Source organism: Clostridium sp. YIM B02506 (assembly GCF_022324845.1).
GTDB classification, from domain to species: Bacteria; Bacillota; Clostridia; order Clostridiales; family Clostridiaceae; genus Clostridium_T; species Clostridium_T intestinale.
In genome coordinates this window covers 57,672-115,342 of the sequence record NZ_JAKGTG010000010.1, presented here as the reverse complement: position 1 = coordinate 115,342, position 57,671 = coordinate 57,672, and the positions used below count along the sequence as shown (strand labels likewise).

General features: G+C 29.0%; 49 protein-coding genes, 2 pseudogenes and 1 riboswitch (2 of these 52 cut by a window edge). Of the genes and pseudogenes, 44 read left to right on the top strand and 7 right to left on the bottom strand.

The annotated features are described in order from the left end of the window. The 8 genes from L1S49_RS23405 to L1S49_RS10050 form a co-directional block, all read left to right on the top strand. Positions 1 to 495: the 3' portion of a PRD domain-containing protein gene (locus L1S49_RS23405; protein WP_073016724.1), read on the top strand. 342 nt of this gene lie to the left of the window's left edge; the window shows 495 of its 837 coding nt (coding positions 343-837); the start codon falls outside the window, past its left edge; it ends in the stop codon at positions 493 to 495. A 183-nt stretch (positions 496 to 678) separates the two neighbouring features. Further along, complete coding sequence (locus L1S49_RS10080; RefSeq protein WP_238904087.1) at positions 679 to 2,541, top strand: beta-glucoside-specific PTS transporter subunit IIABC; 1,863 nt, start codon at positions 679 to 681, stop codon at positions 2,539 to 2,541. A gap of 77 nt (positions 2,542 to 2,618) precedes the next feature. Continuing rightward, positions 2,619 to 4,055, top strand: coding sequence for a 6-phospho-beta-glucosidase (locus L1S49_RS10075; RefSeq protein WP_238904085.1), 1,437 nt, complete (start codon positions 2,619 to 2,621; stop codon positions 4,053 to 4,055). A gap of 147 nt (positions 4,056 to 4,202) precedes the next feature. After that, positions 4,203 to 5,186, top strand: a complete 984-nt coding sequence (locus L1S49_RS10070) for an L-lactate dehydrogenase (RefSeq protein WP_238904083.1) — start codon at positions 4,203 to 4,205, stop codon at positions 5,184 to 5,186. Between the two features lie 150 nt (positions 5,187 to 5,336). After that, positions 5,337 to 6,179 (top strand): Cof-type HAD-IIB family hydrolase, encoded by an 843-nt coding sequence (locus L1S49_RS10065; protein WP_238904081.1) that lies wholly within the window; start codon positions 5,337 to 5,339, stop codon positions 6,177 to 6,179. Positions 6,180 to 6,215: 36 nt separating this feature from the next. Beyond that, complete coding sequence (locus L1S49_RS10060) at positions 6,216 to 7,073, top strand: MurR/RpiR family transcriptional regulator (protein WP_238904079.1); 858 nt, start codon at positions 6,216 to 6,218, stop codon at positions 7,071 to 7,073. 22 nt (positions 7,074 to 7,095) lie between these two features. Then, entirely contained in the window at positions 7,096 to 7,881 is a 786-nt protein-coding gene (locus L1S49_RS10055; RefSeq protein ID WP_238904077.1) for a histidinol-phosphatase HisJ family protein, read from the top strand. A gap of 67 nt (positions 7,882 to 7,948) precedes the next feature. Further along, a complete protein-coding gene (locus L1S49_RS10050; protein WP_238904075.1) occupies positions 7,949 to 8,863 on the top strand; it encodes a metallophosphoesterase in 915 nt (304 codons plus the stop codon). 46 nt (positions 8,864 to 8,909) lie between these two features. Here the strand turns inward: L1S49_RS10050 and L1S49_RS10045 are convergent, their stop codons facing one another. Both L1S49_RS10045 and L1S49_RS10040 read right to left on the bottom strand, forming a co-directional pair. Then, a complete protein-coding gene (locus tag L1S49_RS10045; protein WP_238904073.1) occupies positions 8,910 to 9,485 on the bottom strand; it encodes an N-acetylmuramoyl-L-alanine amidase in 576 nt (191 codons plus the stop codon). A gap of 272 nt (positions 9,486 to 9,757) precedes the next feature. Beyond that, entirely contained in the window at positions 9,758 to 10,783 is a 1,026-nt protein-coding gene (locus tag L1S49_RS10040; protein WP_238904071.1) for a substrate-binding domain-containing protein, read from the bottom strand. Between the two features lie 221 nt (positions 10,784 to 11,004). Here L1S49_RS10040 and L1S49_RS10035 point away from each other — a divergent pair, with 221 nt between their 5' ends. The 7 genes from L1S49_RS10035 (at position 11,005) to L1S49_RS10005 (ending at position 16,922) form a co-directional block, all read left to right on the top strand. Then, entirely contained in the window at positions 11,005 to 12,477 is a 1,473-nt protein-coding gene (locus L1S49_RS10035) for a HAMP domain-containing sensor histidine kinase (protein WP_238904070.1), read from the top strand. A 192-nt stretch (positions 12,478 to 12,669) separates the two neighbouring features. After that, positions 12,670 to 14,133 (top strand): HAMP domain-containing sensor histidine kinase, encoded by a 1,464-nt coding sequence (locus L1S49_RS10030; RefSeq protein ID WP_238904068.1) that lies wholly within the window; start codon positions 12,670 to 12,672, stop codon positions 14,131 to 14,133. A gap of 188 nt (positions 14,134 to 14,321) precedes the next feature. Continuing rightward, on the top strand, positions 14,322 to 14,909 hold the full coding sequence (locus tag L1S49_RS10025; protein ID WP_238904066.1) for a TetR/AcrR family transcriptional regulator: 588 nt from the start codon (positions 14,322 to 14,324) through the stop codon (positions 14,907 to 14,909). Then, the gene (locus tag L1S49_RS10020) at positions 14,899 to 15,327 is read left to right on the top strand and encodes a flavodoxin domain-containing protein (protein WP_238904064.1); all 429 of its coding nucleotides are present in this window, start codon (positions 14,899 to 14,901) and stop codon (positions 15,325 to 15,327) included. Before L1S49_RS10025 ends, L1S49_RS10020 begins: the two co-directional genes overlap by 11 nt. A 1-nt stretch (position 15,328) precedes the next feature. Further along, entirely contained in the window at positions 15,329 to 15,715 is a 387-nt protein-coding gene (locus L1S49_RS10015) for an FMN-binding protein (RefSeq protein WP_238904061.1), read from the top strand. Positions 15,716 to 15,735: 20 nt separating this feature from the next. Beyond that, positions 15,736 to 16,275, top strand: coding sequence for an NAD(P)H-dependent oxidoreductase (locus L1S49_RS10010; RefSeq protein WP_238904059.1), 540 nt, complete (start codon positions 15,736 to 15,738; stop codon positions 16,273 to 16,275). After that, a complete protein-coding gene (locus L1S49_RS10005) occupies positions 16,272 to 16,922 on the top strand; it encodes an NAD(P)H-dependent oxidoreductase (RefSeq protein ID WP_238904058.1) in 651 nt (216 codons plus the stop codon). The genes L1S49_RS10010 and L1S49_RS10005 overlap by 4 nt, the downstream gene beginning before the upstream one ends. Positions 16,923 to 17,072: 150 nt before the next feature. On the opposite strand, the gene L1S49_RS10000 is transcribed toward L1S49_RS10005, so the two are convergent. Beyond that, positions 17,073 to 19,427: an ABC transporter ATP-binding protein/permease gene (locus L1S49_RS10000; protein WP_238904056.1), complete on the bottom strand. Its 2,355-nt coding sequence runs from the start codon at positions 19,425 to 19,427 to the stop codon at positions 17,073 to 17,075. A gap of 329 nt (positions 19,428 to 19,756) precedes the next feature. Between L1S49_RS10000 and L1S49_RS09995 the strand changes: the two genes are divergently transcribed. From L1S49_RS09995 to L1S49_RS09945, 11 genes and pseudogenes are all read left to right on the top strand, one after another. Continuing rightward, a complete protein-coding gene (locus L1S49_RS09995; protein WP_238904054.1) occupies positions 19,757 to 20,431 on the top strand; it encodes a response regulator transcription factor in 675 nt (224 codons plus the stop codon). Then, positions 20,428 to 21,462 carry a HAMP domain-containing sensor histidine kinase gene (locus L1S49_RS09990; protein WP_238904052.1) on the top strand — a complete coding sequence of 345 codons (1,035 nt, stop codon included), beginning with the start codon at positions 20,428 to 20,430 and terminating at the stop codon, positions 21,460 to 21,462. The genes L1S49_RS09995 and L1S49_RS09990 overlap by 4 nt, the downstream gene beginning before the upstream one ends. A gap of 18 nt (positions 21,463 to 21,480) precedes the next feature. Further along, complete coding sequence (locus L1S49_RS09985) at positions 21,481 to 22,623, top strand: AI-2E family transporter (RefSeq protein ID WP_238904050.1); 1,143 nt, start codon at positions 21,481 to 21,483, stop codon at positions 22,621 to 22,623. Positions 22,624 to 22,836: 213 nt separating this feature from the next. Continuing rightward, positions 22,837 to 23,649, top strand: a pseudogene (locus L1S49_RS09980) (N-6 DNA methylase); the annotation flags it as partial. A gap of 229 nt (positions 23,650 to 23,878) precedes the next feature. Beyond that, a pseudogene (locus L1S49_RS09975) lies at positions 23,879 to 24,532 on the top strand (N-6 DNA methylase); the annotation flags it as partial. A 3-nt stretch (positions 24,533 to 24,535) separates the two neighbouring features. Next, positions 24,536 to 25,735 (top strand): restriction endonuclease subunit S, encoded by a 1,200-nt coding sequence (locus L1S49_RS09970; protein ID WP_238904048.1) that lies wholly within the window; start codon positions 24,536 to 24,538, stop codon positions 25,733 to 25,735. Positions 25,736 to 25,948: 213 nt separating this feature from the next. Continuing rightward, on the top strand, positions 25,949 to 26,182 hold the full coding sequence (locus L1S49_RS09965; protein WP_238904046.1) for a hypothetical protein: 234 nt from the start codon (positions 25,949 to 25,951) through the stop codon (positions 26,180 to 26,182). 19 nt (positions 26,183 to 26,201) lie between these two features. Continuing rightward, positions 26,202 to 27,236: a site-specific tyrosine recombinase/integron integrase gene (xerA, locus tag L1S49_RS09960; protein ID WP_238904044.1), complete on the top strand. Its 1,035-nt coding sequence runs from the start codon at positions 26,202 to 26,204 to the stop codon at positions 27,234 to 27,236. Between the two features lie 571 nt (positions 27,237 to 27,807). Next, positions 27,808 to 28,392 (top strand): restriction endonuclease subunit S, encoded by a 585-nt coding sequence (locus tag L1S49_RS09955; protein WP_238904042.1) that lies wholly within the window; start codon positions 27,808 to 27,810, stop codon positions 28,390 to 28,392. A gap of 129 nt (positions 28,393 to 28,521) precedes the next feature. Then, positions 28,522 to 31,869, top strand: a complete 3,348-nt coding sequence (locus L1S49_RS09950) for a DEAD/DEAH box helicase family protein (protein WP_238904040.1) — start codon at positions 28,522 to 28,524, stop codon at positions 31,867 to 31,869. Between the two features lie 346 nt (positions 31,870 to 32,215). After that, complete coding sequence (locus L1S49_RS09945) at positions 32,216 to 32,854, top strand: hypothetical protein (protein ID WP_238904038.1); 639 nt, start codon at positions 32,216 to 32,218, stop codon at positions 32,852 to 32,854. Positions 32,855 to 32,967: 113 nt separating this feature from the next. Here L1S49_RS09945 and L1S49_RS09940 read toward each other — a convergent pair whose 3' ends face one another. After that, positions 32,968 to 34,125: an epoxide hydrolase family protein gene (locus tag L1S49_RS09940; protein ID WP_238904036.1), complete on the bottom strand. Its 1,158-nt coding sequence runs from the start codon at positions 34,123 to 34,125 to the stop codon at positions 32,968 to 32,970. Between the two features lie 123 nt (positions 34,126 to 34,248). On the opposite strand from L1S49_RS09940, the gene L1S49_RS09935 reads away from it, so the two are divergent. The 6 genes from L1S49_RS09935 to L1S49_RS09910 all read left to right on the top strand — a co-directional run bounded on the left by L1S49_RS09935 (position 34,249) and on the right by L1S49_RS09910 (position 39,807). Then, positions 34,249 to 35,103, top strand: a complete 855-nt coding sequence (locus L1S49_RS09935) for an AraC family transcriptional regulator (protein ID WP_238904034.1) — start codon at positions 34,249 to 34,251, stop codon at positions 35,101 to 35,103. Positions 35,104 to 35,255: 152 nt separating this feature from the next. Further along, positions 35,256 to 36,176, top strand: coding sequence for an ABC transporter ATP-binding protein (locus tag L1S49_RS09930; protein WP_238904032.1), 921 nt, complete (start codon positions 35,256 to 35,258; stop codon positions 36,174 to 36,176). Beyond that, a complete protein-coding gene (locus L1S49_RS09925; protein WP_238904030.1) occupies positions 36,170 to 36,916 on the top strand; it encodes an ABC transporter permease in 747 nt (248 codons plus the stop codon). Before L1S49_RS09930 ends, L1S49_RS09925 begins: the two co-directional genes overlap by 7 nt. Before the next feature lie 12 nt (positions 36,917 to 36,928). After that, on the top strand, positions 36,929 to 37,633 hold the full coding sequence (locus L1S49_RS09920) for an ABC transporter permease (protein ID WP_238904028.1): 705 nt from the start codon (positions 36,929 to 36,931) through the stop codon (positions 37,631 to 37,633). Positions 37,634 to 37,679: 46 nt separating this feature from the next. Next, positions 37,680 to 38,384, top strand: a complete 705-nt coding sequence (locus L1S49_RS09915; RefSeq protein WP_238904026.1) for a response regulator transcription factor — start codon at positions 37,680 to 37,682, stop codon at positions 38,382 to 38,384. A 1-nt stretch (position 38,385) separates the two neighbouring features. Then, the gene (locus L1S49_RS09910) at positions 38,386 to 39,807 is read left to right on the top strand and encodes a HAMP domain-containing sensor histidine kinase (protein WP_238904024.1); all 1,422 of its coding nucleotides are present in this window, start codon (positions 38,386 to 38,388) and stop codon (positions 39,805 to 39,807) included. 65 nt (positions 39,808 to 39,872) lie between these two features. Here the strand turns inward: L1S49_RS09910 and L1S49_RS09905 are convergent, their stop codons facing one another. After that, positions 39,873 to 40,265, bottom strand: a complete 393-nt coding sequence (locus L1S49_RS09905; RefSeq protein WP_238904022.1) for a GNAT family N-acetyltransferase — start codon at positions 40,263 to 40,265, stop codon at positions 39,873 to 39,875. Positions 40,266 to 40,607: 342 nt separating this feature from the next. Between L1S49_RS09905 and L1S49_RS09900 the strand changes: the two genes are divergently transcribed. Together L1S49_RS09900 and L1S49_RS09895 are read left to right on the top strand one after the other, a co-directional pair. Next, a complete protein-coding gene (locus tag L1S49_RS09900; protein WP_238904021.1) occupies positions 40,608 to 41,213 on the top strand; it encodes a transglutaminase family protein in 606 nt (201 codons plus the stop codon). A gap of 168 nt (positions 41,214 to 41,381) precedes the next feature. Beyond that, positions 41,382 to 43,832 (top strand): DsrE/DsrF/DrsH-like family protein, encoded by a 2,451-nt coding sequence (locus tag L1S49_RS09895; RefSeq protein ID WP_238904020.1) that lies wholly within the window; start codon positions 41,382 to 41,384, stop codon positions 43,830 to 43,832. A gap of 53 nt (positions 43,833 to 43,885) precedes the next feature. Here the strand turns inward: L1S49_RS09895 and L1S49_RS09890 are convergent, their stop codons facing one another. After that, on the bottom strand, positions 43,886 to 44,401 hold the full coding sequence (locus L1S49_RS09890) for a peptidylprolyl isomerase (protein ID WP_238904122.1): 516 nt from the start codon (positions 44,399 to 44,401) through the stop codon (positions 43,886 to 43,888). 291 nt (positions 44,402 to 44,692) lie between these two features. Here L1S49_RS09890 and L1S49_RS09885 point away from each other — a divergent pair, with 291 nt between their 5' ends. Both L1S49_RS09885 and L1S49_RS09880 read left to right on the top strand, forming a co-directional pair. Continuing rightward, a complete protein-coding gene (locus tag L1S49_RS09885) occupies positions 44,693 to 46,471 on the top strand; it encodes a glycosyltransferase (RefSeq protein WP_238904019.1) in 1,779 nt (592 codons plus the stop codon). Between the two features lie 99 nt (positions 46,472 to 46,570). Next, positions 46,571 to 47,917, top strand: a complete 1,347-nt coding sequence (locus tag L1S49_RS09880) for an FAD-binding oxidoreductase (protein ID WP_238904018.1) — start codon at positions 46,571 to 46,573, stop codon at positions 47,915 to 47,917. A 51-nt stretch (positions 47,918 to 47,968) separates the two neighbouring features. On the opposite strand, the gene L1S49_RS09875 is transcribed toward L1S49_RS09880, so the two are convergent. Continuing rightward, positions 47,969 to 48,487 carry a peptidoglycan recognition family protein gene (locus L1S49_RS09875; protein ID WP_021801766.1) on the bottom strand — a complete coding sequence of 173 codons (519 nt, stop codon included), beginning with the start codon at positions 48,485 to 48,487 and terminating at the stop codon, positions 47,969 to 47,971. 342 nt (positions 48,488 to 48,829) lie between these two features. Here L1S49_RS09875 and L1S49_RS09870 point away from each other — a divergent pair, with 342 nt between their 5' ends. From L1S49_RS09870 to L1S49_RS09835, 8 genes are all read left to right on the top strand, one after another. Further along, complete coding sequence (locus L1S49_RS09870) at positions 48,830 to 49,750, top strand: polysaccharide deacetylase family protein (RefSeq protein ID WP_238904017.1); 921 nt, start codon at positions 48,830 to 48,832, stop codon at positions 49,748 to 49,750. Between the two features lie 435 nt (positions 49,751 to 50,185). Next, positions 50,186 to 51,664: an Lsa family ABC-F type ribosomal protection protein gene (locus tag L1S49_RS09865; RefSeq protein ID WP_238904016.1), complete on the top strand. Its 1,479-nt coding sequence runs from the start codon at positions 50,186 to 50,188 to the stop codon at positions 51,662 to 51,664. A 386-nt stretch (positions 51,665 to 52,050) separates the two neighbouring features. Beyond that, entirely contained in the window at positions 52,051 to 53,070 is a 1,020-nt protein-coding gene (locus tag L1S49_RS09860) for a hypothetical protein (protein ID WP_238904015.1), read from the top strand. Between the two features lie 232 nt (positions 53,071 to 53,302). Then, a riboswitch (Fluoride riboswitch) is annotated at positions 53,303 to 53,362 on the top strand. 59 nt (positions 53,363 to 53,421) lie between these two features. Continuing rightward, the gene (locus tag L1S49_RS09855) at positions 53,422 to 54,624 is read left to right on the top strand and encodes a cation:proton antiporter (RefSeq protein ID WP_238904013.1); all 1,203 of its coding nucleotides are present in this window, start codon (positions 53,422 to 53,424) and stop codon (positions 54,622 to 54,624) included. 168 nt (positions 54,625 to 54,792) lie between these two features. Beyond that, a complete protein-coding gene (locus tag L1S49_RS09850; RefSeq protein WP_238904011.1) occupies positions 54,793 to 56,271 on the top strand; it encodes a family 1 glycosylhydrolase in 1,479 nt (492 codons plus the stop codon). Between the two features lie 152 nt (positions 56,272 to 56,423). Further along, positions 56,424 to 56,756 carry a helix-turn-helix transcriptional regulator gene (locus L1S49_RS09845; RefSeq protein WP_238904009.1) on the top strand — a complete coding sequence of 111 codons (333 nt, stop codon included), beginning with the start codon at positions 56,424 to 56,426 and terminating at the stop codon, positions 56,754 to 56,756. Then, positions 56,756 to 57,310 carry a DUF2812 domain-containing protein gene (locus L1S49_RS09840; protein ID WP_238904008.1) on the top strand — a complete coding sequence of 185 codons (555 nt, stop codon included), beginning with the start codon at positions 56,756 to 56,758 and terminating at the stop codon, positions 57,308 to 57,310. The genes L1S49_RS09845 and L1S49_RS09840 overlap by 1 nt, the downstream gene beginning before the upstream one ends. 68 nt (positions 57,311 to 57,378) lie before the next feature. Beyond that, positions 57,379 to 57,671, top strand: partial view of an exonuclease domain-containing protein gene (locus L1S49_RS09835; protein WP_238904006.1) — the beginning only. The gene runs 631 nt beyond the window's last position; only the first 293 of its 924 coding nucleotides appear in the window; the start codon lies at positions 57,379 to 57,381; its stop codon lies beyond the right edge, outside the window.

Sequence of the window (57,671 nt, the reverse complement as noted above, 5' to 3'; positions counted from 1 at the left end):
AAAAATGTTATGCTTTGGGATATAAAGAGACTTCATAAACCGGAGTTTGATATTGGAATTAAGGCATTAAAAATAATAAAAGACAAAACAGATATAAGCTTACCAGAAGATGAAGCTGCTTCTATAGCCATGCATATTTTAAATGGTGAGTTAAATCAAGACATGCCACAAATAGTAGATATTATAAACTTAATAAACGAAGTATTAAAAATTGTAAAATATCATTTTAATATTGACTTTGATGAGGAGTCTATTAATTATTATAGATTTATTACTCATTTAAAATTTTTTGCACAAAGAATGGTTAATGGTAAATACTATGAAGATGATGATAATGAATTATTTGAAATTATTAGATTAAAATATCCAAAGTCTTATGAGTGTACAAAGAAAATAGAAGGATTTATAAAACAAAAATTTAATAGCCAGCTTACAAAAGAAGAGAAGTTATATCTTATAGTACATACGGCAAGAGTTGTAAAAGAGAGTCAATAAAGCTTTAAAGAAGTTATTTTCTTTAGGTTTTTATTATACATATTTATATAAATTAAAGGAGGGTGTAATAGTAAAATTAATTTTTAACCGGAAGTTTCATAGGATTGTAACTGATTCGATCAGGCAAAACCTTAATTCTTCAAAACTTAACTATATTAAATTTTGAAAGTGAGGAATTAAGCTATGAATTATGAAAATTTAGCTAAATCAATATTAGAAAAAGTTGGCGGAGAAGTCAATGTATCAAATTTAACACACTGTGCAACAAGATTAAGATTTAATCTAAAAGACAAGTCAAAGGCAAACACAGATGGATTAAAAAACACAACTGGTGTTATGGGTGTTGTTGATAAAGGTGGACAATACCAAGTTATAATAGGTAACGAGGTTAATAATGTTTATAAGCAAATAGTTAAAATATCAAATATAGAAGTTGCAGAAGGAAAGGATTCTGAAGAGGATGATAACCGTAAAGTTTCTGCAAAAGTTATAGATACAATAACAGGAATATTCACTCCTATATTACCAGCAATAACCGCTGCAGGTATGATGAAAGCCGTGCTTTCATTATTAGTTGCTTTTAAATTAATAACAACTAAATCACAAAGTTATCAGATTATAAACTTTATGGCTGATGCAGCTTTTTATTTCTTACCAATACTTCTTGCAAATTCTGCTGCTAAAAAGTTTAAGACAAATCAATATTTAGCTATGATGCTTGGTGGAATGTTAGTTCATCCAACATTTGTATCAATGGTAGGTGCAGCTAAAGAAGCGGGAACAGGAATATATTTATTTGGTTTACCGATATCTTTAGCATCTTATAGCTCAAGTGTTTTACCTATAATATTAGGTGTTTGGTTTATGTCTTATGTTGAGCCAATAGCAGATAGAGTATCACCAAGTGCAATTAAGTTTTTCACAAAACCATTGATTACAGCTATGGTTACAGGAGTAGCTTTATTAGTTGTAATAGGACCTATAGGATATATAGTAAGTGATAAAATAGGATTAGGTATTAAAACTTTAGAGTCTTATGCTGGTTGGTTAGTACCAACTTTAGTTGGAGGTTTAACTCCATTATTAGTTATGACAGGTACACATTATGGACTAGTTCCAATTGGTATAAATAATCGTATGACTATGGGATATGATACTATAATATATCCAGGAATGTTAGCATCTAACGTTTCTCAAGGTGGTGCGGCTTTAGCGGTAGCAATGAAAAGTAAAAATAAAGAGATAAAACAATTAGCATCATCAGCAGGCATTACAGCAGTTTGTGGTATAACTGAGCCAGCACTTTATGGTGTAAACTTAAAATTTAAAACTCCATTATATTCAGCTATGATAGGTGGAGCAGTGGGAGGATTATTTTTAGGACTATTTAGAGTATCAAACTATACAGGTGGTTCTCCAGGATTTTTGACACTTCCAAGTTATATTGGTGGAGATTCCATGAATAACTTTGTATATGCCTGCATAGGAGCTGTAATAAGTGTAATTGTATCATTTATTGCTTGTTTAATATTATATAGAGATAAAGTTGAAAGTGAAGAAGTTGTAAATAGTGTTGAAAAAAAGAATTTAGTTAATAAAATCACTATAGCTAGCCCTATAAGCGGAGAAGTTATTTCATTAAATGAAGTTAAAGATGAAACTTTTGCTTCAGAAATGATGGGAAAAGGAATCGCAATTAGACCTACTGAAGGAAAAGTAGTATCACCAATAAATGGAGTTGTTCAGACAATATTCAAGACTAAACATGCTATAGGTTTAAAATCAAATGATGGAGTTGAGATTTTAATTCATGTAGGTATGGATACTGTTCAATTGGAAGGTAAGCATTTTACTTCATACATTAAAGATGGTGATGAGGTTAAAGTTGGAGATACTTTAGTAGAATTTGATATGGAGGCTATAGAAAAAGAAGGTTATGAATTAGTTACTCCAGTTATAGTAACAAATACTATGGATTATTTAGAGGTTTTACCAATGAATTTAGATACAGCAAAACTTGGAGATACTATTATAAGTATTATTTAGTTAATATGTTTAAATAAAATAGAAGGGAGTATTTTTAGCTTAATGCACAGATACTCTCTTTAATAAAGGAGATAAATATGTATTCTAATAAATTTCCAGAAAACTTTTTATGGGGTGGAGCAACAGCTGCAAATCAATGTGAAGGAGGATATAAAGATGGAAATAAAGGGTTATCAACAGTAGACGTTATTCCATCAGGAGAAGATAGATTTCCAGTAATGAAAGGAAAACTAAAAATGATGACTTGCGATGAAGAACATTATTATCCAAGTCATGAAGCTATTGATTTTTATCATAGATATAAAGATGATATAAAATTATTTGGAGAAATGGGATTTAAAACCTTTCGTTTATCAATTTCTTGGGCACGTATATTTCCAAATGGAGATGATGACGTTGCAAATGAAGAAGGGTTAATGTTTTATGAATCTTTATTTGATGAATGTCTTAAATATGGGATTGAGCCACTAGTAACTATAACTCATTTTGATGTACCAATGCATCTTGTAGAAACAATAGGCTCATGGAGAAGCCGTAAGATGGTAGATCATTATGAAAGATTATGTACTACTCTTTTTGATAGATACAAAGATAAGGTTAAATACTGGCTTACATTCAATGAAATAAACATGTTATTGCATTTGCCTTTTATAGGAGCAGGATTAACTTTTGAGGAGGGGGAAAATGAAGAAGAAATAAAATATCAAGCAGCCCATCATCAGTTAATTGCAAGTGCAAAAGCTACAGAAATAGCAAGAAAAATAAATCCAAACTTCAAGATTGGTTGTATGCTTGCAGGAGCAAGTACTTATGCAAATACATGTGCACCAGAGGATGTTTGGAAGTCTATCACAAGAGATAGAGAAAATTATTTCTTTATTGATGTACAATCACGTGGAGAGTATCCTAATTATGCAAAGAAGATGTTTGAAAGAAACAATATAAATTTAAACATGGAAGCTGGAGATGAAGAGATTTTAAAAAATAACACAGTAGACTTTATATCGTTTAGCTACTATGCTTCAAGGTTAACTAGTGCAGATCCAAATGTAAATATCAAAACATCAGGAAATGTATTTCCAACTTTGAGAAATCCTTATTTAAAGGCTAGTGAATGGGGATGGCAAATAGATCCATTAGGACTTAGAATAACATTAAATGCATTATATGATCGTTATCAAAAACCTTTATTTATAGTTGAAAATGGACTTGGAGCTGTAGATACTCCAGATAAAGATGGTTATGTAGAAGATGATTATCGTATAGAATATTTAAGAGAACATATAAAGGCTATGAAAGAAGCAATTAATGAAGATGGAGTAGAACTAATGGGATATACGCCTTGGGGATGCATAGACCTTGTAAGTGCTTCAACTGGTGAAATGAAAAAACGTTATGGTTTTATATATGTTGATAAAGACAACGAAGGAAAAGGAACCCTAGCTAGAAGTAAAAAGAAGAGCTTCTATTGGTATAAGAAAGTTATAGCTAGTAATGGAGAAGATTTATATTAATCCACATAAAAAATCAGCTTTTGATAAGCTGATTTTTTATCTTAACTGAGTAATTGACAACAGGGTAAGAAGAAAATTGTGAAATTAATTAGCAGTTGTGCTAACATATAACTATTAATATAAAACAAATTACTAGGAGATGATAGTATGCATAAAAATAAATTGGTAGTTATAGGAGTAGGGCACGTTGGATCTTATGTTTTAGCTGATGCTATGAAGCTTGGTTTATTTGCAGAAATTGGTGTAATTGATATTTTGGAAAATGTAGCATATGGAGAAGCTCTTGATCAGGCTCAAGCTACAGCTTTAACTTATATGAATAATGTTGAAGTTAAAAGTGGGGGTTATGAACAATGTGAGAATGCAGATGTTATTATTATAGCTGCAGGCCCAAGTATGATACCTGATCCTAATGACCCAAAAGGAGAACCTGATCGTACTTTATTAACAAAAATAAACTGTGGAGTTATTCGTGACGTAATGAGTGGAATAACAAAGTATACGAGGGATGCAATAATAATTTTAATAACTAACCCATTAGATACAATGGTTTATATTGCTGAAAATGAATTTAATTATCCTAAAGGGAGAGTGTTTGGCACTGGAACTATGTTAGATTCAGCACGTTTAAGAAAATTTATTGCTGATACCTATAAAATTGATCCAAAATCAGTGACAGGATATATGATGGGAGAACATGGTAGTACTGCATTCCCTGTTTTAAGCCATGTTAACATCTCTGGTATACCATTTTCAGAGTTAAATGAATACTTTGAGGGTTCTTATGATATAAATGATCCCGAAGTAGTGAAATCTGCAATAATTACTTCAGCCTATGAAGTGTTTAATGGTAAAGGATGGACAAATGCCGGTGTTGCTCAATCTGCTGTTACTATGGCAAAGGCTGTTCTATTAGACGAAAAAAGTGTTTATCCAGCATCTACTACCTTAAGAGGTCAATATGGTCATGACGGAGATGTGGCATTAAGTATGCCATGTGTTATTGGACGTGAAGGAGTTATAAAACAACTGCCTGTAAAATTAAATGAATGGGAAACAAAAAAGCTAGAAGAATCTATTTCTTTTATAAAATCAGCTATGAAAGATGCAAAAACTGGACCTGAGATTTAAAATCAGATTTTTTATAGGTTGATAAGTTTATTTCATTTTTCAATTAATAAGTTACCTATTTTTGATAGATACTTTTCATTTTCTCTTCAATCTATTTATTTGAATATAAAGAGTTAGTATAATCAAAGAAAAAACTAGGGGGAAAAAGTTATGAGCGATATAAAAGTAATTATTATGGATGTTGATGGAACTTTAACTAATAGTGAAAAGAAAATTACTGAAAAAACTAAAAAAACTTTAATAAGGGCTCAAGAAGAAGGGGTTATTTTAGTTTTAGCATCAGGGAGACCTACTTCTGGATTAATGGATTATGCAAAAGAATTGAAGATGGATAAACATCATGGACTTTTAGTTTCTTTTAATGGAGCTAAGGTTATTGAGTGCCAAACTAATAAATTGTTATTTAATGAGACTATGTCTGTAAAAGAAGGGCAAGCTGTTCTTGAGCATATGAAGAAATTTGATGTTAAACCTATGATTGATAAAGATGATTATTTATTTGTTAATGATGTTTATAACTGTTATGTACAATATAAAGACAAGCCTTTTAATGTAATTCAATATGAATCTCGTGGTGGTAAATTTAAGTTATGTGAAAAAGATGACTTAGCAGCTTTTGCAGACTATCCACTTAATAAGATATTAACAGCAGGAGATCCAGAATATCTAAAAGAAAATTATGAACAGATGATGGAACCATTTAAAGATACTTTAAGTTGTATGTTTACAGGACCATTCTATTTTGAATTTACTGCAAAAGGAATTGATAAGGCTAAGGCTTTAGATTCTGTATTAATTCCAATGGGATATAAAAAAGAGGAGATGATAGCCTTTGGAGATGGTCATAATGATGCCTCAATGGTCAAATATGCAGGGATAGGAATAGCTATGGCAAATGCAGTAGATGATTTAAAAGAAATAGCTGATGAAGTAACATTGTCTAACGAAGAAGATGGGATTGCCTACACATTAACTGAATATCTTAAAATATAATATAAAATAATGTATAATGTTCATGAGGTGATTTTCATGAACATTTTTATTAAGTTAAATAAAATAACAAACTTAACTGAAAATGAAAAAATATTAGTAAAATTTATGCAAGAAAACGCAGAAGATTTTATAAAAATGAGTGCACTTGAAATAAGTGAAGTTTGCTTCATTTCAACCTCAACTATTTATAGGCTTTGTCAAAAACTTGATTTAACAGGCCTATCAGAACTTAAGGTTCAGGTATCTACCTCTATAAATGAGTATTTGAAAGAAAAGAATTTATTAGATTATAATTATCCAGTTAAACAAAATGAAACACAAAATCAAATTATTTTGAATTTGAAGGAATTATATGAACAGACCTTGATTTCCTCATTAAACTTAATAGATTTAGAACAATTAAGATTAATCTCAAATATTCTAAAAAAGACAAAACACATCGATTTATATACTTCAGCTGGAAATATTTATTTTGGAGAAAACTTTAAGTTTCAGATGCAAGAGATTGGAACTTTCGTTAATGTTCCAATAGAAGAATATAATCAACTTTTAACGGCTTCCACAAGTGATGAAAGCCATGTTGCTATAATAGTTTCTTTTGAAGGAAGGGGAATTATAATAGAAGATATTGCAAATATCTTAAAAAATAACAAAACCTCAATTATTCTAATTTCTTCTACAAATGAAAATCCATTAAGTAAATATGCTGATTATCATTTGTATCTAAGTTCAAATGAAAACCATTTTAATAAAATTTCATCGTTTTCAACTAGGTTATCTTTATTATATATTTTAGATTGTTTATATGCTTGTTATTTTAAACTTGATTACGATAAAAATGTAGCCTATAAACTTGATACCTATAAAAAATTATCCAATAAAATTAATAAATAATGATATAGAGGAGAGTGAGAGAATGTTAGCTGATTATCATATGCATACGAATTTTAGTGATGATTCCACCTATGAAATGGAGGAGGCTGTAAAAAAAGCCATTTCCATAGGACTTAATGAAATTTGTTTTACTGAACATGTGGACCATGGAGTAAAAACAGATTTAAATTGCGATTATGATGCTTATATAAAGGAAGTTAAAAGATGTAGAGAATTATATTCTAAAAAAATATCAATAAAACTTGGAATAGAATTTGGAGTACAAACTCATACTATAGAGCAATTTAAAAAAGATTTTGATAAGTATGATTTTGACTTTGTAATACTTTCTTGTCATCAAGTAGAGAATAAAGAGTTTTGGACACAAGATTTTCAAAAAGACAAAACTCAAAAGGAATATAATGAAGCTTACTATAAAGAAATATTAAATGTAATGAAAAAATATGATGACTACAGTGTGTTAGGGCACCTTGATATGATAAAGAGATACGATAATGAAGGAGAGTATCCTTTTGAAAAAGTTAAGCATATTATAAAAGAAATATTATCTCTTGCTATTAAAAATGGAAAAGGTATTGAAGTAAACACTTCAAGTTTTAGATATGAGCTTAATGACTTAACACCATCTAGAGACATATTAAGGTTATATAAAGAGCTTGGGGGAACCATTATTACCATAGGTTCAGATGCACACAAAGAGGAACATTTAGGTGCTAAGATTTCCTATGTAAAAGAAGAACTTAAGAAATTAGGATTTAATAGCTTTTGTACTTTTGATAAAATGAAACCAATATTTCATGAGATCTAGTATATGTATAATGACAGTGTTTTGGTAAATAATATAATTGATTCTATTTACCAAGAAGAGGAGCGCCATGATATCAGGGAAAAAATTAGCTTTTAAGAGATTAAATGAAGCTTATAATAATGCTAGAATTGAAGAATTTGATGATAATTCTAAGTATATATTTTTTAGCGACTGCCATAGAGGTGAAAATACACCATACGATGAATTTTCAAAAAATCAAAATATATTTTTATTCGCATTAGAATATTATTATAATAATGGATATACTTATGTAGAGGTTGGAGATGGAGATGAGCTTTGGGAGCACTCAAACTTTAAGCATATAAGGCTAGCCCATGATGAAGTATATACTCAATTAAAAAAGTTTTTTGATGAAGATAGATTGATTATGTTATATGGAAATCATAATATACAACTAAAATATCCGGATTTTGTAGAAAAAAATTACTACAAGTTTTATGATGATTATAATGAGGAAGAAATAGAGTTGTTTCCAGGTATAACCATATATGAAGGGGTAGTATTTAGGCATAGGGATACAGGTCAGGAGATATTAACCGTTCATGGGCACCAGGGAGATGTATTAAATGATTCTTTTTGGTATTTCAATATGCTTTCGGTAAGATATTTCTGGAAGTTTTTTCATTCAATTGGTTTTATAAATCCTGCAAGTCCTGTTAGAAATGCAGAAAAAATCCATAAAATTGAGAGGATTTATAGTCATTGGATTAAAAGACATAAAACTATGATTATCTGTGGACATACTCATAGACCTCATTTTCCAAAAGCAAAAGAATTACCATACTTTAACGATGGTTCATGTGTTAGAGCAAGTGGAATACAGGGAATTGAGATAGAGAACGGGGAGATAATGCTTATCGAATGGAGAATTAGAACAGATTCAGAGGGAGATCTTCATATTAAGAGAAAGGTTCTTAGAGGACCGGAACCAATTGAAAGATTTGATTTAAGAAAAAGATAAGTAAAGTGGTCTAGAAAACCTTGAAGTTTTCTAGACCACTTTAATTTTAAGGATTAATCTTAAAATAATTATCTATAGCTTTTGTAATTGATAAAGAAATTTTATTTTGATAATCTGAATTACTTAGGTTTTTCTCCTCAGATTCATTACTTATATAGCCAAGCTCCACTAATATTGCAGGAGCTTTTACCTTTTCTAATACTAAAAAATCTCCTTTTTTTATCCCTCTGTCTGTAGTTTTTAAATCTTCTATAATTTGTTTTTGGATTAAATCTGCTAAAACCTTACCTTGAGAACTGGCTTCATTATAGTAGGTTTCTGTTCCGGTTACAGACTTTTCGTTAAATTTGTTTAGATGAATGCTTAAAAAAATAGTGGCCTTTTCGTAATTTGAAATAGCAGCACGTGCTGCTAAATCTTCTTTAGGCTCAGAAGGCCATGACACTTCATCATTTTCTCTAGTATAAACAACCTTATAGCCTTTTTCCTTTAAGATAGAGCCAAGCTTTAAGGATATTTCTAAGGTAAGTTTTTTTTCTTGATTTCCTAAAGAACCTACGGCACCAACATCATATCCACCATGACCAGGATCAATTACTATAGTTTTTTCAGTTGTATTCAATTTAGAATTCAGCAAGAGATTAACTTCTCTATATGGGTACTTATTATCATAGATTTTAATTATTGTTATAGAAACTATCAAAAAGATAAATAATCCTAAATATATTTTTTTATAAATTGATTTTTTAAATCTAATAGTAATACCTCCTTTTGTTTACATAATTTTCCTACAAGTCAATTATATATTATTTTATAAGATATTACTGTTAAATTTTAAAATTGTAATAATAAATTTATTTTTTGTATCAAGAAAGGGAAGAAAATTATATTTAACTAACTATAAATAGCGCTAGGGCTTAAATATCCAGTATTAATTATAGTTTCAGGAACATTGTATCTTGTTACTAAAGTTGGAGGTAAAATAATTGCGGGAACATCCTTAAAACCATTATTAATAATTGCATTAGTGTCTAAAGATTCACCATTTACTAGTTTTATAGAAGCGTTAATTGCTGCCTTAGCAAGTTCCCTACTATCTTTAAGTACAGTCATTGATTGCGTGCCATCAAGTATTCTTCTGATAGCAGCTGGAGATGCGTCTTGACCTGTTATTGCAACTTTTCCAGCTAGTCCTACTTCTTCTAAAGCTTTGATAGCACCCCCTGATATAGCATCAGTAGGGGATAATATTGCATTAACATTATTATTTTTACTTAAAATAGTTTTCACTACATTATAGCTTTCTACAGGGTTCCAATTTGGTATTGATACATTTGAAACTATTTTTATAGATCCAGTAGAGACTAGAGGCATTATATATATAAGAGAACCATCTTTATATAATTTAGAAGTATCGTCATTAGGGTCACCAGATAAAATAATATAGTTGCCTCTTGGAACATTTTGAACAAGATATTTTCCTTGAAGTTCACCAACCTTTGTACCATTAAAAGACACATATAGGTCTGAGTTACTATTGTATAGAAGTCCATCATAAGATATTACCTTTATTCCAGCTTTTTTAGCTTTTTCTACTAAAGAAGTGAAAGCTAAAGAGTCTAAAGGAGCAATAATCAATACATCCACATTTTGTGATATTAAATCTTCAACTTGTTTTGCTTGAAGCAAAGGATCATAGTCAGCATCTTCTAATTTTAAGGTTACACCTTTTTGATCTGCATAATCTTTAAAAGCTTCTTTATCTCTAACCCATCGTGGAATTCTCTGATTAGGTAAGGACACCCCTAATACAATATTTTCTCTAACTATAGAATTATGTGTATGTAACTCTTCTTTAAAGAGAATATTTTCAGAGTAGCTGACAGGCACAAGAAAAACCTTTGGGATTGATAGGTACATATTCATCACCTTTTTTAAGTTTATATAATAATTAAAATATTCTATTAGAAGTTATTTATTTCCAATATATTTTGAGTTTGCGAATTTTAATAAAAAATTCTTAAAATAATAATTAACATGAATGTCGATTAAAATTTAGAGGAAATTACACAAATTTGTAGAATAATGTATTTTATAAGATGGAATTAATCAAACTAAAAATTATATTAATAGAGGTGCACATGTTTCGGAAATTTAATAAAAAAAATGATTTTGATGATATAGAAAATTTAAAAGAAAAATATAAAGAAGAATTTGAAAAATTTAAGAACGAAACTAATATTAAAAGAACTACAAAACTAGGTATAGTATTGTTTATAGTTAATTTAATGATGTTAGGTGTAGATTTAACAAGCTATAGAAGTATGAGGACAGAGAATATAGGATATTTATATCTTTACTATATTCATATTCTAACAATAGGCCTACTTTTATTTTGGTACATTTTATATTATATTTCTAAAAAATATAAAAAAAATATTAATAGAAAGCTTATTTATGAAATGTTATTAACTATATCTATGGGATCATGTATTCTCATATCATTAAATGATTTAAAAATATCTGGGCAAATATCTGTGTATTTTATTGGGGTATTAATAATATCAGGTGTTGTATATATGGATCCTTTAGAATCATTTATATTGTATGGTTTATCTATAGTTATTCTAATGATAGGCATGTACTTTATAGTTTTTAGTAAGAGTTTATTATATTACAATATTTATAACTCCATTGTTGTGGTGATATTTGGATTTATAGTTTCTAATATTATATTTAGAGGATTTTTAAGAGATTTTTTGAATAATAAAAGTTTATTAAAAAGTAAAATGGAAGTAGAGGCTGTTAATCAAAAGTTAAAAGAATATGAGAGGTTAAGGACAAATTTCTTTGCCAATATATCTCATGAGCTTAGGACACCTTTAAATGTGATTTATAGCGCCCAACAAATGATAGAGATTATGGTTAATCAAGAAAATCTAAATAAGAGAAAAATGGAAAGCTATTTAAAAATAACTAAACAAAATTCATACAGGTTAATTAGACTTATAGGAAATCTTATTGATATTACTAAAATAGATGCTTTAAGTTTTGAGGCGACTTTTGTTAACTTAAATATAATAAAAGTAGTTGAAGATATAGCTATGTCTGTAGTTGATTTTGTTGAAAGTAAGGGGCTTACACTTACATTTGACACCGAAGTTGAAGAGAAGATAATATGCTGTGATCCTTATTTAATTGAAAGAATAATGTTAAACCTTTTATCAAATTCAGTTAAATTCACACAAAAAGGTGGGAGTATTTTAGTAAATATACATTTAGAGGACAATTATGTATGTATTTCTGTAAAGGATAACGGAATAGGTATACCAGATGATATGCAAGAATTGATATTTGATAGATTTATTCAAGTAGATGACGTTATAACTAAGAATACAGAGGGGAGCGGAATAGGATTATCTTTAGTGAAATCTTTAGTAGAAATGCATTGCGGGAAAATATATCTTAATAGTCAGGAAAATAAGGGGAGTGAGTTCGTAATTTGTATACCTGATATTTTAAATAAAGATAGTGGAGAGAAAAGGAATATAACTAATTTAGATGATAACAGGATTGAAAGGATAAATATTGAGTTCTCAGATATTTATGACTAAGTATATAATGGGCAACTGATTTTAAATCAGTTGTCTTTTTTATAAAAAAGAGTCAATATATGTTTGTATTTGTCGTGCGAAAAACTCAAATAAAAGAAGGTAAATAGATAGAATTGTAGAATATTTAATTTTATAGAAAAAAATACATTTTATTACATAAGGATATATATTTATTGATAAAGAGGTGTAAGAGTGGAGTTTTTAAAATGTATGTGGGAAAAAGACGCAATTCAGGATATTAAAAAATACAAAACAGAATTCGAAGAACTTAGGACATCAATTAATATTAAAAGGTGTGAGAAAATCGGGGTAATACTATTATTACTTAATATTATTTTAATTATAACAGATCGAATGGTGTATGAGCCTATGAGAGCTTTTACACCTGAATATATAAATTTATATTATTCTCACCTTATAGTATTACATTTAATAATTTTATGGTATGTAATTTTATTCTTAAATAGAATATATAAAAAGTTTATAGATGAAAAAATATTATATAACTTTTTTGCAAACATAATAATATATTGGTGCCTTTTTATGGCTCTAAATGACTTATATATTAATGGACAGATATCTGCATATATAATTTGTGTATTGTCAGTAGCATCTTGTTTATATAGTTCACCAATAGAAGGAGTTATTTTATATTTTGTTTCAACTTCACTTTTTATTTCAGGTCTCTTTATAATAATAGAAAATAATCCAAACCTATTATATGGAAATATAGTTAATTCTGTAATTGTAACTTTTTTTGCATTTATTGTTTCGAAAGTTAATTACATAAGATTTTCTAAGGATTTTATAAGTCAAAAAGATTTATTAAAAAGTAAACGTGACATAGAAGAAAAAAATGAAATTTTAATACATTATGAAAAGTTAAGAAGTGATTTTTTTGCTAATATATCTCATGAATTAAGAACACCTATTAATGTCATTTATAGTGCTGAACAAGTGATGGAGCTTAATTTAAGGAAAAGTCAAAACTATGACATGAGTAAATATTTGAAAATGGTTAAGCAAAACTCATTTAGACTTATACGAATTATAAGCAATTTAATAGATATAACCAAAATAGATGCTTTGAGTTTTGATGTAAAATTTAGAAACTTAAATATTGTTAAAGTAGTTGAGGATATCACCATATCTGTTGCAGAATTTATAGAACATAAGGGGCTTACAGTCATATTTGACACTTCTATTGAAGAAAAAGTAATAGCTTGTGATCCTGATTTAATAGAACGTATAATGTTAAATCTATTATCTAATTCTGTAAAATTTACGAAAAGAGGTGGAAGCATCTTAGTTTCTATCTATCTTGAAGAGGATAAGGTGTGTATTTCTGTAAAAGATAGTGGTATAGGAATACCCGATAATATGAAGGAAATAATATTTGATAGATTTATACAAGTAGATAAATCCACTACGAAAAGCTGCGAAGGAAGTGGGATTGGGTTGTCTCTAGTGAAATCCTTAGTAGAAATACATAAGGGAACTATATCATTAAATAGTGTTATTAGTAAAGGTAGTGAATTTATTATTTCTCTTCCTGATGAATTATGTTTTGAAGAAGATATACATGAAAATATTATTAATTTAGATGATAGTCGTATAGAAAAAATTAATATCGAGTTTTCTGACATATATAATTGAGCATATTATTAAACAGAAAATCAAAGGTATGAATATAGTTGAAAGAGAAGAGGTGAAGAAATCCCTTCTTTTTTATTGCGTCTAAAATTACAAATGAGGAAATAAGTTGCAATTAGAACAGGATTATATTACAATTTAAATAACAGTGTTATAAAAACAAACGTCGTTATTTAAATGGAGGATGCTTTATGGCAAGAGAAGATCAAAAAATGAGAAGTGAGATGGTTAGGAAGACTATTTTAGATACAGCATTAGCTATAGGAATAGAAGAAGGATTTGAAGAGGTTTCAATAAGAAAAATAATTAAGAAGATGAAGTATTCCACAGGAATTGTATATCATCATTTTAAAGATAAACAAGAAATTATAGATGCCATTGAAGAAACTGAAACTAAATGGTTAAGTGCTGAAATAGCAGGATTATTAGATGAAAATAAAAACATAGTTTGGAATATGGAGAGTATATTTAGAAGAATAATGAGATTAGCTATTGAAGAACCAGAGAAATATAATCTTATAGTTCTTCATAAATATAGTAGAAGACAACCTGATAAACCAAGGTGGTTATCTAAGATAAGTCAAAATATTAAGAATGACATTCACCTAGGATTGATTAGGGAAATGGATACGGATAAAGCAGCTTTTGCTATTTGGAGTTCATTTTTAGGATTTAATTTAATGATTTCTAGGAATAGAGATTTAACAAGTGAAGAGGCCGAAGAGTTATTTAAAGTTCAATTTGATATTATTTTAAGGGGGATTCTCTATGATAAATAAAATAGGTATTCTGTATGCAAGTAAAACAGGTCATTGTAAAAAAATAGCTAAGGCTATAGGAAAAACTTTAAACATAGAACCTAAGAATATTAAAGATAACTCCAGTCTGGAAGATATGGATTTACTATTTATTGTATCAGGCATTTATGGGGGAGAAAGTCTTCCAGAGGTTTTGAAATTTGCAGAAAGTCTGGATAATAAGAAAGTAAAAAAGGTTGCATTAATAACATCTTCAACCTCTAAGAAGAAAGGCCAAGGCAATCTACTAAAGATTTTAGAGGAAAAGAATATTCAAGTTGTAGATGAACTACTTTCTCAAGGAAGTTTTTTAATCATGAAGTTTGGACATCCAAATAGACAAGATATCAAAGAAGCTGAGGACTTCTCTATAAGAATTAGAAAAAAATTGGAGGGATAAGATGAAGAAATTACGTATTGCGGTTATTGTTTTAATTATATTAGTAGTCGGAAGTTTTTTACTGATGACAAACAATTCAAAAAAAGAACTAAAAGCAATGGAGTATGAAAAAATTGACATGAATTTAGTATCGGATGGTATATATAACGGGGAAGTTGATGCAGGCTTAGTTAAGGTGAAGGTAGCCACAACAGTAAAAAATAATGCTATTAAAAAAATAGATATAATCGAACATCAAAATGGGATGGGTGGTAAGGCTGAAGTTATAACTGACAAAATTATTGAAGAAAATAATTATAATGTAGAGTCTATTAGCGGTGCAACTCTTTCAAGTGAAGCTATAAAAAGTGCTGTAAGTAAGTCTCTTAAAGAAGGATATTCAAAATAACTAAGTAAAGGAGGGATATTATGGTTACTATAATAGCGGATGAAGGGCAAAACAACATAGGTGAAAAGCTTTATGAAGAATTTTTGAATAGGGGAACTAAAGTTGATTATGTTTCGCTAGAAGGAGTAGAGATAAAACCTTGTGTTAGCTGTGGAGGATGCACTTATAAAACCTATAGAAAATGTGTAGTGAGAGATGATGGAGACTGGATTTATCCTAAGTGTATAAAGGCGGACGTTCTGATTTTTGTTACACCTATTACATTTGGCAGTTACTCCTTTAAAATAAAGAGAGTATTTGATAAATTCGGATTAATAATGGATGAACATTATTATGTGAAAAACGGAGAAATAGTAAAAGGTGGTAAACCGGGAGGGAAATTTAAGTTTTTTGCTATAGGGATAAATGAAAATTGTATTGAAGAAGAAATAAAAGCCTTTAAAAATTTAGTTAATGAAAACTTAATTATAACAAGAGGAGTAGGAAATTCATATATAGTTGACTCTGAGCTTACCTCTGAAATGAGGAGTAAAATCATTGAGGAGGTTTTAAGTGCATGAAAAAAATACTTTTAATAAATGGTAGCCCAAGAAAAACTGGTACAAGTTTTCTCTTAGGAAAAATGTGCTCAGAATATTTATTGAATAAAAGTTATGAATGTCAGCTTCTTCACCTATACTCAAGCTTAAATAATATTGATAAACTATATGAAGCTATTAATAAAGCAGATACTATAATAATAAGCGGACCATGTTATGTAAATACTTATCCAGCAGATATGATTGATTTTTTAGAAAAGGTATCTAGAAATAAAGAAATTTTACATGGACAAAGTGTTTATGGAATTATTCAGGGTGGAATGCCCTACTCTCATACTCATGAAAGTGGGTTAAAAATGTTAGAGATATTCGGAAAAAAATGTGGGTTAAGTTTTAAAGGTGGGTTTGTAATGGGTATGGGTGCATTGGTTAATGGTGAGCCATTAAATAAATTACCAAATTCAAAAAAGGTTATAAAACAGTTAAATATATTTTTTGAACATATTTCAAGAGATGAAATATCACTTTCAGAGGTTTATAAAGAAGCTCAGTTTAAAATGCCTAGTTTAGTATATAAAATTATGAGCGTAACAATGAATAGAAAGATTGATAGTAATTTAAAAAATCATGGTATTGATGTGAATCAAGAAAATCCATATTTAACTTAAAATAAAAGCCCCATTTCTGGGGCTTTATTAAAGAGTAAAAATAATGATTAAAACTTAGAGATCTTATTATAAATGTATTATAGATATAAAATCATCTAACAATATATACTATGATAGATATCTCATAATAGATACATTTTATTTTAAATTTTATTCTGTTCTTAAAGCTTCAACAGGATCTTTTTTAGCAGCCATTCTTGCAGGAAGAAGTCCACCAAGTAGTGTAAGTATTACGCTTATGGTTAATAAGGTTAAAGCGTGTAGTGGATTTAGTTGTGCAACATTTTGTAATTCTGTCATGTTCTCAATTACTGAGTTAACTGGGATAGTAAGAAGATACGCAATTGTTATTCCTAAAATACCAGATGTAGCACCTATTATAAATGTTTCAGCATTAAATACACGTGTAATATCTTTTTTTCTTGCACCAAGGGCACGAAGTACTCCTATTTCTTTTGTTCTTTCAAGAACTGATATATAAGTTATAATTCCTATCATGATTAATGAAACCACAAGAGAAATTCCAGCAAATGCAATAAGAACTAAGGTTATAGCATTCATAATACCGCCAGTCATTTCTGTCATAGAGCTTGCGAGGTCAGTATATACAATTGTATCTTTTGTAGATTTTCCTTGATTATATTCATCAAGATACTCTAGTACAGCATCTTTTGATTCAAAATCAGTTGGATATAAATAGACCATATAAGGCACGGACTCTCCACCTAAGTATGATAAAAAGGTAGTTTTTCCTTTTTCATCGAACTTTTCCATAGTCATAACATTGTAGTCAACATCACGTTGAGCTTTAACTATTTCTGAATCTATAGATGAATCTATAACCTTTTGAACTAATTTATCACTATAAGCGATTCCATTACCTACAATTCCAAAAGAAACATCTTCTTTTAATCTCACAATTCCAGATATCTTTAAAGTAATGCTGTTTTTAGAGTTATACATTTCATCATAATTTGTACCAGGAAGGAAGTTACCCATCTGAGTTTTTGTGTAAAAATCATCGTTTGTGATTAATTTAAATTCTGTACCTACTATTTCATCAAAATCTATACTATCAATATCATCTGTATCAAAACCAAGATTTTTTAATACTGCTTTATCAATACGATTTTGATTATCTATAACAAGCACTAATCCTGTTTCATCTTGTGGATATTCACCAGATAGAAGGTCATAGTTTTTTTCTAAATAAGAAATCGAAGAGTTATCTAAAGGCTCAGGATACGAGGATAAACCAACTCCACCTCCCATGCCAGCGCCAATTCCCTGATTATCAGAATTATTAATACCTATAGCTAATGATACAGGTGAAGTTATTCCAGATTTTTCTCTAAGTATGTTCATACCAGTCATACGAGTATAACCTATACTGTTTAAAATCTTTGGATCTATAGCTTTAACGTAGTCTACATAATCCTCTGTTATAATGTTTGTATGAGTTAAAGCACCCTCTTTAGGATCATAAAGCTTAACTTCTTTAGAATCTTCTATTGAGATAGAGGAATCTTTTTTATTTATTTCTCCACGCATTTTTTCTAAACTTTCTTCATCTGTGTTCATAGCGGTTTGCGAAACTATAATAGGAAATTCTGAAAGAGCATCCTCTTGGAATTTATCTATTTGAATTTGAAAACCTGACGAAAGGCTAAGAATCATAGCTATTCCAATAATACCAATACTTGATGCAAAAGCAGTAAGTGCAGTTCTCCATTTTTTAGTTGAAATATTTTTTGCAGATAATTTTAATGCAGTTGCAAAGCTCATGCTTGTTTTCTTTAAAGAATATCCTTTTTCTTCTTTAACATTTTCATAAGGATTAGAATCATCTACTATCTGACCATCCTTAAACTTTACAATACGATCAGCATATTGTTCTGCAAGTTCTGGATTATGGGTAACCATAATAACTAACTTATCATCAGCTATTTCTTTAATTAAATCCATAATCTGTTCACTAGTTGATGTATCTAATGCACCTGTAGGTTCATCAGCTAAGATTATATCTGGGTCATTTGCAAGGGCACGAGCTATTGCAACTCTTTGCATTTGTCCGCCAGAAAGTTGATTTGGTTTTTTGTGGACATGATCCTTTAGTCCAACCTTTTCTAAAGCCTCTAAAGCTTTTTTATGTTTCTCAGCTGATGAAACACCACTTAAAGTCATTCCCATCTCAACATTATCTATAATACTTAAATGAGTAATAAGATTATAACTTTGAAATATAAACCCAACGCTATTATTACGGTAAGCATCCCAGTCAGAATCTTTAAACTCCTTAGTTGATTTGCCGTTAATAATTAAATCTCCACTATCATACTTATCAAGGCCCCCTATTATGTTTAGGCAGGTAGTTTTTCCAGAACCACTTTGGCCTAAGATTGCCACAAATTCGTTTTTTCTAAAATTTACGCTTACATTATTTAATGCAACTTGAGTAAAATCTCCAGTAGTATAGCTTTTTTTAATATTTTTTAATTGAAGCATTACATCGTCTCCTTACTATTTTTATCCGATAGCTAGCATCCATAATACTCCCACTTCTTCAAGTGGGCGATAACGGATGCACGCTCCTGGATTAGTTCAACTAAATTCAGCTGGAGTATAAAAACTCCACCTGAAAAGTTTCACTTTATTGCTGTAGGTGAAGTATAGGATAGAAATATTAACTCAATGTAAACTAAAAAATATGATTAAATTCTATAAAAAAGTAGTTTACATTTAGTTAATAAAAAATAGGTAAAATATAATAGTATCTAATTTAAAAAATATATACATGTTATAATGAAACAAAAGTAAGTAAGGTGGTTTTAAATATGTTTAACATAATGGTTGTTGAAGATAATGATAATACAAGAAAACTAATGGAAGCTGTGCTTTTAGAAAATGGATATAAACCTATTTTGGCAAGGGATGGTTTAGAAGCTTTAGATATTTTAGATAAACAACATATAGATTTAATAGTATTAGATATTATGATGCCGAATATGAACGGATATGAACTTACAAAGGAGCTTAGAGAAGCTAGGTTTAATTTACCCATTTTAATGGTGACTGCAAAGGAAAGTCCTTCAGATAAAAAACAAGGTTTTATATTTGGAACAGATGATTATATGGTAAAACCAGTGGATGAAGAAGAGATGATTTTACGTATAGCTGCTTTACTTAGGCGTTCAAAAATAGCTAGTGAGCATAAACTTGTTTTTGGAGAAACTCAGCTTAATTATGATGAACTTACAGTTAAACAAAAAGGTAAAATAGAGTTATTACCTCAAAAGGAATTTATGTTATTATTCAAATTACTATCTTATCCAAATAAAATTTTTACAAGGAGACAGCTTATGGATGAGATTTGGGGTATGGATAGCGATACAGATGGGAGAACAGTTGATGTTCATATTAATAGGTTGAGAGAAAAGTTTAAAGACAATGAAGATTTTCAGATCATTACCGTGCGTGGTCTTGGATATAAGGCGGTGAAAGGTGTATGAAAAAATTGAAAACAATAAATGCAGCCCTGGCTATTATTGTATTTATAATAATGGTAAGTTCAGCTATTTTATCTAGTGTTTTTATTATGATATTAGATAAATATAAATTATTTATAGGTAGAGGTAGTGCCCCAATAGCTTTATTAATAATTGGTCTTGTAGTAAGTACAATCATTGGAACAATACTTACATTTCCAGTGGCAAAATATTTTTTAAAACCACTAAACGAGGTAATATCAGCAACTAGAGAGGTTACAAAAGGAAATTTTAATGTAAAGGTGAAGGAGCTAAAGAGAAAACACGAACTTGGAGAGCTTATTGATAGTTTTAATAGTATGACAAGTGAGCTTAATAGTATAGAAATGTTTCGTAAGGACTTTATTAATAACTTTTCACATGAATTTAGAACCCCTATAGTATCCATAAGAGGATTTGCAAGACAACTGCATAAAGCTTCCTTAACAGAAAATCAGAGGCTTGAATACACAGATATAATTATTAGAGAATCAGAAAGGCTTGCCAATATGTCTTCAAATGTTTTATTATTAACAAAACTTGAAAATCAAGCTATCATTACAGAGAAAAACTGTTTTTCCTTGGATGAACAGATTAGAAATTGTATACTTCTTCTCCAGATGCAGTGGGAGAAAAAAGAGATAGAATTTAATATAGAGTTAGAACCTATAGAATTCTATAGTAATGAAGAAATGTTATCTCATGTATGGCTTAATTTATTAAGTAATGCCATAAAATTTAGTCATAAAAATGGAGAGATATTAGTTAAAAGTTATTATGAAGGAAATGATATTAAAGTTAAAATATCAGATAATGGCATAGGCATGAATGATGATACTAGAGAGCATATATTTGAAAAATTTTATCAAGGGGATTTAGCCCATGTATCTGAGGGAAATGGACTTGGATTATCCTTAGTTAAAAGAATAGTTGATCTATGCCAAGGGAAAATATCAGTAAAGAGTAAGCCAGAAAAAGGAACTGAGTTTATTGTTAGGCTTCCTAGTCAGATTTAAAATTGGAGGAGAAAGTAGATGAATTTTAATAAAAGAAATATCATGGATATTGCTAAGTATTTATTTTTAGCTTTATTTGTAGTCCTAGTAGTGAAATATTCAGAAAACATTTTTTCAAAGATAGGAAATATAAGTGGTGCAGCAGTACCTCTAATTTCAGGATTAGCAATGGCATATGTTCTAAACATATTGATGAAAAAGCTTGAAAAAATATATTTTCCTAAATCAAAGAATGAAATCATAAATAAATCTAGGAGAGCAGTCTGTATATTTTTAGCTATACTTCTGATTATATTTATAGTAGTAATAGTTGCTTTAATAGTAATCCCTGAATTAGTAAATGCAATTTCTGTTATAATAGCAGCTATACCAAAATTTGTAGAGGACATGATTAAGTTTATAGATACTAATAGTGACAAATATGAAGTTGTTGAAAATACATTAACAACCATGCAAATAGATATAAATGAGATATCAAGGAGTGTTATGACTTTCGCATCAAGTTTACTTACAGGAGTTCTTAACTCAATTATTTTATTTGCATCAACAATGGCAAATAGTCTAATAAATTTCATAATTTCACTCGTATTTGCAATCTATACACTTGCAAACAAGGAAAAACTATCCTATCAGATAAAAAAAGTAATGAAAGCATTCTTGAAAAATAAAAGTATAGAGAGAATTAACCATGTATTTCATGTTATAAATGAGTCTTTTTCAAATTTTATTGTAGGACAATGTGTAGAAGCTGTTATTATAGGTGGATTATGTACGGCAGGAATGTTTGTCTTTAGCTTTCCTTATGCTGTTACAGTTGGAGTTTTTATAAGCGTTACAGCTTTAATACCAATAGTAGGAGCATATTTAGGTGCAGCATTAGGTGCATTTATAATTCTTACAGTAAGTCCACTTAAAGCCGTATTATTTTTGCTTTATATAACTATACTTCAGCAATTAGAGAATACTTTAATTTATCCTAAAGTTGTAGGATCAAGTATAGGACTACCGGGTATTTGGGTTTTTGCTGCAATAACTTTAGGGGCAGGACTTGGGGGAATAGTTGGAATGCTTTTAAGTGTACCAGTAGCTGCAACTATTTATAAATTATTTGTAGATAAAGTAAATAAGCGGTTAATAGAGCAGGAAATGAAGAAAGAATAATTAAGATGAGCTGTAGTTATATGGCTCATTTTTTTGTTAAAATTGCTGCAACCCGCATAAAGAATAAATATTCTTTAGAAGTTTTCTTCTTTTGTTTTTAAGAAGCTTTAAATTTTTATGATCGGAACATTCTGGTATAGTCATTAAGAGTTGTAGATAAAAGCAAGAAATTGTAGTAAAATTCTATATAGAATAACTATTGGAGGAAAAGACATGATAACAGGTGAATTGCGTAGTAAGATAGATAGGATTTGGGAAACATTTTGGACAGGTGGTATCACTAATCCATTAGAAGTAATAGAACAGTTTACATATCTTCTATTTATAAAAGGTTTAGATGATAATGAGACAATAAAAGAAAATGAAGCAGTATTTTTAGGGATAGATTTTGAAGGAACTTTTTCTAAAGATAAGCAACATTTAAGATGGGGAAAATTTAAAAATGAAGAAGCAGGAGAAATGTATAGAATAGTTTCAGAAGAGGTTTTTCCATTTATAAAAAATCTTCATGGAGATGAGGCATCGGCATATTCAAAATATATGGGAGATGCAATATTTAAAATACCAACTCCATTAATGCTATCAAGGATAGTAACTGGAATAGACAACATAGACATGTCAGAAGGAGATACTAAAGGAGATCTTTATGAATACTTATTATCAAAGGTAGCTACGGCAGGTACAAATGGACAATTCAGAACTCCAAGACATATCATTGATATGATTGTCAAATTAATGAAGCCAACTCCAACAGATATAGTAGTAGATCCTGCCTTTGGTAGCGGTGGATTTTTAGTTGAGTCACAACAATATTTAAGAGAATATCATAGTGATTTATTTTTAGTAAGTGAACTAAGAGAACATTTTAATAATGGAATGTTTAATGGTTTTGATATGGATAGGACTATGCTAAGGATAGGGGCCATGAACATGATGCTTCATGGTGTAAATAATCCTAACATAGAATATAAAGATTCACTTTCAGAAGTTAATACGGATAAAGAGAAATATACATTAGTTCTTGCAATTATATTTAGTTTATTCGAATACTGTATTCATAGTATTAGTATAGAAGCCTATTGACTACTCAATGTATTCTAAAGTAATTGTCAAGATCCTAGTGATAACCTCTTGATAATTACTTTAGAATATATTATCTTCTGAGTAAGGGTCTATAAGAACCTAAAGATAATGTATTTGCAATATGATTTGTAGAATAGAGCTATTTTTAATGCTGGATAGTGATAAACTATATATAATAACTAATCCTCCATTTAAAGGAAGTTTAGACTATGAGGCAGTATCAGCGGATCTTTTAAAGATTACAAAAACTAAGAAAACAGAACTTTTATTTTTAGCTTTATTTTTAAGAATATTAAAAACAGGTGGAAGATGTGCTTCTATAGTTCCAGATGGTGTGTTATTTGGATCAACAGGTGGACATAAAAGCATAAGACAAGAAATTGTTGATAATCATAAATTAGAAGCTATTATAAGTATGCCAAGTGGAGTATTTAAGCCTTATGCTGGAGTTTCTACAGCAATTATGATATTCACTAAAACTGGTACTGGTGGAACTGATAAGGTATGGTTTTATGATATGAAGGCAGATGGATATTCCTTAGATGATAAAAGAGCAAAAGTAGAAGCTAATGATATTCCAGATATAATAGGAAGATTTAATAATTTAGAAACTGAAAAGGATAGAAAAAGAATTGAAAAAAGCTTTTTTGTACCTGTAGAAGAGATAAGGGAAAATGGGTATGATCTTTCTATTAATAAATATAAGGAAATAGAGTATGAGGAAGTAGTTTACGATACTCCAAGTGTTATTTTAGGGAGGATTAAGGATTTGGAAGAAGAGATAACCCAAGGATTAGAAGAATTGGAAAGAATGATAGAGGGATAAAAGATGAGATATACATTAGCACAGATATTTGAAAAACCTATAAGTGGCGAATGGGGAGTTGACTTAAATGAGGATACAGAAGGTGTTAAGGTAATTAGAACTACTAATTTTACAAACTTAGGAAGACTAAATCTTAGTGATGTTGTACTTAGAAAAATAGATACTGAGAAGCATAAGAATAAAATGTTGAAATATGGAGATGTAATAATTGAAAAATCAGGTGGTAGCCCTACACAACCAGTTGGGAGAGTTGTAATATTCGAAGAGAATACAAGCGATAAATATTATTGCAATAACTTTACTTCCGTATTAAGACCCACAAAGTTAATTAATCATAAGTATTCAATGTATTTACTTAAAGATCTATATAATAAGGGTCGTGTGTTAAAGTACCAAAATAAAACTACAGGGATAATAAATTTGAAGTTAAATGATTATTTGCAGAATACTGAAGTTATATTGCCTAATTTGGATACTCAGCAAAAGATATCCAATGTATTAGACAAAGCTCAAAAATTAATAGATAAAAGAAAAGCCCAAATACAAGCCTTAGATGAATTAGTCAAATCGAGATTTATCGAGATGTTTGGAAATCCTGCTACAAATTCTAAAGGATGGGTAGTTGAAGAACTTTCAAAGTGTTTAATTAATATTGAAAATGGAAAAAGTTTTGTATGTGAAAACTTTAGTAGGAAAGGCGAATATCCAGCTATATTAAAATTAAGTGCTGTAACATATGGAACATATAATCCTTCTGAAAATAAGGCACTAACAGGTGAAGATTTATTTGTTGGAAGCGTTGAAGTGAAAAACGGAGATTTATTATTTACAAGAAAAAACACTCCAGAATTAGTAGGAATGAGTGCTTATGTTTATGAAACTTCCCCTAAATTAATGATGCCAGACTTAATATTCAGACTTAATACAAATGAAAAGTGTAATAAGGGCTACCTTTGGAAGCTAATTAATCATGATTTGTTTAGAGAAAATATTAAAGCATTATCTAATGGATCTGCAAAGTCTATGTCTAATATATCAAAGGAAAGATTAATGAAATTAAATATTCCACTACCGCCAATAGAACTTCAAAATCAGTTTGCTGATTTCGTTAACCAAGTCGACAAATTGAAATTTGAAGCGCAAAAGAGTCTAACTGAAATGGAGAGTAACTTTAATGCGTTGATGCAAAGAGCATTTAAGTGATGCTTCAAATTTTATATCTGCTTGGCAGAACTTACCTAACTGGCAGTGGGAAACTATTTAATTAAAAGGTTCAAAGAAATCAGATTATTTTAGTAATAGAATAGAAAAAGTTATTGACGATAGGAATTTATTAGCATTAAATAAGGAATTACTAGTTTTATAAATGTCAAAAATAATACAATTAGAATTTTATAATGATAGGTGTAAATATAAGTGAGTAAGGAGCAATATAATAAAATAATTAGTAACGCAAAAGAAACATTGGACAAACGAATAATTGATAAAATATCAAATTTTGAATACAAAGAATTAGATGGATATTACATTATACAAGTTTATGTGAAAAATGAAATTAAAGCAAAAGAAATAGGAGAGATATTAACTAATATTGAGAGTTATGCAAAAGAAAGTGGTTTTAATGTTTTAGTTGATTTCTTAAGAGGGTAAAGATGCAAAAATATAAATTATGTCAAGAATAATACAGTCTGAATTCTATAATGAGAGGATGATTGTATTGGAAAAAATCATAATTGAAATTAAGCAGCAAATGATAAAATCTCTTAACAATATGCAAATGGAAGAGCTACATAAAGCATTAACAAAAGTCTTTGAAGGCTTAACATTTATAAGTGAAGATAATAACAAGAGTTTAAACAAGGAAGAAGTTGATTATTGTAATATTTTTATTTGTGCTAAGCGAGTAGAAGGATGTTCTGAAAAAACACTAAAGTATTATAAATCAACTATAGAGAATATGCTTAAGAAGCTACAGAAACCTGTTAAACATATTGAAACTGAAGATTTAAGGGGGTATTTAGCTCAATACCACAAAAGGAGTAATTGTAGTAAGGTTTCTATTGATAATATTAGAAGAATTTTATCCACTTTTTTTTCTTGGCTTGAGGATGAAAATTATGTCTTAAAAAGTCCAGTGAGGAGAATCCATAAAATCAGAACTGGAAAAATAGTAAAAGAAATATATACTGATGAGAGCTTAGAAATAATGCGTGATAAGTGCAAAGAGATACGTGATCTTGCAATTATAGATTTACTAAGCGCAACTGGAATGCGTGTAGGAGAATTAGTGAAGTTAAATATAGAAGATATAGATTTTAATGAGAGAGAATGTATTGTTCAAGGAAAAGGAGATAAACAGAGAAGAGTTTATTTTGATGCAAGAACTAAAATACATTTACAAAACTATCTAGATAGCAGGAATGATGATAATAAAGCTCTATTTGTATCATTGATTGAGCCATATAATAGGCTGAAGATTAGTGGAGTCGAAATTAGGATGAGATCCTTAGGAAGAAGGCTTAATATAAACAAGGTTCATCCTCATAAATTTAGAAGAACTCTTGCTACTAGAGCAATTGATAAGGGTATGCCAATCGAGCAGGTTCAACACCTGTTGGGGCATCAAAAGATAGATACAACCCTTCAATATGCAATGGTAAGCCAAAATAATGTTAAGATTTCACATAGAAAATATATTGGATAAAATATAATCTCTCTAGATATTTTACTTACACTGTAAAGGCGTCATTTTAAGCCTCATTAGATTCATTAAATTATTATCATGTTTTATAAAAAGTTAAACACCATATTGCTGTAGAAGCCGTTTCTCAGGCTTCATTAAATTCATTCTTTTCAAGATTATGTCTAATAAAAAGTTAAACACCATACTGCTGTAGAGGCTTCTTCCCAAGCCTCATTAGATTCGTTAAATTATTATTATGTTTTATAAAAAGTTAAATGTTTAAAAAGTTAAAAAGAAAAACATTTAAACATTTAAAAAGAAAAATGTTTAAAAAGTTAAACACCTTGCTGCTGTAGAGGCTTCTTCCCAAGCCTCATTAGATTCATTAGATTATTATGGTGCTAGTATAAAATTGTGGACACAAAATAATTAAAAATATTAAACTGTAATTATTAAGTTAGGAGTGTGGTTAAAAAGGAAAATTTAATAGAAAAAAATATCGTATATAACAAAAAAACAAGAGGAAGAAAATAATAAATCTATAAAAAATAGCTGTGCATTAAGCCCTAGAGTCAAATCGAGATTTATCGAGATGTTTGGGGATTTAAATACTAATCCTTATAATTTTAAAATTGTTAATTTAGAGGAACTAACAAATAAAATTACTGACGGGGTTCATGCTAAACCAGATTATACTTTAGAAGGAGTACCTTTTATTTCAGTAAAAGATATTAATAAAGGTAAGTTAAATTTTGAAGAATGTAAATATATTTCGCAAGAAGCTCATTATAGTTATATAAAAAGATGTAAACCTGAAAAAGGAGATATTTTATATACTAAAGTAGGTGCAACATATGGAATACCAGCAGTTGTAGATACAGATGAAGTATTTAGTTTATATGTAAGTGTAGCGTTACTAAAGTTAAAGAAAGAACTTGTAAATCCTATCTATATAAAAGAAACATTAAGAAGTATTGATGTTAAAAGACAAGCGGATAGACAAGTTAAAGGAATTGGAGTTCCAGATTTACATTTAATAGAGATTAAAAAGTTTAAGCTTTTTAATCCACCAATCGAACTCCAAAACCAATTCGCTGACTTTGTACAACAAGTCGACAAATTGAAATTTGAAATACAGAATAGCATAAATATTATTATAAAAGTGATTTTCATGTAAAGTTTGAAAAGTCTTGGATTAATCCGAGACTTTTTTTCTTTTATAATACTACTTCTATATGGTAATATAAATATAATATGGATTATATAAACATCGAATTACTTTAGGGTAGCAAGGGGATGAAAGGGTTTGTGTACTAACTTTGAGTTTTTAAAAGATAAAAAGGAATTTAGTAGTTTTTCAAATGCTTGTATTGAGGCTGAAAAAAGTATAGTGGTAGGTCCAGCGACAACTGCTATTTTAACCAGAAGAGCTTTAGAACTAGCTGTAAAGTGGGTTTATTCTTATGATGAAGATTTAAAATTACCTTATCAAGATAACATAAGTAGCTTAATTCACAATGATACGTTTCTTGAACTTATTGATAGTGAAATGTTACCAATGATTAAATTTACTATTAAACTTGGTAATGTAGCTGTTCATACTAATTCAAATATAACAAGGGAAGAAGCTATTCTTTCATTACATAACCTTTATCAATTTATAAATTGGATCGATTATTGTTATAGTGATGACTTTCAAGAAAAAGAATTTGATGAAGACCAGCTTCTTAAAGGAGAAGAAAAGAGAACAAGGCCAGAGGAACTTAGAAACCTTTATGAAAAGTTAAGTTCAAAGGATAGAAAACTTGAAGAAATTGTAAAAGAAAATGAAACCTTAAGAGGAGAACTTACTCAAAAAAGAAAAGATAATACTGAAAGTCATGATTTTAAAATAGATGAAATAAGTGAGTTTAAGACAAGAAAAATATATATAGATGTAGAACTTAAACTTGCTGGTTGGGATTTTAAGAAAGATGTAAGTGAAGAACTTGAACTTTTTGGAATGCCAAACAGTTCAGAAAAAGGTTATGCTGACTATGTACTTTATGGAGATAATGGTAAGCCTCTAGCAGTCATAGAAGCTAAAAGGACAAGTAAGGATCCTAAAATCGGACAACAACAAGCTAAATTATATGCTGATTGTTTAGAGAGACAGTATAGTCAAAGACCAGTAATATTCTTTTCTAACGGCTTTGAAAGTTATATATGGGATGATTACAGTGGATATTCTGAGAGACGAGTTTATGGTTTTTTCAAGAAAGATGAACTTCAATTAATGGTTGATAGAAGATTTACTAAGAAAAGTTTAGGGAATGTAACTATAAAAGATAGTATATCAAATAGATATTATCAAAAGGAAGCAATTACAGCGATATGCGAATCATTAGAAAGAAGACAAAGAAAGTTACTATTAGTCATGGGAACAGGTACAGGGAAGACAAGAACAGCTATATCTATTGTTGATGTTTTGACCAGGAATAATTGGATTAAAAACGTATTGTTTTTGGCAGATAGAACTGCATTAGTAAAGCAAGCTAAAAGGAATTTTTCTAAGTTATTACCGGATTTAGCATTATGTAACTTACTTGATAATAGAGATAATCCAGAAGAAGCAAGAATGATATTTTCCACTTATCCAACCATGATGAATGCTATTGATGATACAAAATCTAAAGATGGTAAAAGATTATTTACCTGTGGTCACTTTGATTTAATAGTGGTTGATGAATCTCACAGAAGTATATATAGAAAATATAAGGCTATATTTGACTATTTTGATGCTATCTTATTAGGGCTTACGGCTACTCCAAAAGATGAAATAGACAAGAATACTTATGCTATTTTTGACATGGAGAATGGAGTACCGACATATGCCTATGAACTTGAGAAGGCAGTAGAAGATGGTTATCTTGTTGATTATAAAACTATTGAAGTTAAATCCAAAATAATGGAAGATGGAATTAAGTATGATGAATTATCAGAAGATGATAAAAAAGAATATGAAGAAAAATTTGATGATGATGAGAATATTGGAGAAGAAATTAGCAATACAGCTGTAAATGATTGGCTATTTAATAACGACACAATTGATTTAGTTATAAACAAGCTTATGGAGAAAGGGTTAAGGATAGAAGGAGATGAAAAGTTAGGGAAGACTATTATTTTTGCTAAAAGTCATAAGCATGCACTAGCCATAAAAGAAAGATTTGATATATTATACCCAGAACATGGAACTAATTTCTCAAAAGTTATTGATAATAAAATCAACTATGTTGATAGTTTAATTGATGATTTCTCAGATAAAGACAAAATTCCACAAGTTGCAATAAGTGTAGATATGCTTGATACAGGGATAGATATTCCAGAAATATTGAATCTTGTTTTCTTCAAAAAAGTAAGATCTAAAACTAAATTCTGGCAGATGATAGGAAGAGGAACACGTCTTTGCCAAGACTTGTTAGGAATAGAACAAGACAAAAATATGTTCTTAATATTTGATTTTTGTAATAACTTTGATTTCTTTAGAGCAAACCCAAAAGGATTTGAAGGAAACTTAGGACAAACTTTAAGTGAAAGAATATTTAATTTGAAAGTGGATTTAATAAAAGAACTTCAGGATATTAGATATGATGAAGAAGAATATATAAATTATAGAATTAAATTATTAGAAGAAGCTCTAATAGGAATTAATTCAGTTAATGAAGAAAATTTTAGGGTAAGAATGAATTTATACTATGTTCATAGATATAAGAATAAAAAAGAATGGGAAGCACTTGGAGCGATCACCACTAAGGATATAAAACAATACATTTCACCTCTTATAATGTCATTAAAGGATGATGAATTATCAAAGAGATTTGACTTAGTTATGTATACAATAGAACTTGCAAATCTTCAAGGAAATAACGCTACTAGACCTATAAATATTGTTATTGATACAGCGGAACAACTATCAAAGCTTGGCACAATACCAGAAGTAAGAGAGCAAAAACATATAATTGATAGTGTAAGAACAGAGGAATTTTGGGGAAATGTAAATTTATTTGAACTTGATGAGGTTAGACAAACTTTAAGAGGTTTATTAAAGTATTTGGAAAAAGAAAATCAAAAAGTATATCATACAAATTTCGAAGACTTTATTATTAAAGAAGAGTCAAATGGAGCTATTTATGATGTAAATAATCTCAAGAATTATAGAAAAAAAGTTGAATACTACTTAAAAGAGAATGAAAATGAAATAGCTATATATAAGCTTAAAAATAATAAACAGTTAACTAAAGATGATTTAGAAACACTTGAAGCTATTATGTGGATTGAGCTTGGGACACAAGCGGATTATGAAAAAGAATTTGGTCAGATGCCTGTAAATAAATTAGTTAGACAGTTAGTTGGGTTAGATAGAACTGCGGCAAATGATCTTTTCTCAAAATTTTTGAACAATCAATCTCTAAATTCTAAGCAGATACATTTCGTAAAATTAATAGTAGATTATGTAGTTAAAAATGGACTTATAGACCATAATAAAATACTACAGCAAGAACCATTTAGAAATGTTGGAAGCATAGTTGAGCTTTTTAAAAATAATATGGATGATGCAAGAGGTATAATGGGAGTTATAGCAGACATAAAGAAAAATGCAGAAATAATTGTATAGAGAAACTTCTAGAAACTATTTAAAAATAAATATAATTTTAAAAGAATCTACATTGTTTGTAGATTCTTTATTTTACGAATAAATACTATAGGAAAAGCATCGCTAATCTCTGTAATCTGCATAAAAACTATATATTCTTAAGAATATTTATTCTTATATTCTTAAAAAGTTTTATTTTTAAGAAGTTTTATTCTTTTATTCTTAAGAAGTTTTGTTCTTAAGAAGTGTATCCAGGGCAACATTTTTTATATAAAAAATCTAAAACATAAGGTAAAATATATTAAGAAAAGAGTTTTAAATTAGAAAAGTATAATAATTATGAAAGCAATTAGATTGGAGTGGAATTATGGAAAAGTGTTATATGTTATTTAATGATGAAAAAATCTATATTAAATCCAATAAAAGCAGCAATGTTGCGGAGTATACAATTAATGATGTTGTAAGTTATCCTAATGTACCATTATATTTCAACATTTTTAATAACGAAGATGTTATAAAGGACATGAGAACGTTTATAAAGGATAACGAAGATATTAATAGTTTAATGCAAGGAATATTTGCTAAAAAAGTTTATCTGCTTGTACCTGATGACGTAACAAATGTAACTGATATTGAGAAAAGAGCTTTTGATGAATTTGCTAAAAAGTTACTTAAAGGGAAAGAAGTTGTTTTCGGATCAGAATTTGCTTTTGTAACAACTTTTGAGGAAAAAGATTATATATGTATTTCAAGAACCTGTAGAATGTTGATTTTAACTTCTATTAAAGATAAAAAAATCTGTAAACGAAAATTTATTCAAGATAAGGAGTACACAAATGATGAATTACGTACTCTTATAAATGAAGTAAGTGATGGTACTGAATACCTTCCTAAAGTGTACTTAAACGGAAATAATCTATCTCAGTACTCTGATATAGGAATTTATGTTGATAAATTAGATATAATAAAAAACTTCGAAGATACTTTAAATCAATTAAATTTATAGAAGACAAATCAATTTGAATATAAAATTATAGATGGAACAATATACAAATGGTTAAGATAAAATTTTATTTATCTTAACCATTTATAACCTTCTTTTTAGAATGGACAGCAATACTAAATTTTGTTTCTATAAGACCTAAAGAAAGTTTTGATTTCTTCAGCCAAAAGCTCAGGCTCTTCCATAGCAGTAAAGTGTCCACCACTTGCCATTGTTGTCAAATGAGTAATGTTTAGATTGCGTTTTGCCCATTCTTTAGGTGGTAGGAGTATATCAGATGGGAAAAGAGCTAAACCTGTTGGTACATCTATAGGTCTCATTGGAGGTAAAGAGTTCATATTCTCATAATACATATTTATAGAGGAACCTATGGTATTTGTAACCCAATAGATCATTATGTTAGTAAGTAATTCATCTTTACTAAATCTTGTTCTCAAATCACCATTACAATCACTCCACCCACGGAATTTTTCTACAATCCAAGCAGCTAAACCTACAGGTGAGTCAGAGAGCCCATAAGAAATAGTCTGTGGTTTTGTAGATTGAATGGATATATAACCACCTTCATCTGAAATCCACTTTAGGGCATTTTTTTTGTAATTTAATTCTTCTTCAGAAAGTTTACTAATATTGTCATTAGAAGAGATTAGCTCTCTAATAATCCCTATATCAGTTAAGTGAATTCCAACTAGAAGTTCTGGATAATTTAAAGCTAAATATCTAGTAACACCAGATCCTATATCTCCTCCAGCTGCAGCAAATTTTTTATATCTAAGTTTTTCAGTCATTAACTTTGCCCAAAGTTTAGAAACAATATAATTATTTATACCATCACGCTTTAGTGGACTGGAAAATCCGAATCCAGGTATTGATGGCACTACTACATCAAAAGAGTCTTTGGGATCTCCACCATAACTAGCGGGATCAGTAAGAAGAGGTATGATTTTCTGATACCTTATAAAGCTGTCTGGCCATCCATGGGTAAGAATAATTGGTAGTGGATTTGGTCCCTTACCTTTTTTATAAATAAAGTGAATATCTATTCCGTCAATAGTACATTTAAATTGAGGAAAATCGTTTAATTTTCTTTCTTGCGCCTTCCAATCAAATTCTTCTTTCCAATATTGGATAAGGGATTTTAAATAATCAATATCAGTGCCGCGATCCCAACTTGAGTATTTTAAGTGGTCTGGCCAGCGGACATGGTGTAGTTTGTATTTTAAATCATCAAGCGTTTCATCAGATACTTGAATATTAAATGATTCAATAGTCATAATGTTGCTCCTTTCGTATTAAGTATAATTTCATTGTTCAATAATAGTGTAGCATTTAGAGATTATGATACAATGTTATAAATGAAACTTTAAGCTATACTATTTGTTAATGGAGGATTTTTTATGCCACAAGATGATCGTTATAAAAATAGACCTGTGTTTATTGAATTTGTTGTAAATGAGAATTTTATAAATCTCCCCTACAAAGAGAGGTTCACTATAATTTTAATTACTAGTGGAAGCATTAAATTACAACTAAATGATCGTCCCATTAAAATTATAGCTCCCAGTGTTCTTTGTTTATCTATTGAGGATAGGGTGAAGGTTATTGAACAAGAGAATTTATCAGCGCAATCATTTTCTTTCCATCCTGATTTTTTTAATACAGCACGTTTTTTAGAAAGTAAAGGATACTTATCAACTAGTCTAAAAATAGAATCCGGACTTTCACTTTTTAATAGAGAAAATAACCAGGTTTGTGTATATAATTTAACTGAAAATGTCTATCCCAAATTGTATGAGTGGTTTTTTATTATGGGTATGGAGGTATACGCTCAAAGCGACTCACTTTGGGTGTGTAGAATAAAGAGATATTTGATACAGATATTAGAGTTGATTGAAGAGTTAAGTAATTATAAGGAACAAACACCAGTTAATTTAGTATTGGAATATATACATGTAAACTATTCAGGAAAAATAATGTTAGAAGATTTAACAAAATGTGCTCATTTAAATAGAGTGTCATTAAATAAAATGTTTCAAGAGCTCTGTGGCTTAACTGCAATGGGGTACTTACTAGAATACCGTTTGAAAGTCTCAGAAACACTTTTAACACATACAGATATGAGCTTAAATGAAATTGCACGTGCAACGGGCTTTGAATATGATACCTATTTTATAAAGCAATTTATTTCAAAAAAGTCCATGACACCCACTAATTTTAGAAATGCCTCTCGTGAATTTGCTAAGGTATTATAAACCTGAATTACAATAAATGAATCTGATAGAGTAATTAATTCAATTATTCTATCAGATTTTTTCATAATTAAGATAGAATTAAGCTCACCTAAAATCAATATTAAAGAAAACATTATAAGATTATAGTGAAATAAGCTTAAGAGGTGAGTAAAATGAGTAGATATATCGTTGAAACAAAAAATCTAGTTAAGGTGTTTAATAAAGTTAAAAGTGTTGATAGTGTTAATCTAAAGATAAAAGAGGGAGAGATATATGGATTTTTAGGTCCTAATGGAGCTGGAAAGTCAACAACTATAAAGATACTATTAGGGCTTATAAGAGCTAATAGTGGTGAGGTATATATTTTTGGAAAATCAATTAAAGAAAATAGAGAAGAGATTTTAAAAAACATAGGAGCTTTAGTTGAAAGCCCATCCTATTATGGACATTTAACTGCCTATGAGAATCTTGATATCTTAAAAAGAATGTTAAAGCTTAATAAGGAACAGATTGAAGAGAAACTAAAACTTGTGAATCTGTGGGAAGAGAGAAATAAAAAAGTTAATGAGTTTTCTTTAGGAATGAAGCAGAGACTTGGGATAGCGCAGGCTCTTATGGGAAACCCAAAACTTTTAATTTTAGATGAACCGACTAATGGTTTAGATCCTGCTGGAATAATAGAAATTAGAAATCTAATAAGATATTTAGCTAAAGAAAAGAAAATTACCATAATTATTTCAAGTCATATATTAAATGAGATTGAGTTAGTAGCAACTGAGGTTGGAGTAATAAATAAAGGAAAACTACTATATCAAGGATCTCTAGAGGATTTAAAGAAAAACTCTACTAATGAAGTAATAATAGGACTAGAAAAGAAGGAAGACAAGGCTTTAACTATGAAGCTTTTATTAGCTAGAGGATATAGGGTAGAAGAGGAAAATTTAAAACTAAAAGTTAAAGGAAATAATTTATCTCCTTCAAAAATTTGTAGAGAAATAGTTATGGGGGGATATTCATTAAACTATTTAGCTGAAGAAAAAACTTCATTAGAGGAAATTTTCTTAGGACTTACTAAGGAGGAGAAGGTATGCTAATGGATTTAATAAAAAACGAGTTTATAAAAGAGAAAAGAAATTTAATTATTTTGTTTATACTTGCAATTCCAATAGGAGTTTCAGCTCTCTTGGTGTTTGATTTATTAATAAGGTATGAAAGTTGGCTTTTACCACAAGCTACCTTAAAAGGATTAACCTCTTGGCAAGTATTAGTAAAAGAGCAGAGGATATTGTATTTTAATGATAATATGCCCCTATTTGCTTCACTTATCTTAGTTACTTTATTTGAAAGTGAGTATAAGAATAACGCATGGACATTTTTATTAACTAAACCTATAAAAAGAATCAGCATTTTAAATGCAAAAGTTATTGTGGCTGTATTTTATTCAATAATTATGCTTTTACTAAATGTATTTTCCTTGATAATAGTTGGACTAATATTTAAATTCAAAGAACCTATTCCTTGGAGATTTTTTATAATAATGTTTTGTATTCAATTAATATCAACTTTAGGAATAATGACTATACATTTATTTATAAACCTAAAAAACAAAAACTTACTGATATCCATTGGAGTGGCAGCAGTACTTAGTGCGCTTTCTTCCAATATATATCATAGTGAAACTTTCATCAGAAATATAAATCCCTATGGTTTTTCTTTATTTTCTATAACTCAAGGGCGAAATGAGATAACTATCGTTTTAATAATTTCAGCAGCCATTCTTATAGTAGGCTCATCTTTAGTTAGAAAATATTTTGAAAATAAAGAAATATATTAGGAGGATTAAGAAATGGAATTATTAAAAGTAGAATTTTTAAAGATTAAGAAAAGCTCTTTATTGTTTACAGCCTTGGCTGTTCCAATAGCTATAGTTTTAATATTTATAAAAAAGGCACAAAGCATAGCTGTAAATGGGTTAGAAATTAATGAAGCTATAGTTATGTTTTCTTCAATTACCTTTATAGCCTTAGTACTACCCTTACTAAATACATTTACTGCATGCATAATAACAAAGGTTGAAAATGATAATAATGGCTGGAAACAATTAATGCTTATGCCTATTAAGAAAAGTAGTATTTACTTCACAAAATATAAGATTATGCTATTAACTTTAGCTGCTTCAATAGTTTCTTATCTTCTAGCAGTAATTTTAGGAGGGTTTTTTATAAGTAAAAAAATAGACTTAAGTATATTAGTTATTGGAGTTGAAATATTTATAACTTCACTTCCAGTAATAATTCTTTTATTTATAATAGGAAGAAATTTTATGAGCATAATACCAGTTATTTCTGCTGGAGTTGTTATGATGATTACAAATATTTTTATAGCTCAAAGTAGATTTTGGATTTATGCTCCTTGGACATACGCATTATCAATTACAAATGGGTCAATAAGTTCCTATGAGAAGTATATAGCTATAGGTGCCTCCTTAGTTTTAGCTTTTTTATTATTTGCACTAGATTATATAAGCTTTAAGAAATCGGATATAATGTAAGGGTGAACTATGGTAAAATTATACTTGTGATAAGGAGGGTATTATCGTGATTAATGATGAACTATTAAACAAGAAGATAATGCTTGTTGATGATGAAAGAGAGCTATTACACCTACTAAAGGAAGTTTTTATAAAGGAAGGCTTTAGATATATATACGAAGCTGAAAATGGAATTGATGCAATATTAATGTGTAAGGAAAAAAATCCTGACATAATAATTTTAGATGTAAACCTACCAGACATAGATGGATATATGGTTTGTGACAAAATTAGAACTTTCTCAAACTGTCCAATAATTTTCTTAACTGCAAAAGGGGAAGATGAAGAGAAAATAAAGGGTCTTGAAGCAGGGGGAGATGATTACGTAACTAAACCATTTAATATTAAGGAAGTGGTTTTGAGAGTTAAATCTCAGCTTAAAAGAGACAATATTGGTAAGGAAATAAAAAGCAGAATATATACATTTGGCTCAATTATTATAAATGAAGAAACAGGCGAAGTTAAAAATGGAGATGAGAATATAAGTTTAACAGCAAAAGAGTATTTATTATTATTATTTTTAGCTAAAAATATGAACAAGGTTTTTAGTAAAGCCTCATTATGTGAGGAAGTTTGGGGTTATGAGTATGATGGTTATGATAATACCATTATGGTTCATATAAGACACTTAAGAGAAAAACTTGAGAAAGATCCAAGTAACCCCAAGCACATAAAAACATTAAAAGGAATTGGTTATAAGTTGGTGAACTGATATGAAGATAAAATTAACAGCAAAAATATTGATATCTATGATTTTAGTTTTTCAAATAACCTTTCTTATTTATGGACTTTTAAATTTATTGATATACAAAACTGATATAAGTTTTGGAGAGAAGATATATAGCGTATCATTTTCAACTTCAGATTTTATAGAGCCTTTTATAGAAGATCTAGAGAGTAGAAATGAGTTTAGTTTAAATGATGAAAATATAAAAAGACTAAAAGAAAACAATGTTTGGATTCAAGTTCTAGATAAGGGGAATAATGAGGTTTTTAAAGAAAATAAGCCTGATAATATTCCTACTAGTTATGCGACTTCAGAATTAATTAATTTCATACAAAATCCTTGGGAAAGTATAGCTCCAACTACCGTTTCTACAAAAGAATTGATAAAAGGGAATGAGAAATACACTTTATTAGTAGGTTTTCCAATAAATAAGGTTTTTAAGTATTCTTTAACTTTTACTGAAGAAAGTTTTAGATATCATTTGAGTATGATAGTTTTTGGCTTTGTTTTGGTTGGAATTGTAGCATATATTTTTAGTAGAAATCTAGTGAAACCAATGGTATCAGTAATTAAGGATATAGAAGATTTAAAAGATGGTATATATAAGCCTAAAAAAAATAAAAAGGGCATTTACGAAGAAGTAAGTGAAAATATAAACAATTTATCAGTTATCTTAAAGGAAAATGAAATGCATAGAAAGGAAGTTGACGAGGCAAAAGAAGAGTGGATTGCAAACATAAGCCATGATTTAAAAACTCCATTAAGTTCAATAAAGGGATATGCGGAACTTCTACAAGGAGAAGAATATGATATAAATCTTGATGATGCAAAAAGATATACACTTATAATTCTAGCTAATACAAATCATATTCAGGAGCTAGTTAATGATTTATCTTTAATATATAAACTTAAAAATAAGGTAATTTCTATAAGTTTTAGCTATGAGAATTTAGTGACAATACTCCAGGAATGTATAATAGACTTACTTAATAACAGTAATTATAGTGAACGAGAAGTGAACTTTAATTTTGATGATGAAAATATAATAATAAACTGTGATAAAAAATATATAAAAAGAGCTATAACCAACCTGTTAGTTAATGCTTTGGAGCACAATACAGAGGATACGGTTATTGATGTATCAGTGTTTAAAAAAGATAGCTTTATAAATATAATTATAGAAGACAATGGACAGGGTATAGGAGAAGAGGATTTAAAAAATATATTTAACAGATATTACAGAGGAGTTAATTCAAGTTCCAAATCAAAAGAATCTGGATTAGGCATGGCCATATCTAAAGAAATAATAAATTGGCATAAGGGTGATATACAAGTTCAGAGTGAAATTGGAAAAGGAACTAAAGTAGAGATTTTCTTTGAGGAAATTAAAGAAAACCATGTGAAGTAAAACTTTATAAAAGTAGATTTAAAAGAGGAAGATGATTCCTCTTTTTTGTATGTTAAAAATTAAAATTACCACTTAAATAGTGAGATAAATCCATTATTGCTTCTGGATAATCCAAATTTAGAGTAAAAAGATTCCTCAGAAGGTTTTGTTAACAAAACAGGACTTAAGTTATTTTCATCAAGAAGTTCCATCAAGTTTTTCATCAAGCTTGTACCAATTCCTTTACCTTGATAATCTTTGTGTACAAGCAACCTCAAAATATAAGCATGTTTTATACCATCAGAAAGCACTTGAACAAATCCAATAAGATTATTTAAATCATCTAGAACAGTGATCCATCCCCAAGATAAGTTTAGAGAATCTTCTAGTTTTTTAGGTGAACTTATTCCCCAACCAATAGTTTTCAATAAGTCATTTAATTCATTAATATCAATTTTAGCGTTTCTTTCAATAAGCATATTTTTATACAGTCCTCTCATAAGTGAAAATTAATTGTAAATAATATGATAATTATAACATTAAGTGCCAAATGGTGTATACATAAATTGAGGTATTTATATTTGGTTTAAAATATCCTTATTTAAAAAAATAAAGTGTATAAGAAATACTCGTAAATGATGATTAGAAATAAAAACTTAAACTCAAAATTTAGCAATAATTCTAAAGACTAACATAAATAAAATCTAAAAAAATCAATAAGAAGGGATTTTAAAATAATAATGTTATTAACATATATATAAAATAAGTTAAATCTATTATAATATAGTTATTTAAAAATAGATTTAACATGGAGGAACGATTTGTTTATATTAGAAAGTGAAAATTTATTGGATTATCTAAAACCAGATAAATACGTTGACTTTGATAATGAAGTTATTAAAAATAAAGCAAAAGAGCTATTTAAAGAAAGTTCAGATGATATTCAGAAAATAAGGACTGCCTTTGAGTATGTTAGGAATGAGATTTCTCATTCTTGGGATATTAAAAGCACAAGAGTTACAAGAGGCGCTTCAGAAGTTCTTAGATATAAAGAGGGTATTTGTTATGCAAAATCAATGTTACTAGCTGCACTACTAAGAAATGAAAACATTCCTGTAGGTTTTTGTTATCAAAGACTTACGCTTGGGGATACTCCAGAAACAGGTTATTGTATTCATGGATTAAATGCGGTTTTTATTTCAAGTTTAAATAAATGGATCAGGTTAGATGCACGTGGAAACAAAAATGGGGTTGATGCTCAGTTTCTAATAACAGAAGAAAAATTAGCATTTGAAATACGTAAAGAATTTGATGAGTTTGATTATATGACCATTTTTAGTACTCCAATTAAAATAGTTACAGATACATTGGAAAATAATATAGATTGCATGGAAATGGTTAAATACAATCTTCCTACAACATTATAATAGTATATTAATGTAAAAGGACTTATCTTAAAGAGATGGGTCTTTTTTAGTTTTAAGTGTGATTAAGTCACAGACTATATTTACCTATAGGCTTTAATATAAAAGTAAGATATTTAAGAATTTAAGATGTTTTATATAAAAACATTATAAATATAGGAGGAGTTCTGTATGAAAAAAGTAATAATTGTTGGTGGTGTAGCAGGCGGAGCTTCAGCTGCTACTAGATTAAGAAGATTAGATGAAAATTTAGAGATAATAATGTTTGAAAGAGGAGAATACGTAAGTTTTGCTAATTGCGGACTTCCGTACTATATTGGAGGAGAAATAAAGGAACGAGAAAAACTTTTGGTTCAAACACCTAAAAGTATAAATGATAGATTTAATGTTGATGTAAGAGTAAATTCTGATGTTGTGTCAATAGATACAGATAGAAAGGTAGTTAAAGTTAACTCCTTAGAAAAAGGAGAATATGAAGAAAGCTATGACTATTTAATATTATCACCTGGAGCAAAACCAATTAAACCACCTATTAAAGGAATAGATAGCCCTAAGATATACACTTTAAGAAACGTACCAGATACAGATAAAATTAAAAAAGTTGTTGATGAAAAAGGTATAAAAAGTGCTGTTATAATAGGTGGAGGTTTTATAGGAATTGAGATGGCTGAAAATCTTAAAGAAAGAGGATTAGATGTCACTTTAATAGAAGCTGCTCCACATATATTAGCACCTTTTGACTCTGAAATGGTAACTATTGCAGAAAAAGAGTTAAATGATAGAGGTGTATCATTAATTTTAAATAATGGAGTTGATAGTTTTAAAGATAATAATGATTTAATAGAAGTTCATTTAAAAGATGGAAGTTTTGTTGAATCTGACATAGTAATTTTGGCTATAGGTGTGGCTCCTGATACTTCATTTATTAGGAATACTAACATTGAATTAGGTGCAAGAGGTCATATTATAGTGGATGAGTATATGAGAACATCTGCATCTGATGTTTATGCTGTTGGTGATGCAATATTAGTTAAGGATTATGTGTCAGGGGAAGATGTCGCTATTCCTCTAGCTGGACCAGCTAATAGACAAGGAAGAATTGCAGCAGACAATATAGCTGGAAGAAAGGTAGCTTATAAAGGAACACAAGGAACATCTATATTAAAAATATTTGATTTAGTAGGAGCTTCAACAGGAAATAATGAAAGAACATTAAAAAGATTAGGAGTTGACTATAAAACAGCATATATACATCCTATGTCTCATGCAAGTTATTATCCTGGAGCAAAACAAATATCAATAAAATTAATATTTAATAAAGAAGGGAAAGTTTTAGGTGCTCAAGCTTTTGGATATGAAGGTGTTGATAAATTTATAGACGTAATAGCCTCAGTTATTAAACTCAATGGAACAGTTGAGGATTTAGTAGAATTAGAACTTGCATATGCGCCACCATTTTTATCGGCAAAATCCCCACAAAATATGGTAGGATTTGTAGCTGAGAATTATTTAAATGGAACTACAGATATAATTTCGGTGAATGAATTAAATGAATATAACAGCGAAAATAGTATATTATTAGATATTAGAGAAACTATTGAAGTCGAAAGTGGTTCTATAGAAGGATCTATAAATATTCCTTTAAATTCTCTTAGAAATAGAATGAATGAATTACCTAAAGACAAAGAAATAATTGTATATTGTGCTGTAGGACTAAGAGGACATATTGCATCTAGAATTCTAACTCAAAACGGATTTAAGGTTAAAAATTTATCTGGTGGATATAAGACATATATTCAATCAAAATATATTGCAAAGAAAATTACTAAAAAAAGTAGCCAAAATACTGATATTCAAAAAGAAGAAGTTGCTGTGGATATAAACTCAATAGAATTAGATGCATGCGGATTATGTTGTCCAGGTCCATTAATGCAGGTTAAAGCTAAAATTGATACCTTAAATACTGGAGATGTATTAAAGGTAAAAGCTTCAGATCCTGGTTTTTATGAAGATATTAAATCTTGGTGTAAAAATACAGGAAATGAATTAATGTCTTTAGATAAAAGCTGTGGAATAATCTACGCTGAAATAAAAAAAAAGTCTAAAAGTAATGTAGAAAATGTTGATATATTGGAGAGTTCAGTTAAACTTGATAACTCACAGACAATGGTAGTTTTTTCAGGTGATTTAGACAAAGCTATAGCTTCTTTTATTATAGCTAATGGTGCAGCTGCTATGGGTAAAAAGGTAACAATGTTTTTCACTTTCTGGGGCTTAAATATTTTAAGAAAAAATGAAAATATAAAAGTCAAAAAGAATATAATCGAAAAAGCATTTGGGTTTATGATGCCAAGAGGTTCTGAAAAGCTTAGCTTATCGAAAATGAATATGGGCGGCATTGGAGCTAAGATGATTAGAGGAATAATGCAAAAGAAAAATGTACAGTCACTAGAAGAGCTTATGAAAGCTGCTATGGATAATGGCGTGAATATAGTTGCATGTACAATGTCTATGGACATAATGGGAATAAAAGATGAAGAACTAATAGATGGAGTTAATTTTGGAGGAGTAGGTTATTACCTAGGCGAAGCTTCAGAATCAAATATCAATCTATTTATATAAGTAAACAAAGGCTTTGATAATTGATTTTATCAAAGCCTTTTGTCTATTTAAAGTTATTTTATATCTACAGTAACTTTTTTCATTTTTTGATCTGTTAGTGGTTTGTCGTTAGAATCTCTTTTTTCACTAACTATTTTGTCTACAGTATCCATACCATCAGTTACTTTACCAAAAGCAGCATATTTTCCATCAAGACTGTCAGTATCTTTAACCATAATAAAGAATTGAGAGCTTGCTGAATCAACTGCTTGAGATCTTGCCATAGAGAGAACACCTCTAGTATGCTTTAATTTATTTTCAAATCCATTATAGCTAAATTCTCCAGGAATAGTTTTTTCAGAACCGCCAGTTCCATTACCTTTAGGATCTCCCCCTTGAATCATAAATCCAGGAATTACTCTATGAAATATTAAACCATCATAAAAACCACTCTGAATTAAATCTACAAAATTATCAACGGTTTGAGGTGCTATATTAGGATATAGCTCAGCTGTTATTTTTGACCCATCTTCCATCTCAATAGTTACAATTGGTTTTTTACCTTCATATTTACTTTTATAATCAGCCATTGCCTTTGAAGATGTAGCGTTATCACTTGGTGTTTTTGTACAACCACTTAAAATAAGAATTAAGCTTGCACATGAAATAGCTAAAACTTTCTTTAGTAAACCTTTGCTTTTCATATTTTTATCCTCCAGAAAAAGTATAGGTGTATTGAAATATATTACCAAAAAATTAACATAAATTCAATGGGCTATTTATCTTTAAAGAGCCTTTAACATTTTAACTACAATGTTATTCTAAAGATTAATTTTTTAGAATAGTAATAACTAAAATAATATAAAAAAAGGTGATAATAAATGAGTGAAGTATTTAATAAAGCCTCAAAGAAGGAAACTTTTGTTACTTTATTCCCGGAAACAGACAATTCACATTTAACTAAAGATGTTGGAATGATAGCATATGTAATGGGAAAACACTATAATTATGATTCTAAAATAGTAGCCTATAATAACGGTAGTTATCCATATCTTGAAAAAGAGTTATTGGGCTTTAATATAGAATTTCTTGAAAAAGTAAAAGGTGACCCAGAAGTAGATGGTATGTATTATTTAATAGATAATGCTGAGAAAATTGATGTTTTACATTTATTTCATTTAAACGCTAGAAGCTTAAATTGGATAAAGTTATTTAAAAAGTTGAATCCACAAGGAAAGGTTTATCTGAAGTTAGATGCTAATATGTATATTACTTATGAAGAATTCTCTGATAGTAAAATTGATATTCTGAAAAAATGCTCATTAATTACAGTTGAAACAAAATATCTCTATGATTTTTTAAAAAGAGATTTGGAAGTTAAGGTTGAATATATTCCTAATGGGTTTTATGACTTTTTTGAAACTAAAAAAGTTAACTATGAAGAAAAAGAAAATTTTATTATTACTGTTGGAAGAATCGGATTATATTTAAAAGCTAATGAAATTTTAATGGAAGCTTTTAAGTTAGCTGAAGATAAAATTAAGAATTGGAAACTTAAAATTATTGGACCTGTACTTAATACATTTAATCCATATATAGATCAATTTTTTCTAGATAATCCGACTTTAAAAGACAGGATCATATTCACTGGAGAAATAGTTAGTAAAAAAGAACTTGAAGAAGAGTATAGAAAGGCTAAAATATTCTGTTTAACTTCACGAAGTGAAAGCTTTGGAATAGTCTATGTTGAAGCAGCTAAAAATGGATGTTTTTTATTGTCATCTAATGTTCTTCCTGCTTTAGATGTTACAGATAATAGGAAATATGGTGATATATTTGGAGTTGATCAAATAGAGGAATTATCAAAGTTAATAGTTAAATATGCTCAGGATGAAGAACGTTTAAAGAATAACTGCGAAGAAATTCAAAAATTTGCTTATAGTAATTTTAATTGGATTGATATTTGTAACAAAATTTATAATTATATTAATGATGAAAATTATTCGATAATTAATGAAAATTGTACGAATAAAGAGTTTAAAGAAGTACGTAGAATTATTGAATCAGGAGCTAGTAAAAACAACATAAATGATAGGGGTTTTATAGATAGATTAAAGTATAATCCTGAAGCTTTAAAAATGTCCTTTTGGGAAAATCATTTTGAACTTTCTTATTTTGATAAATATCCAGAGATAAGTGGTAAAATATTAGATTTTGGATGTGGTTCTGGAAATCTAGATATATATTTAGCTAGAAAAGGTATGTTTATTCATGGAATTGATTTAAGTGAGATTGGAATTAATATAGCAAATTATTATAAACATAAAGAAGTTGATGAAGTAAAAAAAAGACTATGTTTCACTCTAAATGATATAACTAAAGATGTGCCAAAAGATTTGTATGATTCTGCTTGGTCAATCAATGTGTTTGAACATATTTTATATCCAGGTCCAATATTTGAGGGATTAAGAAAATGGATAAAACCAGGAGGATATATACTTATTTCAGTGCCATTAGGTTATGCCTATAATGATTCAAATCATGTGCATCATTTTATGAATAATGATGAATTGAAGGTTCATCTTGAAAAATACATTGATGTTATAAAAGTTGATAGTGATTTAAACAACAAAGTAATAAGAGCATTATGTAGATTTTAATGCAGTAAATATAAAATATAGTGTGTGTTCTACGGAGTCCTATGCATATATTGGTAGTAGAAAAATATAGTCGAAACTATATAGCAAAGGATGATTAGTATGAAATTAACAAGAGATTTGTCATTTGATGGGGAAATAGTAACACCTAATGACAAAGAATATGAAGAAGATAGACAAGTATGGAATAGAGCCATACAAAAATACCCAATAGCTATATTGTATTGTACAAGCAAAGAAGATGTTAAAAGTGCTCTTGAATTTTGCATTATAAAAAACTATGATTTTAGAATACACTCTGGTGGACACAATTATGAAGGATATTCTGTTGGCAATAAACTTATAGTAATTGATGTAAGTACAATGAAAAAGATAAAAATAGATGAAGTTAAAAATATAGTTACAATTGAACCCGGAGTTTTAAATAGTGAGTTATATGACTATGTAGGTAAAAGAGGATATCCTTTCCCAGGTGGTACTTGCCCAACTGTTGGGGTAGCTGCATATACTTTAGGTGGAGGTTGGGGACTTTCGTCTAGATTATTTGGACTAGGTATAGATAGTGTAGTTGAGTTTAAGATGGTAGATTATAGAGGCAAAATACTCACTGCAAATAGAGAATGTAATAAAGACTTATTTTGGGCATTAAGGGGAGCTGGCGGAGGAAATTTCGGTATATTAACTTCCTTAACTTTTAATTTGCCACCTAAATTTAATATGGTAACTCTATTTACCATATATTATCCAAGCACAACTTCCTTAGAACAAGCCAATATTATGGAGACGATGCAAGATTTATATGAAAACCTAGATAGAAGGGCAAACATGAGAGCCAGTTTCTATAATTCAGAAGAAGAAGGAGTGGCAGCTTATTTTATAGGTTTATTTTATGGAGAGATTGATGAGCTTAAGGAAATTTTAAAACCACTACTAGAATTGCCAAAGGCTCAGCCTAATTTTCAATATACAACTTTTTTAAATGCTATAAAAGAAGTTGAAGCTGGATATCCAGATAGTGAAAAATTTAAATCAGCAGGTAGATTTCAAGATAGAGTATATTCAAAAGATCAACTTCTGAAATTATCATCGCTAATTCAAGAAAAGCCTAAAGGCTCAGTGTATGCAGCGGTAACATTTTATGGCTTAGGTGGAGCAGTTAAAGATAAAGGTAAAGATGAAACAGCATTTTATTACAGAGATTCAAATCTTATAATTGGAATACAGTCAGTCTGGGAAGATTCTATATATGCAGAAGTAAATAAAAGATGGGTAGCAAACAGGCTAAACTATTTAAAAACTATAACCGAAGGATCTTTCATTAATTTTCAATATAGTCCTCTTAAGAATTACGAAAAAGAATACTATGGTGGAAATACTTGTAGATTGAATTTTATAAATGAAAAATATAATCCTCTAAATATATTTAACTATCCGCAATCAATAAAATAATCTTAAAGATAACAATAAGACGTACCAAATTAAACGGTGCGTCTTATCTTTTTATTTTACATTTAGTTTTGCTTTGATTTCTTCAAATGGGAAGTTATTACCAGGGCATTCTGTTTGCCGTACATCTTTATGCCTCTTTAAATCCGTAATATTGTATTTGTTCATTAAGTATCTTGACAATGCTATAAGACTAGTCATTTGCTGAGGAGTTACATACTCTTCATTAAAATTACCTTCAGATGCAATTCCAAAAGCTCTAGCATTTACTCCAGGGGCATGAGAACCTACTGCATTTTCAGGTCTACCTCTATATATAGTACCATCTTTTCTTATATAAAAGTGATAACCTATACCACTCCAGCCTCTTTGTTTATGAATTTCATCTATTTTTTGAGGTGTCATATTGTTATCCACTGTATGATGATACACTATCATGTTAGGATTAAAATTGTAACTTAAAGGGGTTGCCCAAGTATAATTTACCTCAACAATTTTAGGAGTTTTAATCACGTCACTACGACTAAACTTGTTTCTAAGCTTTCTCCTAATTCTTCTTAATAAATTTTTCATAACTATCTCCATATTAGTTCTATAGTTTAATTATATGTACCAACTTTTATAGTGATACTATAATGCTAGAGATTTGGATAAATAATATATGAAAGTTAAATAATAATTTACCAGGAGTAACATAATTTTGAGAATATATTGTATAATTAAATAGAGAATTAAGTTCAATTTCTTTAATTTTAGTTTAGGTGCTGAAGATGATATGGTTGCTTTAGTAAGGGATAGCATAGCTAAAATATAAGTAAAAAAATTTACAACTTCGATACAAGTTACACATTTAATGATACAACAACATCATACAATTTATATGAAGAGATTGTATTTGTTAGAAGGAGGTTTAACTTGAGGAAAAATAATATTAATAAACGAAGAAAGAAAATAGGGATATTTATTTGTAGTTTGATTATTATATTGGGAGCATTTATAACCTACAAATACTCTGAAGAAAAAACTACACAAAAAAATGAAATACTACAAGCATCTATAGACAATGAAGCAGATAACAGTAGTGATAATTCAGAGCAAAAAGAGAATGATGAGGATAATAAGGATGATGATTCTGAGAATAAAAATAATATAAATATGGATGAAAATAGTTTTGATGCAGGGCAAATTCAAGATTTTTTAGTTAAAAACATAAAAATTCAAGATGGAAAAAAGATTGCATATTTGACATTTGATGATGGTCCATCAACTACTGTTACTCCAAAGATTTTAAAGATTCTAAAGGATAATAATATAAAAGCTACCTTTTTTATTGTAGGTGATAAATTAGAAGAAAATCCTGAAACAAAAAATATACTTTTAGATATATATAAACAAGGACATGCTATAGCAAATCACACATATACACATAACTATTCTAAACTTTATCCCCAAGGGAAAATAGATGCTAATACATTTATGGGAGAGTTAGAGCAAACGAATTATGCAATAAAGAAGGTATTAGGAGATAAGTTTAATACTAGAGTAGTGAGATTTCCAGGTGGACATGCTTCTTGGGGCGGAAGAGAAGAGATTGATAATAAACTTGAGGAAAAAAAATATAAGTACATAGACTGGAATGCATTAATAGGAGATGCTGAAGGTAGCCGAAAAACAAAAGAACAGCTTTTAAATAGGTATCATGAAACTTTTGTTGGACAAGAAAAACTTGTTCTACTAATGCATGATACATATAGTAAAGAAAGTACAGCAGAAGCACTTCAAGATATAATTACTGACCTAAAGAACAAAGGATATGAATTTAAAACCTTAAAATAATTATGTTGATTTTCTAAAACTATTGATGCTATAATATAAAAAAATGAAAGTTGAGGTGAAAAAATGATTAATTTTTCTTGCTAATTTTTAAAGTACGTTAAAATAAGAAATTTAACAGAGAAGTCTGTTTGTTTTTGTTGTACTTATTTGCAAGAAAGTTATTATTTTTTCTCTTAGATATATACTGTTATTTTATGCTACCATAGAGTAGTTTAATTGAGTGTATTTATGAGCTGTAAGAATAATATTTCTTGCAGCTCTTATTTTATTCTTTAGATTAGGAGGTGATTTAAATATGAAAGATACTATTGTAACACATGATATGCTCCATATAAAGTCAGATAGGAAATATCAAGTTTATATGGAGCAATAACGAGGTCGGCATAAGTTCTGACTTTGTTATTTGCACTATTTAATTACAAAGGAGGACGAAGTATGTCTTTAATAAATGTTACAAATCTTACCTTTAGCTATGAGGGAAGTTACGATAATATTTTTGAAAATGTTAATTTTCAAATTGATACAGATTGGAATTTAGGTTTTACAGGCAGGAATGGCCGTGGAAAAACAACCTTTATGAATCTTTTACTCGGAAAATATGAGTATAGAGGAGTTATTTCTTCTAGCGTTAATTTCGAGTATTTTCCATATGAAGTTAAGGAAAAAGAAAATTTTACTATAGATGTCATAAAAGAAATCAGCCCAAATTCAATGGATTGGGAAATAGAAAAAGAACTATCGCTATTAGAAGTGGACTTTGACGTTTTATATAGACCGTTTTTCACACTATCAAATGGTGAACAAACAAAAGTATTACTTGCTGGGATGTTTTTGAAAGAAAATTCATTTCTACTTATTGATGAACCAACAAATCATTTAGATTCAGAAGCTAGAAAAAAGCTAAGTAAATATCTAAATAGAAAAAAAGGTTTCATTTTGATTTCACACGATAGAGCTTTTTTAGATAATTGTGTTGATCATATTTTGGCTATTAATAAAACTAATATTGAAATTCAAAAAGGAAATTTTACTTCCTGGTGGGAAAATAAAAAGCTACAAGATGGATTTGAGTTAGCAGAAAATGAAAAGCTAAAGAAGGATATAAGCAGACTTTCAAAAGCAGCAAAACGTACATCATCATGGTCAGATAATGTTGAAAGCAGTAAGTTTGGAAGCACTAATTCTGGAAGTAAAGTAGATAGAGGATATATTGGGCACAAGGCAGCCAAGATGATGAAACGTGCTAAAAATATAGAATCTAGACAACAAAATATGATAGAAGAAAAGTCAAAACTACTTAAAAATATTGAATCTAATGAAAGTTTGAAAATATCGCAACTTAGCTTTCATGATAATAAAGTAGTTGAACTTATAGACATTTCAATTAAATATAATGATAAAAGTGTTTGTGAAGGAATAAGCTTTAGTATAGAACAAGGTGAAAGAACAGCTATTCAAGGTAAAAATGGTAGTGGGAAATCCAGTATATTAAAATTAATTAATGGCGAAAATAGTTCTCATACTGGGGTAATACGAAAAAACAATCAATTAATCATTTCATATGTATCGCAAGATACATCAACTTTAGTTGGAAATTTGTCTGAGTATGCCTACGAAAATAGCATTGATGAGAGTTTATTCAAATCTATTCTTAGAAAATTTGATTTTTCAAGAGAGCAGTTTGAAAAGAAAATAGAAGATTTTAGTGGTGGGCAAAAGAAAAAGGTATTGATTGCAAGAAGTTTATGTGAAAAAGCACATTTATATATTTGGGATGAACCTCTAAACTTTATAGATGTAATTTCGCGTATGCAGATTGAAGAATTATTACTTGAATATAAGCCAACAATTCTTTTTGTGGAACACGATATTGCTTTTTGTGAAAATGTAGCAACTAAAATAATAAAATTATAATTTATAAAAGGTTAATGTTTATAAAAACTATTTAATCTTTTGGAAAAAGTCTCTAATTAAAAAATGATAACTCATAATAAACTTTATCACTTTTGATAGCAGTTTGTTATGAGTTATTTTTATAACGAAGCTCTTAGCATTTAAATCAATAATTTCATGAAGCTCGCCTAAAAAGTACAATATACTTTTATTTAATATGTTCAAAGATACAATACGTTCCTATCATTTTCAAGATAAGCAGTTGTTTTTGTCGAAAAGGTATCCAAAGAAGTTTCTTACCACATATGGTTTTGTTCTAAAGAAATGTTGATGAAATAAAACACATGGTTAAAAATTTGAAATAAAGTAAATAATTAAGATAAAACTTAATGTTGGAGATGAAAAATATGAATCAGGAACTACTAAAGCTCATAGACAAAATGAGAGAGATTTTTAACTATAATTCCGCTCAAGATGAAATCAATAATGAAAGATTAAAGGCTTCTAAAAAGAATATTAGTTTTAGTCCAAAGAAAGAATGTAGGTATTGCTGCAGTAATCATATAAATAAAAACGGACGAGCTAAAAATGGTATTCAAAGATATATATGCAAAGATTGTAAAAGAACATTTTCTGATGTTACGGGCCTTCCCATAAGTTATACTAAAAAGCCAATTGATATGTGGCTAAAGTATATGATTTGCATAAAATCTGGAGCAACATTAAGAGAAATTGCTAAAATTTTAGACATCAACCTTTCAACTAGCTTTCAATGGAGGCACAAAATATTAAGTGTGATAGGAACTCAAATAATGAAAGATAAGCTCGCTGGTGATATAGAAATAGGAGAGATAAAATTAGAGGAGAGTTTCAAAGGTAGTCGTGGTTTAATAAAAAGTAAAAGAAGTAAAATTACAATTTTAAATTGTAAAGACACATCTGACAAGAAATATATGAAGCCAATAACTAAGGAAAGTATAAATAAGGAGATATTAAAAAAACACATAATACCTATATTAAGTGATGAATATAATTCCTTAGCACCACCTAGAAATTTTACTTATTATTTTTTCTTTATAGAAAATAATTTAAAGATAAGTTTAGCTGAAAGAAACGTTGATAGATTTAAAAAGATACTTAAGGTGAATTCAGTTGCTACCAATCGTTTAGTAAATGAAAGAGGTAGAGCCTTTAAGCTGTTTCTTAAGAATTTTCATAATGTTGCTAGTAAATATTTAAGTTTTTATATAAATTGGTTTGTGGTTTTCATGATTGAAGATAACTTAGCCTTTAGTTTGTTTAAGAGATTTATTTTAGGAGAAAAACAGTTAAGGGTAGAAGATTTTAGAGGAGTGAAGTATACAGGGAATATTCACAGGGACAAGAGGAGAGATGAAGAAAAGGTTCTTAGGGTAGTTTTTGGGTAAAGTTCAAACAAATGAAGGCATGTCCTTAGCTTTAGAATTAAAAATCAACACTTCCTTCAAACAAAATCATATGTGATCAAGAGGGAAGGTTAGTAAGAAAGCGGAAAAATTCGACATAATTAAATCCGAAAAGTTTTTACTAATACGTATATCAAATGAATTTATAAATTTAGGCTCATCATTAACTACCTTTTAGACTTGTAAAGGAAATTAATTTATGATAAAATCAGAGTAATTCATAGGTGATGGAGTTCACCTTAATCGCAATTTAGCTAATGACTCCTACAGGTCCTTGTATAAGTGTACCTGTAGGAGTTTTTTATATTTTACTAAAAAATTGGAGGAGAAAAAATGGCAACAAGTTTAGCAATTATAATTTTACTAGGGATACTAGCAAATACTCTTTTTACGAAATTAAAGATGCCTGGATTATTAGGAATGCTCATCTTAGGAGTAATTTTAGGCCCTTACGGCTTTAATTTACTACAACAAGATATTCTAAATGCATCAGCAGATTTTCGTAAAATTGCACTAATAATTATACTTCTTAGAGCAGGATTTGGCGTAGGTGTAGAAGATTTAAAAAAGGTTGGAAAAACGGCAATAAAAATGAGTTGTATACCTGGACTTATTGAAGGATTTTTTATAGCTTTTGCATCAACTAAGTTTTTAGGATTTTCATTTATTCAAGGAGGTTTATTAGGGTTTATTATTGCAGCAGTATCACCAGCTGTAGTGGTTCCACAGATGCTTAATTTCATTGAAAATAAAATTGGAACAAAAAAAGGAATTCCAACATTAATATTAGCAGGTGCATCAATTGACGATGTGTTTGCTATAACCATATTTACAACCTTTTTAGGTTTATATAGCGGAAGCCACGTAAATATAGGTGTAAAGTTATTAGGAATTCCAGTTTCAATAGTTTTAGGAATTGCTGCTGGAGCCAGTATTGGATTTATCATGGTGTGGGCATTTAGAAAATATCATATTAGAGATACAAAGAAGTTATTACTTATAGTTGGAACAGCTATAATGCTTACTACTTTAGAAAATTTACTTAAAAATAAGGTCGAGATAGCTGGACTTTTAGGTGTTATGACTATCGGATTCATAATTATAGAGAAAATGCCGAAGGTAGGTAAAAGATTATCAGCAAAATTAGATAAAGTTTGGGTATTTGCCGAAATACTTCTTTTTATATTAGTGGGAGCCCAAGTTAATATAAACGTAGCGGTTAATGCAGGAGCTATGGGGATAGTAGTAATATTTATAGGATTAATAGGAAGAAGCATTGGAGTAGTAATTTCGGTTTTAGGAACTGATTTTAATTGGAAGGAAAGAATTTTTTGTGTGATTTCTTATATTCCAAAGGCAACAGTTCAAGCTGCAATGGGTGCAATACCATTATCTATGGGAGTTCAATCAGGAGATGTAATTTTAGCAATAGCAGTACTATCAATAATAATTACAGCCCCACTTGGAGCAATTGCCATAAGTACATCATCAAGAAGTCTTTTAGATGTAGAAGAGGATAAAATAAAAGTAGCATAGATATTTAAAGGAGGAATCTCTTAACAGATAAGAGGGGCCTCTTTTTAATAATTACAGATATAAGTATATACTTTACGAATGAAATTTTCATATTTAGAAAACTATAGTCATTTGTAAAGGTTTATAATACTCAATAAGACAAATAAAACTGTTAAAGGATGGTGTATTATGAGTTTTCCAAAGAATTTTTTATGGGGTGGAGCTACAGCTGCAAACCAATATGAAGGTGGATATAAAGAAGGTGGGAAGGGTTTAAATACAAGTGATGTGTTGACTGAAGGCAGTCACACTGTACCAAGAAAAATAACATGGCGTAATCCAAAGACAGGTGAAACTGGATATTTAGAAATGAGTTTTTTAAAGCCAATGGTATTTCCTGAAGGGGTAGAGCCTACAATTCTTGATGAATATTATTATCCAAGTCATGAGGCTACTGACTTTTATCATCATTATAAAGAGGACATAGCTTTATTTGCGGAAATGGGTTTTAAATGTTTTAGACTATCATTAAATTGGGCACGTATTTACCCAAATGGTGATGATGCTGAGCCTAATGAAGAGGGGCTAAAATTCTATGAAAATGTTTTTGACGAATGTAAAAAATATGGAATAGAGCCACTAGTGACTATTTCACATTATGAAACACCATTAAATCTTTCAATAAAATATGGTGGATGGCTTGACCGTAGAGTAGTTGATTTTTATGAAACTCTATGTAGAACTGTTTTCACAAGATATAAAGGAAAAGTTAAGTACTGGATGACTTTTAATGAAATTAACATAATGGGAATGATGCCGTTTATGGCTGGTGGAGTTATGAAGTTTGATGAACAAAGTAAAGCTCAGGCTGTTCATCATCAATTTTTAGCAAGTGCTAGAGTAGTTAAAGCTGCTAAAGAAATTGATCCAAACATGATGGTTGGACTTATGATTGCATATGGTTCTAATTATGCTGAAACTTGCAATCCATTAGATCAATTAGAAGCAATGAAAAATATCCAAAAAACACATTTCTATACAGATGTGCAAGCTAGAGGATATTATCCAGAATATAAACTTAAGGAATATGAAAGACTTGGTGTAAAAGTTGAAATGGAACCTGGAGATTTAGATGAACTAAAAGAAGGAACTGTTTCATTTATAGGTTTCTCATGTTATTCATCTCATGTTAGTACGTCTAAAAAAGATGTAGAATCTGAAGGTGGAAACTTCTCAATGGGAGCAAAAAATCCATATTTAAAATCAAGTGACTGGGGTTGGTCTATTGATCCAACAGGGTTAAGAATAGCTTTAAATACTTTATATGAGCGTTATCATTTGCCACTTTGGATAGTTGAAAATGGATTAGGTGCTGTAGATAAGGTAGAAGAAGATGGAAGTATCCATGATGACTATAGAATAGATTATCTTCGTGAACATGTAAAAGCAATGAAAGAAGCTATAGAACTTGATGGTGTAGACTTAATGGGTTACACTCCATGGGGATGTATTGACTTAGTAAGTGCTGGTACTGGTGAAATGAAGAAGCGTTATGGTATGATTTATGTTGATCGTGATGATAAAGGAAATGGAACTTACAATAGAAGTAGAAAAGATTCTTTCTTCTGGTATAAAAAATGTATTGAATCAAATGGAGAGGAATTATAAAAAAATAGTGATTGCAATAGGAGGCAGATTAACGTCTCCTATTTTTTTGTGGACTTTTATTAACTAATTTCAGGAGATAGTTGTTGACGGAATATATTCCAACGGAATATAATTTTAATATAAGGAAGTAGAAAAACGGAGAAGGTGAATTAATGATAACCTTACAAAATGCAATTAAAATATATATTCCAATGACCGAAACAATGTATTATATTCTTCTTTCATTAGTTGAAGAGAAACATGGATATGGAATAATGCAGCATGTTGAGGAAATTACAAACAAAAGATTAACTTTGGGTGCAGGAACGATTTACAAAAGCATCTCAAGACTAGAAATAGATGGGCTAATTAAAGCAGTAAAAGTTGAAGATAGAAGAAAGATTTACAAAACAACTGAATTAGGAAGAGAAATATTGGAGATGGAAGTAAAGAGACTCAATGAATTAAATCGCAATGGAATACTTTTATTAGAAAGGAGTAAATGATGGATAAATTATTCAAGAAAAGAAAAATAAATATATTAAATTTTGTTGAGTATGAACTATGGTTAGAAGACCTTCAATTAAAAGGCTGGAAGCTATCAGAAATAAAAAATAAAACTCACATATTTACAAAAGATATTTCTAAAAAGGTTAGATATTGTTTAGATTATTGTGAAGATTACGTTGATCGTCCTAGTAAATATTATGAGAAAGTTTATTCTGACTTTGGCTGGGAGTTAGTTTATAGAAATAAAGATATTTTTTTATGGAAAATAGAATATGAGGAAGAAAGACCAAATGCATTCAATAATATAGAAGAAATTGAAAGACGTAATAAAGAATTTATAAAAGAATCAAAACCAATGTTAGTTGCATGTGTTTTATTGCTTATTATTACTACAGCTAATTATATGCCGAGATTTTTTGTAGAATATGATATTAAAAATATAATATTTATGTTTGCTTGGTATATGTTAGCAATAACAAAAGTAATTCCAATAATAAAGAACTATAAATATTATTTTAAAAACAAAGGTTTAATAGATAAAAAGCTATAATTATTTGGAGGAGAGCAAGGCGTTATTATTTTAAAATAAGATATAATATAAAAAAATGGAGAAAATAAATGAATTATATATCAATAGATTTTGAAACTGCGAATGAAAAAAGAAATAGTCCCTGTTCAATAGGAGTGGTTGTTGTAAAAAATGGTGAAATAGTGGAGAAGATTCATCATTTAATAAAACCAAAAGAAATGAGATTTATGCCTATAAATATTGGAATTCATGGGATAAGACCTTCAATGGTTATGAATGAACCTGAGTTTGATATAATATGGGATAAGATTGGACATCATTTTAGCAATAGTTTAGTGATTGCACATAATGCTTCTTTTGACATATCAGTTCTTAGAAATAG

Coding starts and splice junctions, on each gene's coding strand:
- L1S49_RS09855 (WP_238904013.1), top strand. CDS start 53,422: ATGGCAACAAGTTTAGCAATTATAATTTTACTAGGGATACTAGCAAAT.
- L1S49_RS10035 (WP_238904070.1), top strand. CDS start 11,005: ATGTTTCGGAAATTTAATAAAAAAAATGATTTTGATGATATAGAAAAT.
- L1S49_RS09895 (WP_238904020.1), top strand. CDS start 41,382: ATGAAAAAAGTAATAATTGTTGGTGGTGTAGCAGGCGGAGCTTCAGCT.
- L1S49_RS09845 (WP_238904009.1), top strand. CDS start 56,424: ATGATAACCTTACAAAATGCAATTAAAATATATATTCCAATGACCGAA.
- L1S49_RS09885 (WP_238904019.1), top strand. CDS start 44,693: ATGAGTGAAGTATTTAATAAAGCCTCAAAGAAGGAAACTTTTGTTACT.
- L1S49_RS09920 (WP_238904028.1), top strand. CDS start 36,929: ATGGAATTATTAAAAGTAGAATTTTTAAAGATTAAGAAAAGCTCTTTA.
- L1S49_RS10080 (WP_238904087.1), top strand. CDS start 679: ATGAATTATGAAAATTTAGCTAAATCAATATTAGAAAAAGTTGGCGGA.
- xerA (WP_238904044.1), top strand. CDS start 26,202: ATGTCAAGAATAATACAGTCTGAATTCTATAATGAGAGGATGATTGTA.
- L1S49_RS09850 (WP_238904011.1), top strand. CDS start 54,793: ATGAGTTTTCCAAAGAATTTTTTATGGGGTGGAGCTACAGCTGCAAAC.
- L1S49_RS09865 (WP_238904016.1), top strand. CDS start 50,186: ATGTCTTTAATAAATGTTACAAATCTTACCTTTAGCTATGAGGGAAGT.
- L1S49_RS10075 (WP_238904085.1), top strand. CDS start 2,619: ATGTATTCTAATAAATTTCCAGAAAACTTTTTATGGGGTGGAGCAACA.
- L1S49_RS10010 (WP_238904059.1), top strand. CDS start 15,736: ATGGTTACTATAATAGCGGATGAAGGGCAAAACAACATAGGTGAAAAG.
- L1S49_RS10065 (WP_238904081.1), top strand. CDS start 5,337: ATGAGCGATATAAAAGTAATTATTATGGATGTTGATGGAACTTTAACT.
- L1S49_RS09970 (WP_238904048.1), top strand. CDS start 24,536: ATGAGATATACATTAGCACAGATATTTGAAAAACCTATAAGTGGCGAA.
- L1S49_RS09930 (WP_238904032.1), top strand. CDS start 35,256: ATGAGTAGATATATCGTTGAAACAAAAAATCTAGTTAAGGTGTTTAAT.
- L1S49_RS09905 (WP_238904022.1), bottom strand. CDS start 40,265: ATGCTTATTGAAAGAAACGCTAAAATTGATATTAATGAATTAAATGAC.
- L1S49_RS09945 (WP_238904038.1), top strand. CDS start 32,216: ATGGAAAAGTGTTATATGTTATTTAATGATGAAAAAATCTATATTAAA.
- L1S49_RS10000 (WP_238904056.1), bottom strand. CDS start 19,427: ATGCTTCAATTAAAAAATATTAAAAAAAGCTATACTACTGGAGATTTT.
- L1S49_RS10050 (WP_238904075.1), top strand. CDS start 7,949: ATGATATCAGGGAAAAAATTAGCTTTTAAGAGATTAAATGAAGCTTAT.
- L1S49_RS09840 (WP_238904008.1), top strand. CDS start 56,756: ATGGATAAATTATTCAAGAAAAGAAAAATAAATATATTAAATTTTGTT.
- L1S49_RS10055 (WP_238904077.1), top strand. CDS start 7,096: ATGTTAGCTGATTATCATATGCATACGAATTTTAGTGATGATTCCACC.
- L1S49_RS09925 (WP_238904030.1), top strand. CDS start 36,170: ATGCTAATGGATTTAATAAAAAACGAGTTTATAAAAGAGAAAAGAAAT.
- L1S49_RS09860 (WP_238904015.1), top strand. CDS start 52,051: ATGAATCAGGAACTACTAAAGCTCATAGACAAAATGAGAGAGATTTTT.
- L1S49_RS09995 (WP_238904054.1), top strand. CDS start 19,757: ATGTTTAACATAATGGTTGTTGAAGATAATGATAATACAAGAAAACTA.
- L1S49_RS10015 (WP_238904061.1), top strand. CDS start 15,329: ATGAAGAAATTACGTATTGCGGTTATTGTTTTAATTATATTAGTAGTC.
- L1S49_RS10070 (WP_238904083.1), top strand. CDS start 4,203: ATGCATAAAAATAAATTGGTAGTTATAGGAGTAGGGCACGTTGGATCT.
- L1S49_RS09955 (WP_238904042.1), top strand. CDS start 27,808: ATGTTTGGGGATTTAAATACTAATCCTTATAATTTTAAAATTGTTAAT.
- L1S49_RS10005 (WP_238904058.1), top strand. CDS start 16,272: ATGAAAAAAATACTTTTAATAAATGGTAGCCCAAGAAAAACTGGTACA.
- L1S49_RS09910 (WP_238904024.1), top strand. CDS start 38,386: ATGAAGATAAAATTAACAGCAAAAATATTGATATCTATGATTTTAGTT.
- L1S49_RS10060 (WP_238904079.1), top strand. CDS start 6,216: ATGAACATTTTTATTAAGTTAAATAAAATAACAAACTTAACTGAAAAT.
- L1S49_RS10025 (WP_238904066.1), top strand. CDS start 14,322: ATGGCAAGAGAAGATCAAAAAATGAGAAGTGAGATGGTTAGGAAGACT.
- L1S49_RS09990 (WP_238904052.1), top strand. CDS start 20,428: ATGAAAAAATTGAAAACAATAAATGCAGCCCTGGCTATTATTGTATTT.
- L1S49_RS09935 (WP_238904034.1), top strand. CDS start 34,249: ATGCCACAAGATGATCGTTATAAAAATAGACCTGTGTTTATTGAATTT.
- L1S49_RS10020 (WP_238904064.1), top strand. CDS start 14,899: ATGATAAATAAAATAGGTATTCTGTATGCAAGTAAAACAGGTCATTGT.
- L1S49_RS09890 (WP_238904122.1), bottom strand. CDS start 44,401: ATGGCTGATTATAAAAGTAAATATGAAGGTAAAAAACCAATTGTAACT.
- L1S49_RS09875 (WP_021801766.1), bottom strand. CDS start 48,487: ATGAAAAATTTATTAAGAAGAATTAGGAGAAAGCTTAGAAACAAGTTT.
- L1S49_RS10040 (WP_238904071.1), bottom strand. CDS start 10,783: ATGTACCTATCAATCCCAAAGGTTTTTCTTGTGCCTGTCAGCTACTCT.
- L1S49_RS09985 (WP_238904050.1), top strand. CDS start 21,481: ATGAATTTTAATAAAAGAAATATCATGGATATTGCTAAGTATTTATTT.
- L1S49_RS09880 (WP_238904018.1), top strand. CDS start 46,571: ATGAAATTAACAAGAGATTTGTCATTTGATGGGGAAATAGTAACACCT.
- L1S49_RS09940 (WP_238904036.1), bottom strand. CDS start 34,125: ATGACTATTGAATCATTTAATATTCAAGTATCTGATGAAACGCTTGAT.